Raw genomic sequence first — 55,049 nt, 5'->3', positions numbered from 1 at the left:
GTCCCTGACCAGAGCAGATCTGCGCGGCGCCCTCGGGTTACAGCTCACCGATGTCGAGGCTCAGCAGGTCGCGGCCGACCCCGCGTCGACGCAGAGCTGGTACTCCTACTGGCTCACCACGATCCCGACTCCCCCGCCGCCTGCGCCCTCGTCCGGCGAGACGCCACCCCCGGCATACGACGCACCGCCTCCCTCGTACAACGCGCCACCCCCGGCATACGACGCACCGCCGCCCGCATACGACGCACCGCCCCCGGCATACGCAGGTGCCCCGACCTCCGAGCAGACCCCCGATCCTGCGTACGCCGCGACTGCTCCGTACCCGGGCTACGAAGGTGCCGCGGGAGCGAGCGCGGTCTACGCCGGCTACGCTTCGGCGCCCGAGGGCGAACCTCGGAAGAAGAGCAAGGTCGGGCTCTGGGTCACACTGTCGATCCTCGGCGCCCTGCTGCTGATCGCTGCCGTCGTGGTCGTCGTCGCCTTCACCACCGCCCGGCACTGGACCAAGACCGACGTCCCCGAGAAGCCGGAGACGTTCCACAGCGAGGAATACGAGACCGGACGCTACGACGTCTCGATGGACGCCGTGAACCCGTGCACGGTCAACCAGGACTGGACCGACTGCACGAACCTCATGGTCGCGACCTACACGGCCGCCTGCGTCGGCGTCGAGCTCACCGAGACGGCCACACTGCTCTGCACCGACTACAGCGGTGCGATCGATGAGATGAAGGCACTGGACGGCGACGGGTACTACGTGGCCACCCTCGGCTCCTACGGCAATCTCACCCGCACACCGGAGATGGACACGCGCCAGGTCTCGAACGACGACTACGAGCCCGCGGTGACCCACGAGGCCGTGTGCTACCTCGAGTTCATCGGAGAGTGCGACTAGGCACTTTCCCGAATACGACAAAACCCCCGCTCTCGCGGGGGTTTTTGTCTTGCTGGGGTACCTGGACTCGAACCAAGAACAACGGAACCAGAAACCGCCGTGTTGCCAATTACACCATACCCCAAGGGCAAAACCGGAGCCTCGCACCGAGAGTCAAGCCTACCCGAGCCTCGGCCCGAATGCCAAAACGCCTCACTCCGTCCGGGCGCGTCGCCCGGGATCGCCACTCCTGCGCGGCACACGCGACCGCGGACGCGAAGAGGGAGAGCACCCGTCGGATGCCCTCCCTCTTCGCTGTCACTCGACCTCAGTTCGCGAGGAACTCCGAAAGAGCACGAAGTCGTCGCAGCGACTCGTCCTTGCCCAGCAGCTCCATCGACTCGAACAGCGGCGGGGAGATCCGCCGGCCGGTGATCGCGACGCGCGGCGGACCGTAGGCGATCCGCGGCTTGAGCTCGAGCTTCTCGACCAGAGCCTCGGCGAGGGCCTCCTGGACCTTCTCCGGAGTGAAGTCGGTCACCGGCTCGAGCGCTGCGACACAGGCGTCGAGCACCTCGGCCGCGTTGGCGGGGAGCCCCTTGAGCGCGTCGGCGTCATAGGACACGTCGTCGGTGAACAGGAAGCCCACCATCCCTGGGACTTCACCCAGCAGCTGTACGCGCTCCTGCACCAGCGGTGCGACGCGGAACGCCATCACGAGCTGCTCGTGCGTGGGCTCGTCGAAGAGTCCTGCGGCCGCGAGGTACGGGATCGTCCGCTCAGCGAAGTCCTTCTCGCCCAGCGTGCGGATGTGGTCGCCGTTGATCGACTCGGCCTTCTTCTGGTCGAAGCGAGCCGGGTTCGGGTTGACGTTGACGATGTCGAATGCCTCGGTGAACTCCTCCAGCGAGAACACGTCGCGGTCGGGACCGATCGACCAGCCCAGAAGGGCGAGGTAGTTGAGCAGCCCCTCGTGGATGAAGCCGCGGTCGCGGTGCAGGAAGAGGTCCGCCTGAGGGTCGCGCTTGGACAGCTTCTTGTTGCCGGTTTCCCCCAGCACCAGCGGCATGTGGGCGAAGCGCGGCACGAACGTGGTGACGCCTGCCTCGATGAGCGCCGCATAGAGCGCGAGCTGACGCGCCGTAGACGGCATCAGGTCTTCTCCGCGGAGCACGTGCGTGATGCCCATGAGGGCGTCGTCGACCGGGTTCACGAAGGTGTACAGCGGGATGCCGTTGGGCCGTACGACCACGAAGTCCGGGAACGACCCGGCCGGGAAGGTCACCTCGTCACGGATGAGGTCGACGTACGTGAGGTCTTCTTCGGGCACGCGGAGTCGAAGCGCAGGCTGACGCCCCTCGGCCCGGAAGGCGGCCTTCTGCTCGTCGGTCAGAGTGCGATCGAAGTTGTCGTAACCGAGCTGCTTCGCACGGCCGGCGGCCTCGTTGCGGGCGTCGATCTCCTCGGCCGTCGAGTAGCTCTCGTAGAGCGCACCGGTGGCGAGCAGCTTGTCGATGACGCCGCGGTAGATGTCATGACGCTCGGACTGCCGATACGGGGCGTGCGGTCCGCCGACCTCGACGCCCTCGTCCCAGTCGATCTTGAGCCACGTGAGCGCGTCGACGAGCTGGCGGAAGCTCTCCTCGCTGTCGCGGGCGGCGTCGGTGTCCTCGATGCGGAACACCATCTTCCCGCCCGTGTGGCGGGCGTAGGCCCAGTTGAAGAGCGCGGTGCGGACCATGCCGACATGCGGCAGTCCGGTCGGCGAGGGGCAGAAGCGGACGCGGACGTCGGCGCCGCTGGCGGTCGTGGTGAGGGGGTGCGGAGTAGCCATATCCCTCCGATTCTAGTTGCCGGTGCGGCACTCCACAGGGGCTCATGGAGGGGGCGGCGAGAGACGCGACCGGGGGTCACTGTGGGTAACAGTCACTCACCCTGGGAAACAACCCGCGTTCCGTCCCGACCTGCTCCTATCGTTGCCGCAACGCCGGAGGACGGGCGAACACCGAACCCACACGGAAAGGCAAGAACGTGACATTCACGAACGCAGCGACGACGGATGCAGTGACAGAAGATCTCGGCGATCGATGGCGGGACGCAGCAAGACCACAGACCAGCGCCGACTGGCTCGACCGCGCACAGGAGGTGGCGGACATCCTCGCCGCGGACGCCATCGACCGTGATCGCGCGAACGCGACGCCACGAGCCGAAGTCAGGCTGTTGAAGGAATCGGGGCTGGTGACACTGTTGGGTCCCCGCGCGCACGGCGGCGCCGGTGAGAGCTGGGACACGGCGTACCGGGTGATCCGCACCGTCGCGAGAGGCGACGGCTCGATCGGTCAGCTGCTCGGCTACCACTACCTGTGGGCATGGGCCGCGCGGCTCGTCGCCACGGACGATCAGATCGCCGCCGTCGAAGAGCTGTACACGACGAACGACTTCCTCTTCGGAGGCGCCGTCAACCCTCGGGATTCCGATCTCGTGATCCGAGAAGACGGCGACGACCTGATCTTCTCCGGACGCAAGTCGTTCTCAACGGGCGGGCAGGTCTCGGACCTCACCGTGCTCGAAGGCATCCTCGAGGGCACCGACACGCACGTGTTCGCCATCGTCCCCACCGCGCAGGAGGGGATCGTGTTCGCGGATGACTGGGACAACCTGGGGCAGCGACTCACGGAGTCAGGCTCGGTCGAGATCCGCGACGTGCGCGTCCCCTGGGCGTCCGCTGCGGGATTCGTCGACAAGGAGTTCCAGCCGCTCACGTACAACACGCTGAACGTCCCGACGATCCAGCTCGTGTTCGCGAATTTCTATCTCGGCATCGCACAGGGGGCTCTCGAGACGGCGTCGGCCTACACGCGCACCACGACGCGCCCCTGGCCCTACGGCGGACACGACAAGCAGCACGCGACGGACGAGTGGTACCTGCTCGAGGGTTATGGCGAGCTCGCGTCGAAGCTGTGGGCCGACGAAGCGCTGCTGGACGCCGTGGGTGCGGAGATCAGTGCCGTGCTGCATGCGCCCCGCGAGGATCTCACGGCGCGGCGACGCGGCGAGATCGCTGTGCGGATCGCAGCGGGAAAGCTCCGGATCGTCGACGACGGCTTGGAGGTCGCCACGAAGGTCTACGAGCTGACAGGGGCACGCGCGTCGGCGAATGCGGTCGGACTCGACATCTTCTGGCGCAACCTGCGCACGCACAGCCTTCATGATCCGATCGCGTACAAGAAGCGCGAGGTCGGGACGTTCGTGCTGAAGAACGAGGTGCCCGAGCCCACCTGGTACACCTGAACGTCGTGATTCTCAGCCCTCGGTGTCGCGCCGGCATGATCCGGACGCGGCACCGAGGATCACGCGCGTCACCGCGGTCGGTCCGCGGTTCTCCGGTTGGCGCCGTTCGGATCTCAGCGGCGCGACCGGAGCGCCACCGCAGCGGAATGCTCCAGCGGCACGCGTCCATCGACGGTCCGCTCGGAGCAGACGGAATCGAACGCCGCTCGGAACGCGGCGCGTTCCGAGCCGTTGAGCGCACGATAGAACTGACCCGCTCCCCCGACACCTCCCTCTGCGGACACCCACAGGGCGTCGGCACCGGCTGACCACGTCCAGGTGATCTCCGACACCCGACTGCCCGTCCAGCCCGCATCGTCCAGCATCCGCGCGAAGCCGTCCACCGTCCGCTCGAAGTCCTGCTCCGGGGGCAGTCGCTCCCCGACCGATGGTGCGAGCCCCGCCCGGTCGCAGACTTCACGCCACAGCCACGTCGGCGAGTTCGTCCAGACTGTCGCCACCACGACGTCGGCCGACACCCGCGCGAGCTCTCGTGCCGCCCTCCGCGGTTCAGCGACGTGATTCAGCACGAAGTTGGCGACGACCGCGTCGAAGACGCCGTCGTGAAACGGCAGCTGCGGCAGCGCACCCTCGACCACGGGGATCCCGGCGTGCTCGCGCACTGCGACCTCTCTCATCGTCGGCTCCGGCTCGCATCCGGTGACGTTCCAGCCCGCGCTCGCGAACGCCGCGGAGAGCGAGCCTGTGCCCGAGCCCACATCGAGCAGGGTGCGCCCACGCGCATCCCCGAGCTCGTTGAGCACGAAGCCTGCGGTCCCGACGCACAATGCAGCGTATGAATCTGCGTACGCGCGCCCCGTACCCGCCCAGTCCTTCATCGGGCTCGGGAGCGAGCGAGAGGCGAGAGCGCGACGATCGCGACCACCAGCACGGATGCTGCGATGCCGAGCCCCGCGTATTGGAAGTTCGACAGGATCACTCCGGCGAGCACCGCACCCGCAGCTGCCGAGAGGCTCATCAGCGAGTCGCTCCTTCCCTGTCGTCGTGTGCGCAGCTCGGGCGCGCTCGATTCGGTGAGCAGCGCCGCTCCGGCGACGGTCGCCGCACTCCATCCCAGGCCGAGCAGGATCAGCGCGACCATCACGCCCCATTCCTGATCGTTCACGAAGACCGCGAAGGCGAGCGCGCCGCCCAGGAGCACCTGTCCCAGCAGCACGACCCGCAACCGCCCCCAGCGGTCCGCGAGGATGCCGAAGAGCGGAGAGAGCGCGTACATGCCGCCGACGTGCAGAGCGATCGTGATGCCGACCAGTGCCGAGACGTCGGCCGGCGTGGGTGCCATGCCCTCGCTGCCGTGCGCCATGTGCGCGAGGTGCACGGGAGTCATCGCCATCACCGATGCCATCACGACGTGCGAGCCGGCGACCGCGAAGATCGCGTACCGAGCCACGACCGGACGATCGATCGACACCTGCCCGGTCACCGCCGCTGCCGCTCTGGCGAGCCCTTGCGCGGCGAGAAGTGGATCGGGCCGCAACGCGATCAGGTAGAGGATGAGCGCAGCGCACTGTGCGACGAAGGAGAACGCGTAGGAGCCGGTCTGCGGCGGCATGCCGATGGCCTCGCCGACGACTTCGCCCGGCCCCAGGAGCAGAGGTCCTGCCACGCCGCCGATGGTCGTCGCCCACACCACGATCGAGAGATCGCGTCCGCGGTGCTGCGGGGCGGCGAGATCCGTCGCGGCGAACCGGGACTGGAGGTTTCCGGCATTGCCCGCGCCGATCATCAGGATGCCCACCAGCAGCAGAGGGAACACGCGTAGCGACGCGGCCAGGATCACCACGGCGATGCCGACCAGCGCGAACAGGTTGCCGAGGGACAGCGCGCGCCGTCTGCCGACCCTGGCGGCCAGACGGGCGAGCGGGATCGCGCACAGCGCCGCACCGAGGGTGACGGACGCCGTGGCAAGGCCCGATAGCGCATCGCTTCCCGAGAGGTCGGCGGCGAGCAGCGCGCCGAGCGACACCGTCGCCCCGAAGGCGATCCCGCCGAGCACCTGTCCGAGCGACAGCACCAGGACGGTGCGTCGCTGGACAGCCGCCTGTCGGGTCGCCGTCAGAGCGACGACGGTCATGATGCGCGCACGGCGTCGCGCACGGTGTTGCGCAGGATCCCCAGTCCGGTGATCTCGACCTCGACGGTGTCGCCGGCGTCGAAGGTTCCGACGCCCGCCGGGGTGCCCGTCAGGATGACGTCGCCGGGGAGCAGGGTGAACACGGCCGACGCATGCTCGATGATCGCCGCGACGGAGTGGATCATGTCGGTCAGCGGCGCCTTCTGGCGAACCTCTCCATTCACCCTGGTCTGGATGGTCGCCTCCGACGGATCGAAGTCCGTGCTGATGGTGGGGCCGAGGGGGCAGAACGTGTCGAAGCCCTTCGCGCGCGACCACTGGCCGTCCTTGCGCTGCAGGTCACGGGCGGTGACGTCATTGGCGATCGTGTAGCCGAGCACGTGGTCGAGAGCGTCCGCCTGCGTCACATTCTTGGCGACCTTGCCGATCACGACGGCGAGCTCGCCCTCGTACTCGGTCTGGTCCGAGATCGATGGACGCACGATCGCATCGCCTGGACCGATCACAGCGGTGTTGGGCTTGAGGAACAGGAGCGGCTCCTCGGGAGCCACTCCCCCCATCTCGGCGGCGTGATCGTGGTAGTTCTTGCCGACGCAGACGATCTTCGAGCGCGGGATCACCGGCGCCAGGATGACCGCGTCCGCGATCGGCACGCGATCGCCCGTCGGCTCGTACCCGGCGAAGAGCGGATCGCCCGAGAGGACGACGAGGTCGGTGTCATCGACGATCCCGAAGAGGATGGCGTCGTCATGGCTGAATCGGGCGATCTTCATGCCACCAGCCTAGCCAGAGTGCGGACGACGGGACCCCGGTGTGCAGCGGGCACAGCGGGGTCCCGGGAGTCTTGCGACGATCAGGCGTCGAGGCGCAAGAGCCAGCCGTGCTTGTCTTCGCGACGGCCGTACTGGATGTCGGTGAGCTCTTCACGCAGCGACAGGGCGAGCTCGCCGAGCGGCTGCGGCTCATCGAAGCCTTCTCCGACGAGGGCGCCGATCGGCGTCACGACCGCGGCGGTGCCGCAGGCGAAGACCTCGACGATGTCGCCGGATGCCACGCCCTCGCGCCATTCGTCGATCGAGATCGGCCGCTTCTCGACCGTGTATCCGCGGTCCTCCGCGAGCTGCAGCAGGGAGTCGCGCGTGATGCCCTCGAGGATGCTGTCGGACTCTGGCGTGACGACCCGGCCGTCCTTGAACACGAACACGACGTTCATGCCGCCGAGCTCCTCGACGTTGCGCTCCTCGTTGAGGAACACGACCTGGTCGCAGCCCTTCGACGACGCCTCGCTCTGGGCCAGCAGGCTCGACGCGTAGTTGCCACCGGTCTTGGCCTTGCCCGTGCCGCCCTTGCCCGCACGCGCGTAGTCCTCGGAGAGCCAGATGCGCACGGGCTTCACTCCGCCGGTGAAGTACGCGCCCGCGGGGCTGGCGATGACGTAGTAGGCCACCTTCTGCGCCGCCCGGACGCCGAGGAAGGCCTCCTTGGCGAACATGAAGGGGCGGAGGTACAGGCTCTGATCCTCACCGGACGGCACCCAACGTCCGTCGACCTTGATGATCTCGCGCAGGGACTGGATGAAGTACTCGGTCGGCAGCTCAGGCAGCGCGAGACGGTGGGCGCTGGCCTGCAGACGGGCTGCGTTGCGGTCGGGACGGAAGGTGTGGATCGATCCGTCGGCATGACGATAGGCCTTGATGCCCTCGAAGATCTCCTGCGCGTAGTGCAGCACGGATGCTGCGGGGTCGAGCGGGATCGGTCCGTACGGCTGCACGCGCGGGCGGTGCCATCCGCCCTTGACGGACCAGCAGATGTCGACCATGTGATCGGTGAAGACCACGCCGAAGCCCGGGTTCTCGTGAACCTCGGCCACGCGACCGGGCGTCGCAGCGGTCAAGTTCTTCGTCACAGCGAACTCCAGCGGAGCCACGGTGGTCTCGGCGTCGATGGTCGTCATCTCATCATCCATTCCTCGTGCGGCGCGCAACCTCGCGCCGTCTCAGCCTACGCCTGTCGCTCAGAGCAGAGCGGTGATCGCGGAGCCGACCTCCGCTGTGGTGCGCGCCCCTGTGCGAGACGCGATGTCGGACTCGACGGCGGCGCTCACGCGAGCAGCCTCTTCGGTGAGCCCGAGGTGGTCGAGCAGCAGCGCCACCGACAGGATCGCGGCGGTGGGGTCGGCCTTCTGCTGCCCCGCGATGTCGGGGGCCGATCCGTGCACCGGCTCGAACATCGACGGGAACGCGCCTGCGGGGTTGATGTTGCCCGAGGCGGCGAGTCCGATTCCGCCGGTGACCGCTCCCGCGAGGTCGGTGAGGATGTCGCCGAACAGGTTGTCCGTGACGATCACGTCGAAACGAGAGGGATCGGTGACCAGGAAGATGGTCGCCGCATCGACGTGCAGGTAGTCGACGGCGACGTCGGGGTGCTCGGACGCGACCTCGTTCACGATGCGCTGCCAGATCGCCCCCGCGTGCACGAGCACGTTGGTCTTGTGCACGAGCGTGACCTTCTTGCCGCGCCGCTCGGCGAGGTCGAAGGCGTAGCGCACGACCCTCTCGACGCCGAAGGCGGTGTTGACCGAGGTCTCATTGGCGACCTCGTGCGGCGTGCCCTTGCGGATCGCGCCGCCGTTGCCGACGTAGGGGCCCTCGGTGCCCTCTCGGACGACGACGAAGTCGATGTCTCCCGGGTTCGCGAGTGGCCCCGCAGCTCCGGTGAAGAGCTTCGAGGGACGCAGGTTCACGTAGTGGTCGAGCGTGAAGCGGAGCTTGAGCAGCAGCCCGCGCTCGATGTTCGCGTCCTTGAGCCGGGGGTCGCCGGGCGTGCCCCCGACGGCTCCGAGCAGGATCGCGTCGTGCTCCGAGATCGCCCGAAGGTCGTCGTCGGTGAGGGTGTCGCCCGTCTCGAGGTACCGAGCGGCGCCGAGCGAGAAGCAGGTCTTGTCAAATGTCACATCACTGGAGGCGGTGACCGCATCGAGGACCTTCTCGGCCTCGGCGACGACCTCTGGGCCGATTCCGTCACCGGGGATGACGGCCAGCTTCACGACACGCGACATGACACTCCTTGCATCGGGATGAACCGGCCAGCACTCGGGCTGATGCCGAGCGGGCCGGTTCTCCCAGCGTACTGGTCAGTGCGTGGCGGCCTTGCGCAGTGTGACGGCCGCGATCACTCCGGCGAGAACGACCAGCCCCGCGCCGATCAGCGAGGTCACCAGGACGCCCGAGCCGAAGGCCGCGGATGCGGCATCCCAGAGCGCATCGCCGAGCTGTGCCGGCAACTCCTGGGCGGCGGTGTAGGCGCCGGCGAGCGTCTCCTCTGCCGCGTGCGCCGCATCTGCCGGTATGCCCGGCGGAATGACCAGCGCCCCGCGGTAGAACGCGGTGATCAGGCCGCCGAGCACGGCTGTGCCGAGCACAGCACCGAGCTCGTAGGCCGTCTCGGACACCGCGCTCGCGGCCCCCGCCTTCTCGGCGGGCGCACTGGAGAGGATCAGTTCGTTCGAGATGGTCTCGGCCCCGCCGATGCCGATGCCGAGCACCACGAAGGCGATGATCAGCGGCGCGACACCGTGATCGGAGGTCGTGAAGGCGACGAGCAGATAGCCGGCCACCGAGAACACGAGCCCCGCAGGGACGAGGATGTGCGGGGGCACCCGCCGCGAGATGGGCACCACCGAGAGTCCGGCCACGATCATCGCGATCATGCCGGGTACGAGCGCCGCCCCGGCGGTCATCGGCGAGAGGCCGAGCACCAGCTGCAGGTGCTGCGAGACGAAGTACAGGAAGCCCACGAGCGCGACGACGCTCAGCAGGTTCACCAGGATCGCTCCAGAGAAGGAGCCCCGGCGGAACAGCACCATGTCGAGCATCGGCACCTCGGCATGCAGCTGTCGTCGCACGAACAGGTAGCCCATCACGATGCCGAGCAGCGCCCAGCCGCCTGCCGAGAGGCTCGGTCCTTCGACCGCGAGCGACTTGATCGCGTACACGACGGGGATCATCGCGGCCATCGACAGCACGATGCTGACGATGTCGATGCGACCGGGGTTCGGGTCGCGGCTCTCGGGCACGAGCAGCGGCGCGGCGATGAGCAGCGGGATGAGCACAGGGACGGCGATCAGGAACACCGACCCCCAGTCGAAGTGCTCGAGCAGGAACCCGCCCACGATCGGCCCGAGAGCGGATCCGGCGGAGAACGCCGACGCCCACACGGCGATCGCGAGGCGACGCTGGTCCCGGTTCTGGAAGATCGAACGAAGGAGCGACAGGGTCGACGGCATCAGCATCGCGCCGAAGAAGCCGAGGAGGGCACGGGCGGCGATCAGCAGGCCGGCGGTCGGGGCGAAGGCCGCGAGGGCCGACACCGCCGCGAAGCCGGTCGCGCCGATCAGCAGCATCCGCCGACGTCCGAAGCGATCGCCGAGGGTGCCCATGGTCACGAGAAGTCCTGCCAGCACGAGCGGATAGACGTCGATGATCCACAGCTGCTCGGCGCCGGTGGGCGCGAGCGCGATGGATATCTCGGGGAGCGCGAAGCTCAGCACCGTGTTGTCCACCGACACCAGGAGCACCGGCAGCATGAGCACGACGAGCGCCGCCCAGCCTCGGGCTCCGACGCGGGGAGCATCCGTCTCTGTCGTCGGGATCGACGCAGTACGGGTCATGGAACACCTCTCAGGATCACGACGGCATCGTTACTAAACCGTCCAGATGGTATAGTAACAGAATCGTCACACTGCCGCGCTACTGTGATGCAAGACGAACAGAGGATCCCGATGCCCCGACCTCCCCTGGCCCGAGAACGCGTTCTCGACGCCTTCGAAGCGATCGTCATCGAAGACGGTGAGCGCGCAGCCACCCTCGACGCGACAGCCAAGGCCGCCGGCGTCTCGAAGGGCGGGCTCCTCTACCACTTCGGATCGAAGGAAGATCTTGCCGCAGGTCTGATCGAACGCCTCGACGCGCTCACCACGGCCGATCTCGAACGCATGACGACAGCCGAAGAGGGGCCCGTGGCGTACTACGTGCGCACCTCCGTCATGGAGGACGATGCGCTTGATCGCGTGCTGATCGCTGCGACGCGACTCGCCCAGGGCGGCTCGGCGTCAGCAGCCGACGCGCTGCGCAGGAACCGAGACCGGTGGGAGGACACGATCCGCCCCCATGTGCGGGATGCCGCCAGCCTCGATCTCGTGATGCTGCTGAGCGACGGGCTCTACTTCAACAACTCGCTCGACGTGCACGGACCGGAGCGACTGGTCCCCCGCAGCGACGAGCTCTCGGACCTGATCGCTCTCGTGCTCCGCGCGACGGCACCCTGACTCCCGGCTCCACACGCAGAAAGCGGGAGGGCCGCCTTTCGGCCTGCCCTCCCGCTCCGCATATCCGGGTCTGCGCTGCTCAGACCTCGGTGATCTCGATCTGACGGAAGAGATCTGCGTCGATGGATCCGCGCAGGTCGTCGAGCAGGTCGTCCGGCACCGGCGAATCCAGCGTGAGCACGCTGAGCGCCTGGTCGCCGGCGCCGAGGCGCGAGATCTGCATGCCGGCGATGTTGATGCCGGCGTCACCGAACTTCTGACCGTAGACCGCGACGATTCCGGGGCGGTCGGTGTAGAGCATCACGACGTGGTGCTTCTCGATCGGCAGCTCGAGCGCGTGGTCGTTGATGGCGACCAGCTTCTCGGCCTGCTTCGGGCCCGTGAGCGTGCCGGACACCGAGAGCTGCGAACCGTCGGAGAGAGCACCGCTGAGGGTGATGACGTTGCGGTACTCGTCGCTGACGTCGTCCTTGAGGAGGCGCACTGCGATTCCTCGCTGATCCGCGAGCAGCGGTGCGTTGACGTACGAGACCGTCTCACTGACGATGTTCGTGAAGACGCCCTTGAGGGCGGCGAGCTTGAGAACGCTCACGTCATAGTCGTTCAGTTCACCGTGCACCTCGACGTCGAGGCTCGTGAGCGGCGACGTCGCGAGAGCGGCGAAGATCTGACCGAGCTTCTCGACGAGCGAGATGCCGGGGCGGACGTACGGGTCGATCACGCCACCCGCCACGTTGACGGCATCCGGCACGAGGTCCCCGCCGAGAGCCAGGCGCACCGAACGGGCCACGGAGACGCCGGCCTTCTCCTGCGCTTCTTCGGTGCTCGCTCCGAGGTGCGGGGTGACGACGACGTTCGGAAGGTCGAGGAGCGGACGCGCCGTGCCGCCCTCGGCCGGGGGCTCGGAGGTGAAGACGTCGAGGCCGGCACCGGCGATCTCACCGGCGACGAGGGCTGCGTGCAGTGCCTCCTCATCGATCAGTCCGCCACGGGCCACGTTGACGACGAACGCCGTCGGCTTCATGGCCTTGAACTGCTCGGCACCGATCATCCCGGTGGTCTCGGGCGTCTTGGGCATGTGGATCGTCAGGAAGTCGGACTCGGCGACGAGCTCGTCGAGCGTCAGCAGCTGTACACCCAGCTGCTGGGCGCGCGCCGAGGTGACGTAGGGGTCGTAGGCGACGACGCGCATGTCGAAGGCGGCAAGACGCGCGGCGACGAGAGCGCCGATTCGGCCGAGACCGACGATGCCGACGGTCTTCTCGAAGAGCTCGGCCCCGGTGAAGGAGCTGCGCTTCCACTGACCTGCCGACAGCGACGCGTGCGCGGCGGGAATGCGACGGGCGAGGCTGAGGATGTGACCGACGGTGAGCTCTGCGGCGGAGACGATGTTGGACGTCGGCGCGTTGACGACCATGACACCGGCCGTCGTGGCCGCCTTGATGTCGACGTTGTCGAGGCCCACACCTGCGCGGGCGACGACCTTCAGCTTCGGCGCGTGGGTCAGCGCCTCCTCGTCGATCTGCGTCGCCGACCGGATCAGCACGGCGTCGGCATCCGCGAGCGACGCGAAGAGCGCCTGGCGGTCGGTGCCGTCGACGTTGCGAACGTCGAAGTCGGGGCCGAGGGCCTCGATCGTGGCGGGTGAGAGAACTTCGGCGAGGAGCACGACGGGCTTCGGCACAGGGATCCTTCGGGGCAGCGCGACAGGGGGCCGATGCGCCGCACACCGTGGGGGCGCGATCACTCCAACTGTACCCGAGCGGCTCCGCTGCTCCGTGCCGTGTGACGTCGAGCGACCGCTGAATCGCTAGGAGGCTGCGAGTGTCAGGCTGTATGCGAGCAGGCTCAACCAGAACACCGCTACGACGCCGAGGCCCGCCAGGAGCACGAGTGCGAGCTCCCCTGCCGACCGCCGCCTGCCGATGAGATAGGCGAAGACGAAGACGATCGCGGGAAAGACGACGCCGAAGAGCAGCGTGGCCCAGCCGATGCCGCTCAGCCCGACCTGCGCCATGGTGATCAGGTGCGCCACGGCGTTCCAGATCGCGTAGGCGTAGAAGAGCCCCGCCAGCCCGAGGACGAGCCCGGTGAGCCATCGAGGCGATACCGCCGGGGTCGACTGTGACATCTGCATCTCGCTCATAGTCCGATCGCTCCCACCGTCACGAAGGGCCAGGGCACGAGGAGCACGACTCCGAGGAGGAGCGCGGACACCCGGATCCACCCGGCCCTGCCACGCGTGAGCACCCAACTTGCAAGGAACCACAGCAGAGGAGCCGCAACGGCGAGGACGAACCAGGGCAGGAACATCGCGTCCGCGACGAAGAAGTTCGCGAGCGGCTTGAGGCGCAGCCCGCCGACGACCCAGCCGACACTGTAGAGAAGGTAGACACCCCCGACGATGCCCAGGATCAGCAGCATCGCGGTGCTCAACGGCTGGTGTTCTTCATCGTCGTCGCCGCCGCCGACGCGTCCGACCGCCGCACTCCCCTTGCCGACGGCATTCCACCCCTCGGGCAACGCAGGATCGTCCGTAGGGCGGTCGGTATGCGCCGCGGTGTCCGGCTCCGAGCGCGGCTGCGCGGGCTTCTTCGGAGCAGGCCCCGTGGGAGCACCGCCCTCGTCGCCGTCCCAGCTCAGGGCCTCGTCGGAATCGGAAGTCATGTCCCCAGCGTAGGACACGGCGTCCACTATGCTCGGTGGCATCTGGGCCGAAGGTGCCCTGCCCTGGAGGGACCACCGTGGCCGAGCAGAACAAGAACGTCGATCAGAGCGCACCGAGCGGCTCCGTCGACGAGCCCGCGGCAGGGTGGAAGCCGACCGCCGCCGCGAAGTCGAAGGCGACGACCTTCCGCTGGATCGCAGTCGTCCTCTGGGTCATCGCGATCGCCGCTGAGGCCGTCGGCATCTTCTGGCTGCTCCGCCAGCGCGTGTACGTGGGCGAGGACGGCACTCTCGTGCGCGACCCCGACACCGGCCTCCTCGAAGAACAGGGCGTCACCGCCCAGTTCCCGCAGTGGGCGTTCATCACGCTGCTCGTGCTGCTCGTGGTCATCGCCGCGCTCGCCATCACCGGCTCGATCCTCTGGAAGAAGGCCAACCGCCTGGATCCGGCTCGGAAGTCCGAGACTCTGCGGTTCTTCGTGCAGAACCAGCTCGGAGCGATCATCGCGATCATCGCCTTCCTCCCGCTGATCATCCTCATCTTCCTCAACAAGGACATGGACAAGGGGCAGAAGGCGACGGCCGGGATCGTCGGCATCGCCCTCGCCGTCCTCGCCACAGTGATCGGCGTGGACTTCACCCCGCCTTCGGTCGAGCAGTACACGGCTGACCAGTCCGCGGTCATCCAGCTGCTCGGCAAGGACGAGGTCGTGTGGGTCGACGGCGGGGCCGTCTACCACGTGTGCGACGAGGTGTCCGATATCCAGACCGGCAGCGAGAAGCGCACAGGCACCACCGCTGAGGCCGTCGAAGCGGGCAAGAGCCGGCTGACCCTGAAGTTCGCGTCAGAGCTGAAGGCCTGCGGCCTGGCAGTGCCCGAGAATGCCGACGAGATCGAGGACGCGCTGCGCGAGATCCAGGGCGGCGCCGTCGACACTCTGCTTCCTGCACCGGTGTGGGCAGACCCCACTGACGCGCCGATCGAGGTCGAGGACGCCGCGCCGTCGGAGTGATCTCTCGCGGACGAAGAAGGGGCCCGGTGCGAATCGCACCAGGCCCCTCTTCGATCGAATCAGCGTCAGCGCGCAGCGCTGCCGTCGACGTAGTCCTCGTCCTGCTGCTTCCATGCGAAGAGCGAACGCAGCTCCTTGCCGGTGGCCTCGATGGGGTGCGTCTCCTCCTTGGCACGCAGCGCGAGGAACTCCTCGGCGCCGTTGTCCTGGTCGTCGATGAAGCGCTTCGCGAAGGCACCGTTCTGGATGTCGGCGAGGATCGCCTTCATCGACTCCTTGACCTCGGGGGTGACGACGCGGGGGCCCGAGACGTAGTCGCCGTACTCGGCGGTGTCGGAGACCGACCAACGCTGCTTGGCGATGCCGCCCTCCCACATCAGGTCGACGATGAGCTTGAGCTCGTGCAGAACCTCGAAGTAGGCGATCTGCGGCTGGTAGCCCGCCTCGGTCAGGGTTTCGAAGCCTGCCTGCACGAGGTGGCTGACGCCACCGCAGAGCACTGCCTGCTCGCCGAACAGATCGGTCTCGGTCTCTTCGGTGAACGTGGTCTTGATGACGCCGGCGCGCGTGCCGCCGATGGCCTTCGCGTACGAGAGGGCGGTCGCCCAGGCGTTGCCCGATGCGTCGCGCTCGACGGCGATGATGTCCGGGATGCCGCGACCGGCCACGAACTCACGACGCACGGTGTGACCGGGGGCCTTCGGAGCGACGAGGATGACGTCTACGCCCTCGGGGGCGTCGATGTAGCCGAACCGGATGTTGAAGCCGTGCGCGAAGGCGAGAGTCTTGCCCTCGGTGAGGTTCGGAGCGATCGACTCGCTGTAGATGGTGCGCTGGTGCTGGTCCGGCGCCAGGATCATGATGAGGTCCGCCCACTGCGTGGCCTCGGCGACGGTCTTGACCGCGAATCCGGCCTCCTCCGCCTTCGGCGCCGACTTCGACCCCTCCTTGAGGGCGATCGCGACCTCGACACCCGAGTCGCGAAGGTTCTGCGCGTGCGCGTGACCCTGCGAGCCGTAGCCGACGATGGCGACCTTCTTGCCCTGGATGATCGACAGATCGGCGTCTGCGTCGTAGAAGATCTCGGTGCTCACTGGTTTTCTCCTTGATTGATGTTCGTGTACGTGTGTGATGTCTGGGTTCAGCCGCGCAGTACGCGCTCGGTGATGCTCTTGCCGCCGCGACCGATGGCGAGGAGGCCCGACTGCGCGATCTCCTTGATGCCGAAGGGCTCGAGGGCGCGCAGCATGGCGTCCACCTTGCCCCGGTCCCCCGTGACCTCGATCACCAGCGCGTCGGACGCGTAGTCGACGACCGATGCGCGGAACAGGTTCGCGACCTCGATGACGTTCGAGCGGGTCGCGTTGTCGGTGCGCACCTTGACGAGCATGTGCTCGCGCTGGACCGACGTCGGGAAATCGAGCTCGACGATCTTGATGACGTTGATCAGCTTGTTGAGCTGCTTGGTCACCTGCTCGAGAGGAAGGTCCTCGAGGTCGACGACGACCGTGATGCGCGAGATTCCCGGCACCTCGGTCACGCCCACCGCGAGCGAGTCGATGTTGAAGCCGCGGCGGGCGAAGAGCCCTGCGACTCGGGTCAGCAGACCCGGGGTGTTCTCCACGAGGAGGCTCAGCACGTGAGTCGACATGGTCAGTCCTCCTCGTCGAATGCGGGCGCGTGCTCGCGGGCGTACTGGACGTAGCTGTTGCTCACGCCCTGGGGAACCATCGGCCAGACCATGGAGTCCGCGCTGACGACGAAGTCGATGACCACGGGGCGGTCGTTCGTCTCGAGGGCGAGCTTGATCGCGGCATCCACCTCCTCTTCCTTCTCCACGCGGATGGCGAGGCAGCCGTAGGCCTCCGCCAGCTTCACGAAGTCGGGGATGCGCACGGTTCCGTGCCCCGTGTTGAGGTCGGTGTTCGAGTGGCGTCCGTCGTAGAACAGCGTCTGCCACTGGCGCACCATGCCGAGCGACGAGTTGTTGATGATCGCGACCTTGATCGGGATGTTGTTGATCGTGCAGGTGGCGAGCTCCTGATTCGTCATCTGGAAGCATCCGTCGCCGTCGATCGCCCACACGACGCGGTCGGGCTCCGCCACCTTCGCACCCATGGCAGCGGGGACGGAATAGCCCATCGTTCCCGCTCCCCCGGAGTTCAGCCAGGCATTGGGACGTTCGTACTTGATGAACTGCGCGGCCCACATCTGGTGCTGTCCGACGCCTGCCGCGTAGATGCCCTCGGGGCCTGTCAGCTCGCCGATCCGCTGGATCACGTACTGCGGCGCGAGCAGACCGTCGGTCGTCGGCGCGAACCCCAGCGGGAACTCGTTGCGGAGTCCGTCGAGGTACGACCACCATTCCTCGGTGTCGGGAGTGGTCGTGGTCGTCGCCGTGCGGAAGGCGGACTCCAGGTCGACGAGCACATCGCGGACGTCGCCCACGATCGGCACGTCGGCCGTGCGGATCTTCGAGATCTCCGCGGGGTCGATGTCGACGTGCACGACCTTGGCGTTCGGGGCGAACAGAGCGGCCTTGCCTGTCACACGGTCGTCGAAGCGAGCGCCGAGCGACACGATGAGGTCGGCCTCCTGCAGCGCGAGCACCGCAGGGACGGTGCCGTGCATACCCGGCATGCCGAGGTGCTGCTGGTGCGAGTCCGGGAACGCGCCGCGCGCCATGAGAGTCGTCACGACGGGCGCGTTGGTCGTCTCGGCCAGGGTGAGCAGCTCGGCCGATGCGCGACCGCGGATCACTCCGCCACCGACGTACAGCACCGGCTTCTTGGCCTCGGCCAGGAGCGCGGCGGCGGCCTGGATCTGCTTGCCGTGCGCCTTGGTCACCGGGCGGTAGCCCGGGAGGTCGAACTTCGCCGGCCAGATGAACGGCGCCATGGCCTGCTGAGCATCCTTGGTGATGTCCACGAGCACGGGGCCGGGGCGACCGGTCGAGGCGATCTCGTAGGCGGCGGCCAGGGCGCCGGGGATCTCAGAGGCATCCTTCACGAGGAACGAGTGCTTCGTCACCGGCATCGTGATGCCGACGATGTCGGCCTCCTGGAACGCGTCGGTCCCCATCAGCGTCGAGAACACCTGTCCGGTGATCGCGAGCAGCGGCACCGAGTCCATGTAGGCGTCGGCGATCGCTGTGACGAGGTTGGTGGCACCGGGGCCCGAGGTCGCGATGCACACGCCGACCTTGCCGGACGAGGAGGCGTAACCCTCGGCCGCGTGGCCGGCGCCCTGCTCGTGACGCACCAGGATGTGCCGGAGCTCGGACGCGTCCATGAGCGGGTCGTAGACGGGCAGGATCGCGCCGCCGGGGAGGCCGAAGACGTCCTTGACGCCGAGGAGCTCGAGCGTGCGGACCACGGCCTCGGCTCCGGAGATCTCCGGTGCGGCGGACTTGGGGGCGGGCGGCCTCGGCACAGCCGAGACGGTGTCAGCAGTCATGACACTCCTTCTGATGGTCTGTAGGCGACGTCGGAGGCGGATGCCGGAGCCGACGCGGATCAGCCGGTCGTCGCGCCCTCGGCGGCGGACCGCACGAGACGCGAGTACTTGGCAAGAACGCCACGGGTATAGCGCGGGGGTAGCGGCTCCCAGCCAGAGCGGCGGGAGGCGAGCTCCGCCTCGTCGACGAGTAGGTCGAGAGAGCGAGCTGCGATATCGACCCGTATCAGATCACCATCGCGCACGAAGGCGATAGGACCTGCGTCCACCGCTTCGGGTGCTATGTGGCCGATGCACAGGCCGGTTGTGCCGCCTGAGAATCGTCCGTCAGTCAAGAGTAGTACATCTTTTCCGAGCCCAGCGCCCTTGATGGCCGCGGTGATCGCGAGCATCTCGCGCATACCCGGTCCGCCCTTGGGCCCCTCGTAGCGGATCACGATGACGGTGCCTGCCTCGATCTCGCCGTTGGCGACGGCATCCATGGCCGCACGCTCGCGCTCGAAGACGCGGGCCGAGCCCTCGAAGACCGCAGCATCGAAGCCGGCCGTCTTGACGACAGCACCCTCGGGAGCGAGAGAACCGTGCAGGATCGTCAGGCCGCCGGTCGCGTGGATCGGGTTGTCGAACGTGTGGATGACCTCGCCGTCGATCGGCTGAGGATCGAGGTCTGCGAGGTTCTCGGCGAGCGTCTTGCCTGTGACGGTGAGAGCGTCGCCGTGCAGGAGACCCTCGTCGAGCATCGCCTTCATGATGACCGGGATGCCACCGTGGCGGTCGACGTCGTTCATGACGTACTTGCCGAACGGCTTCATGTCCGCGACGTGCGGAACCTTGTCGCCGATGCGGTTGAAGTCGTGCAGGCTCAGCTCGACCTCGGCCTCGCGAGCGATGGCGAGGAGGTGCAGCACGACGTTCGTCGAGCCGCCGAGGGCCATCGCGAGCGCGATCGCGTTCTCGAACGCCTCCTTCGTGAGGATGTCGCGGGTCGTGATGCCCTGACGGAGCAGGTTGACCACGGCCTCACCCGAGCGGTGGGCGAAGTAGTCACGACGACGGTCAGCCGCGGGCGGCGCAGCCGAGCCCGGAAGGCTCAGGCCCAGGGCCTCGGCGACCGATGCCATCGTGTTGGCGGTGTACATGCCACCGCAGGCCCCCTCGCCCGGGGCGATCGCACACTCGATGCGCTTGAGGTCCTCCTCGCTCATGAGACCGGCGCGGCAGGCGCCCACGGCCTCGAACGAGTCGATGATCGTGACGTCCTTCTCGGTGCCGTCGGAGAGCTTGACCCAGCCCGGTGCGATGGAGCCGGCGTAGAGGAACACGCTCGACAGGTCGAGGCGCGCGCTGGCCATCAGCATGCCGGGGATCGACTTGTCGCATCCGGCGAGCAGCACCGAGCCGTCGAGGCGCTCGGCCATCATGACCGTCTCGACCGAGTCGGCGATGACCTCGCGCGAGACGAGCGAGAAGTGCATTCCCTCGTGGCCCATCGAGATGCCGTCCGAGACCGAGATCGTGCCGAACTGCAGCGGGTATCCGCCGCCGGAGTGCACGCCCTCTTTGGCGCCCTGCGCGAGCCTGTCGAGGCTCAGGTTGCAGGGCGTGATCTCGTTCCAGCTGGAGGCGATGCCGATCTGGGGCTTGTCCCAGTCGGCGTCGCCCATGCCGACGGCACGGAGCATGCCTCGGGAGGTCGTCGCCTCGATGCCGTCTGTGACGACGCGGCTGCGGGGCTTGATGTCGATGGGCGCGCTGGTGGAGGGATCATGCGAGGACATGACGGAAGTCTATTCCCGCTGAGAGGTGCGCTCGTCCGCGAGTGCCTCCAGAAGCTGAGCCATCTGTTGTGGATTCTCAACACGGAGCACGGCGGCGCTCTCCCCCGGGCCCACCCGCACGCCGAGATCGCCGTCGGTGAGCACCCGCATCGCGTCCTCGTCCGTGACGTCGTCCCCCGCGAACAGGATGCCGGTGGCGTCGAAATGCTCACGGAGCGCCGCCATCGCGGCATCCTTGCCCTCGTTCCTCGACGAGAACTCGAGCACGCGGTGGCCTGCACGTCGGCGCCAGTGCGGGAAGCGTTCGGCGACGAGAGCGTCGATCTCGGCGAAGACCTCCTTCTCGACCTCGCGCGTGGCCGTGCGCGTGTGCACGCCCATCCCGAACGTCTTGGGCTCGAACTCCGCACCCTCGTGTCGGTCGATGATCGGTCGCGCCGCCGCCCACAGCTCCTCGCGGTCGCCCTCGGCCGTGTCGGGTCCGGTGGCGTCCGAGTCGCCGATTCCGGGGTACCAGTACTGGGCGCCGTGCGAACCCGCCAGAGCGATCGGCGAATCGTCCGTGTGCTCGGTGATCACGCGGAGGTCGTGCATGCTTCGTCCGGAGACGTACGCGACGACCGTGTCGGGAAGACCTGCGAGCCGTGCGACCTGAACCGCCACCTCGGGCAGAGCCCGAGCGGCCATGGGATCCGGAACGAGCGGAGATGCCGTGCCGTCGAAGTCGAGGGCGACGACCAGTCTCGGGGTCGCGGCGATGGCGCTCAGCGCCGCGTCAGCGGATCCGGGGGTCCAGGTGCGGGTCACAGGGGTCTCCAATCGAGGCGGGGTCCCTCCCAGTATGACCGCCCCGATCAGCGCTTGCGGACCTCGTCGAGGGCGCGGAGGAACGACGACGACCACGCGTTGACGTCGTTCTCGAGCACCCGACGCCGCAGCGACCGCATGCGCTTGCCCTGCTCCGCGGGCGGCATCGCGACCGCCGTCATTATCGCGTCCTTGAGCCCGGCGATGTCATGCGGATTCACCCGCACCGCCTGGCGCAACTCGTCCGCGGCACCTGTGAACTCGCTCAGCACGAGCACTCCGCGGTTGTCGGCGCGGGTGGCGACGTACTCCTTCGCGACGAGGTTCATGCCGTCTCGGAGCGCCGTGACGAGCATGACGTCCGCGGCGAGGTACAGCGCGACCATCTCCTCGCGCGGGTATCCCTGGTGCAGGTACCGGATCGCCGTGTGGCCCATGGTGTCGTGGTCGCCGTTGATGCGCCCGACCGCGAGCTCGATCTCGTCCCGGAGGTGCACATAGGCGTCCACACGCTCGCGGCTCGGGCTCGCGACCTGCACGAACGTGACATCCTCGACGCTCAGCTGACCGTCTTCGAGAAGCTCGCCGTATGCCTTGATGCGGTGCCGGATGCCCTTGGTGTAATCGAGCCGGTCGACGCCCAGGAGGATCTTCTTCGGGTTGCCCAGGCTCGCCCTGATCTCGGCGGCCCGCGCTCGCACGTCTGGCCTGGCCGCGAGTTCGAGGTAGGGAGCCGTGTCGATCGAGATCGGAAACGCGCGGGCCACGGCGGTGCGTGTGCCGCCGTCGTCGGTCGGGATCGTGACGGCAGAGCCCTTGACGTCATGACGCAGGCGACGGCGCACGGCAGTCAGGAAGTACGTGGCGTCCTGTGCACGCTGGAATCCGATGACGTCGGCGCCGAGGAGTCCTCGGAGCACCTGATCGCGCCAGGGCAGCTGCGCGTACAGTCCGTGGGCGGGGAAAGGGATGTGGTGGAAATAGCCGATCGTCACGTCGGATCGCAGCTCACGGATCATCTGCGGGACAAGCTGCAGCTGGTAGTCGTGCACCCAGACCGTGCCGTTCGGAGCAGCGACCGCCGCGGCCGCCTCGGCGAAGCGCCGGTTCACCTTGACGTACGCCTCCCACCACTCGCGGTGATACTGAGGGGGCGCGATCACATCGTGGTAGAGCGGCCAGATCGTGTCGTTGGCGAAGCCCTCGTAGTAGTCCTCGACCTCGTCCGCGCTCAGCGGCACCGGCACCAGGTCGATGCCGTTGATCTCGAACGGCTCGAGCTCGACGTCCGGCTGACCGGGCCACCCCACCCAGGCACCACGCGCGCTGCGCATCATGGGCTCGAGAGCCGCGACCAGTCCGCCGGGCGAGGTCCGCCACTCCTCTTCCCCGTCAGGCCCCACGACGCGGTCGACGGGGAGTCGATTGGCGACGACGACGAATTCTGCGTCTGACATGGGTGGGTGCTCCTGACGCTGCAGTGGTGGTGCTCCTCAGACTGCTGAGGCTCAGTCCGAGGCTACGCGACGTCCGGGCATGCTCAGTCGCCAGTTGACAAGCCCCGCGGCGAACGCTATCGCCGCGGCGATGATCGGGAGGATCAGCGCGCTTCCGGTGCCGACGTTCTCGGCGAGCTCACCCGCCACCGCCGCTCCGAGCGACTGGCCGACGACGATGCCGGAACCGAGCATCGTCATGACGGTGGCGGAGCGCCCGAGCGGGCTGCGGGCCGCACCGAAGCTGTACTGGGTGACCAGCGTCGGTCCGATGCCGATGCCCATGATGGCCAGCGCCACCATCATCATCGCCGGAGAGTCGACGAACAGGAGCAGCACGCTTCCGGAGAGCAGGATGCCGGAGAACACCAGCCACCTCGCACGCAGCGAGAAACGCACGGGAAGCCACGCGACGCCGAGCGCGAGGATCGCCGAGCCCACGCCCATGACCCCGTAGAGGAGCCCCGCCTGCTCCGGTGCGCCGCGGTCGGCCATGAAGGACGTCAGAGAGGTGAGCATCGTGCCGAAGAACATGCCCACACCGAGGATGCCGATGACGACGACGATGACCTTCGGAGTGAACAGCTCGGAGACGGATGACGGTGCGCGACCGTCGCTGCCTCGGTGCACGGACACCGCCCGTGCGCTCGGGTGCAGGGCGAACGCCCCGACGAAGACCACGGTGAGGACCGCGGCACCCACGAGCGGTGCCCAGGGTGAGAGAGCCGATGCCAGGATGCCCACGATGAAGGGCCCGAAGACGAACACGGTCTCATCCGCCGCCGACTCGTAGGCCATCGTGCCCGAGAGAGTGCGGCTCCGCACGGCCTCGGGCATCCGGTCGGTGATCATCGTCACGAGCCGGGATCGCGACATCGGTGCGACCTGCGGCGCCGTGGCACCGATGCCGAAGGCGGCGACGAGGACGAGCAGGTCCGCGGCACCCGCGTAGACGACGGCGGTGAACAGCACGAGCATCGCACCGTTGGCGATCGCGAGGATCAGCAGAACCATGCGCTGTCCGAAGCGGTCGGCCGCTGCACCCAGCAGCGGCCCGAAGCACGCCGTCCCGAGGCCGACGGCGGCGGAGGTGAGCCCGCCGAGCGAGAGCGAGCCTCGCGCCGAGACGACGACCGTGAGGACGCCGACGACCATCATCGCGAACGGCAGCCGCGCGATGAAGGCGATGAGGAAATACGGAAGCCCCGCGATGCGGAGGAGACCAGGCCCCTCCGGCGTCGGGATGGAGGAGTGGTGCTCTGGTGTGGGAGTCGTTGCGTGCGTCATGGCTCTCGCGCGCCCAGGGGACGCGGGGTCGGGTGCCGCCGCTGTCCGCCGGAATGCCGGCGGCCGGTAGATACACGGATTGCGGCCGCGGACCAGCCGCGACATGTCCATGGTACCGCGCCGGCGAAGACGGCGCCTGGGTGCACGGGAGTCGTCGACATGACGGGACCGGACGCACGTGCGCTACGGCTGTCGTTCACCGCTTGCGCCCCTGACAGAATCGACGCCGCGTTGTCAAGGCTGGGCGCGGCATGGCCGACGCCAGGTAGCGTGAAGGCATGAACTACCTCTCGGGTACCGGACTCCTCGGCGCGATCATGACCGGCGTCACCCTGCTCCGCGGCTCCGGCGAGACGAAGATCACGTGGCGATCCGCCCTCGCGTGGGTGAGCTGGGGCATCAGCCTCGCCCTCGCCATCGGCGCCGTCATCGACACGCGACGCGCCAGGCAGGGACGCCCCGTGTCGCCCGATTCTCCCGTCTACGCGAAGCAGCAGAGGGCATACGAGAAGGAAGCGAAGAAGAACCCGCGCGATTTCACGCCCACGAAGCGCTGACGCTGAGCGCCGCTCAGCGGGTGAGGATCAGCGCCTCCCCCTGACCGCCGCCGCCGCACAGGCCGACAGCCGCCGTACCCGCACCGCGTCGCGCGAGCTCGTGCGCCACGTGCACGACAAGGCGGGTGCCGGACGCGCCGATCGGGTGTCCGATCGCGATACCCCCGCCGTGGATGTTGACGACCTCGCTCGACAGCCCCAGCTCGAGCTGCGACCGCGCCACGACAGCGCCGAAGGCCTCGTTGATCTCGACCAGGTCGAGGTCCGACGGCGAGATCCCCTGCTTCTCGCAGGCCTTCTCGATGGCACGCGCCGGCTGCGCCTGCAACGAGTTGTCCGGCCCCGCGGTCTGCCCGCTCGCACCGATGGTCACGAGCACCGGCCAGCCCTTGGCCTCCGCCACCGCGCGGGTCGTGACGACGACTGCTGATGCACCGTCGGAGATCTGCGAGGAGTTGCCTGCGGTGATCGACCCTCCCTCGGCGAACGCCGCCCGAAGGCCGCCCAGCGATTCGACGGTCGTGTCGGGACGGATGCCCTCGTCTGCCGATACCCGGATGTCCTCGCCCCGACGCTGAGGCACCGAGATCTCGATGATCTCATCGCCGAACACCCCGGCCTTCTGCGCTGCGGCCGCTCGCTGATGGGAGAGCGCGGCGACAGCATCCTGCGCCTCGCGCGTCAGCTCGTAGCGGGAGTTGTGTCGCTCGGTGGACGCCCCCATGCTCTCTCGGTCGTACGCATCGGTGAGACCGTCGTACGCCATGTGGTCGAGCACCTCTACGCTGCCGTACGTCCAGCCGTCGCGAGAGCCCATCAGCAGATGAGGGGCGCGGGTCATGGATTCCATCCCCGCCGCGACGACGACCTCGGCGTCGCCCGTGCGGATCATCCGGGACGCATCGATGATCGCGGTGAGCCCCGAGAGGCAGACCTTGTTCACCGAGTGCGCTGGCACGTCCCATCCGATACCCGCACCGATCGCGGCCTGCCGCGCGGCGTTCTGACCTGACCCCGCGGCGAGCACCTGACCGACGATCACCGCGTCGACGTCGGACGGGTCGACGGCCCCCTGCTCGAGCGCGCCGCGAATCGCGAACGCCCCGAGCTGCGGCGCCGTGAAGCTCGCCAGCTGGCCCTTCAGCCGCCCCTGCGGAGTGCGGGCTGCCGCGACGATGACGACATCCTCGCGGTCGGTGTGATCGTGTGCGGTCATCGCTGTCCTTCTGTCCTGTCGTTCATGCGCCCTGTCGTTCATGCGCCCTGTCTTTCAATGCGCCCTGTCATTCATGCCGTGCGCAGCGCATCGGAGATGATGAGCGGCGGTTCGGTCGCTGCAACGACCTGCTCCACGGTGACTCCCGGCGCCAGTTCGGCGAGCACGACCCCTTCCTGTGTGACGTCGATCACCGCAAGGTCGGTGATGATCCGGTCAACGACTCCCCGCCCGGTGAGCGGCAGCGAGCAGTCCCGGACGATCTTCGCCGATCCGTCCTTCGCGACGTGCTCCATGAGCACGATCACGCGGCCCGCGCCGTGCACGAGATCCATCGCTCCGCCCGGGCCCTTCACCATCTTTCCAGGGATCATCCAGTTCGCGAGGTCACCCCCCGCCGACACCTGCATCGCTCCGAGGATCGCGGCGTCGATCTTGCCGCCGCGGATCATCCCGAAGCTCAGCGCCGAGTCGAAGAACGCCGCGCCGGGAAGGACGGTCACCGTCTCCTTGCCCGCGTTGATGAGGTCGGGGTCCACCGATTCCTCGTGCGGATACGGACCGACGCCCAATATCCCGTTCTCCGACTGCAGCACGACGGTGACCCCCTGCGGCACATGATTCGGCACGAGAGTCGGCAGTCCGATGCCGAGGTTGACGTACGAGCCGTCCCGAAGCTCGGCCGCTGCACGGGCGGCCATCTCGTCACGCGTGAGCGCCATGTCAGGCTCCTTCCGCGGCGACCGTGCGCCGTTCGATGCGCTTGGCGATGTCGCCGCCGACCTCGACGATCCGATGAACGAAGACGCCGGGCAGATGGACGCGATCGGGGTCGAGCTCCCCGGGCTCGACCAGTTGCTCGACCTGAGCGATGCAGATCCGCCCGGCCATCGCGGCGAGCGGATTGAAGTTGCGTGCGGCCTTGTTGAAGATCAGGTTGCCGTGCCTGTCGCCGACGAGGGCGTGCACGAGGGCGAAGTCGGTGCTGATCGCCTCTTCGAGCACGTATTCACGCGGCTCTCCCGCGACTTCGAAGCTGCGCACGTTCTTGGGAGCGGACGCCACGGCCACCGTGCCGTCCGGGTTGTACCGGCGGGGCAGCCCGCCCTCGGCGACCTGGGTCCCCACTCCGGTCTGCGTGTAGAACGCGGCGATCCCGGATCCTCCCGCTCGGAGTTTCTCGGCAAGCGTCCCCTGGGGCGTCAGCTCGAGCTCGAGCTCACCCGACAGGAACTGGCGTTCGAACTCCTTGTTCTCACCGACGTAGGACGACGTCATCTTGCGGATGCGCTGAGCGGCCAGCAGAACGCCCAGTCCCCAGTCGTCGACACCGCAGTTGTTGCTCACGACGCTGAGGTCTCTCGTGCCTTTGGCGAGCAGGGCCTCGATCAGGGCGATCGGATTGCCGGAGAGCCCGAAGCCACCCACCGCGAGCGACGAGCCGTCCTCGATGTCCGCGACGGCCTCTGATGCCGATGCCCACTGCTTGTCGATCACGCGTGCTCCTTCGAAGACGTGCCTGAGTCCAGCATCCGCCCGCGGGCATGCTCACCGGAAGGCGGCTCTTGCGATGTGGACGCTTCACGACGTAGCGTCCACATTATGGAATCCGCTTCGCGCAGCGTCCCCGGCGCCCAGGCCATCGCACGGGCCGCCTCGCTCCTGAGGCTGGTCACCGCGAGCGGCCCTGACGGCGCGTCGTTGCAGGACCTCGCCCGCTCTGCGGATCTGACGCGATCGACGGCCCATCGACTCCTGTCAGCGCTGCGTGCCGAGGGCCTCGTGGACCGCGATGCCGAGAGCACGAGGTGGATGCCCGGGCCTGAGCTGTTCCTCATGGGCTCCGTCGCCGCAGCGCGCTATGACGTGACGGCACTGGCTCGCGACATCGTGCGGTCACTCGCGGTCAAGACGGAGGAGAGCGCCTTCCTCTCGGTGCGGCGCGCGGATGAGACCGTCTGCCTGCTGCGTGAGGAGGGGTCCTTCCCGATCCGCTCCTTCGTCCTGAGTGAAGGCGTGCGCTTCCCCCTGGGCGTCGCCAGCGCCGGGCTCGCCATCCTGTCTTTCCTTCCTGACCACGATGTGGACGCGTATCTGGAGAGACATCCCGACCTCGAGACCACCTGGGGGCGTCCGCACGGAGAGCGGCCGCTTCGCGCGAGGATCGCCGAGACGAAGGAACGCGGGTACGCCGTCAACCCCGGGCTGATCGTCGAGGGCAGCTGGGGCCTCGGCGCCGCAGTGTTCGACCGGTCCGGCCGACCCGAATGGGCCCTGAGCCTGACGGGTGTCGGCTTCCGATTCGGCCCCGATCGGATCACCGATCTGGGGCGCACACTGCTTGCTCACGCGCACCAGCTCTCCGCGCGTATCGCAGGCTCACGGCGTTGACCCCACACCCCCTTTACATACCATTGGGTATATACTCGATGGTATGCAACGCCAGGATGTCATCCCCTCGCTCGTTCTCTCCGGGTACGCCCTGGGCCGAATAGCCGCCAAGGATGCCGGGAATGACGCACCGGCCGCTCAATGGCGGGTGCTGAACCTGCTCGAGCAGTCCGGCCCGAAACGCGTGGGCGAGCTCGCGGCCGCGGCGCGGACGACCCAACCGGGAATGACCCGACTGATCGGCACCCTGGAGCGCGAGGGCCTCGTGCTGCGCTCCCCCGTCGCCGAGGATTCCCGGGCGATCGCCGTGGCGATCACGTCGATGGGCTCGGACGCGCTCAAGGCCTGGCGTGCGGAGTTCCGCGACATCCTGACCCCTCGCTTCGCCGGCCTCGACGACGACGAGTGGGGCATCCTCACCCGCGCCGCGGAGATCCTCGCAGCGCACACCGAAACCGACTCGACAGGAGCATCAGAGTGAGCACCACCACCACCTCAGTGTGGAAGCAGCCAGCACAGGTATGGGCGGTCGCCTTCGCGTGCGTCGTCGCGTTCATGGGCATCGGCCTGGTGGATCCGATTCTGCCCGCCATCGCCGAGTCGCTCCAGGCGAGCCCGTTCGAGACGGAGCTGCTGTTCACGAGCTACCTCGCGGTGACAGGACTCGCGATGCTCGTGACCAGTTGGATCTCGTCTCGTATCGGCGCGAAGAAGACGCTCCTGATCGGGCTCGCGCTCATCGTGGTCTTCGCCCTCTTCTGCGCGCTCAGCGGCAGCGTCGATGCGGTCATCGGCTTCCGCGCCGGCTGGGGCCTCGGCAACGCGCTGTTCATCTCCACGGCGCTCGCGACCATCGTGGGTGCGGCATCGGGCGGCAGCTCCGCGGCGATCATCCTCTACGAAGCCGCCCTGGGCCTCGGTATCGCGATCGGACCACTCCTCGGCGGGCTTCTGGGCGAGCAGAGCTGGCGTGCGCCGTTCTTCGGAGTCGTGGTGCTGATGGCGATCGCCTTCCTGGCCGTTCTCGTCCTCCTCCGTGGTCCCGGCGAGAAGCGCACCCCCGTCCCGTTCTCGGCACCCTTCAAGGCTCTCGGCCGCCCCGCGCTGGCGATCCTCGCCGTCGCCGCGTTCTTCTACAACATCGGGTTCTTCATCCTGCTCGCCTTCTCACCGTTCCCGCTCGGCTTCGGCGCGATGGGCATCGGCTTCACCTTCTTCGGGTGGGGCCTGGCGCTCGCGATCACCAGCGTGTGGGTGGCTCCCCTGTTGATGCGCCGGATGTCGCGTACCAGCGTCATCCTCACTGTCCTGCCCCTCCTCGCGATCGATCTGGTCGTCGCGGGGTTCCTGGTCGAATCCGCTACCGCACTCGTCGTGTGCATCGTCATCGGCGGACTGCTCCTCGGCGTCATGAACACCGTGCTCACCGAAGCGGTGATGGAGGCGACCGACCTGCCGCGTTCGGTTGCATCCTCCGCATACTCCTCGGTGAGGTTCCTCGGCGGCGCGATCGCCCCGCCGCTCGCCGCAGCCCTCTGGCACGCGTTCAACGCCACGATCCCCTACGTCGTCGCCGCGGTCGCGGTCCTCATCGCCGCCCTCACCGTCTTCCTTGGCCGCAGGATCCTCTCGCACATCGACGACGAGCCCGAAGATGCGACGGTCGAGGACGCCGAGGCGATCCTGCTCGGCGACGCCGCCTGATCCGCGAGTCTGCTGCGTTCGGTACCGTGGGCCCATGAGCGCCCTCCCCGAACGCAGCAGACTCGTCCAGCAGCACCTCCGAGAGGCGGGCGTCGAGTCGGAGATCCGCGTCCTCCCGGACTCCGCTCGCACCGCCGCCGAAGCCGCAGCCGCCATCCGATGCGACGTCGCAGCGATCGCGAACAGCCTCGTGTTCGTCGCGGATGGAACCCCCGTGCTCGTCATGACGAGCGGCGGCCACCGGGTCGACCTCGAGGTCCTCGCCCGGAGCGTCGGCGCAGACGCCATCGGGATGGCACCGGCATCCGTCGTCCGCGAGGCGACGGGGCAGGCGATCGGCGGCGTCGCACCGGTCGGGCACCCTGCGCGGCTGCGCACCTACATCGACGACGCGCTCAGTGAACACCCGGAGATCTGGGCGGCCGCGGGCCACCCGCATACGGTGATGCCGCTCACCTTCGAGAGCCTGAAAGTGCTCACCGACGGCGAGGTCATCGCCGTCGCCTGAGCGCGTCACTTGACCGTGACGGTGATCTCCGCGGTCTCCTGATCGCTCACGTCCTCGGGAACCGAGCCCCGGAACTGGTACTCGAACTGGATCACCGTCGTGCCATCGCCGACCGGCGCGAAGCGATAGGACAGCTCGCTCGGAGCGCCGGCCTCGCCCTCCTCACCGAGGTAACGGGAGCGTTCGTCTCCGGGCCCGAGCACCTCCGGGTCGGGCTCCTGGGTGATGATCCATTCGTCGCCGACGGTGTGATTCACCTCGCCGAAATCGACGACGAGCGCCTCCCCGGGAGCCAGCGTCACGGAGGACGTCGTGTGGTCGACGGTCTTCTCCACCACCGTGGAACAGCCGCTGAGCCCCAGCCCGAAGACCGCCGTGACAGCCACGACGGCGCACCTCGCCACCAGTATCCGCATCGCCATCCCCTTAGCGTTTGCATCAAACTAGCGCACGGGACGCGATCAGGGCAGTAGCACCGCAGACGCGAAAAAGCCCCGATGACTGGCGAGAGTCATCGAGGCTGATCCGTGCACCCCCTCGGACTTGAACCGAGAACCCAACGCATGACGTGCGTGCGAGAATCGCCCAACGCGAAACCGGTGGAGGCGGCAGATGAACGTTTGGCGGCGGGGGTGGGCTGCGACCGGCCTACTACTCGGCGGTGCAGCCATAATCCTGGGTGGCACCGTGCTCGCCGTCATCATGGGGTCTCAGATCGTCGGCATGGGGATGCAGGTGCTCTCGGCGTGGTTGAGCTATGTACCGATCTTGGCCGAACCGAATCCGAGGCAGATCCCGGCGTATGACTTCTTCCGGCCGGTGCTTGCTCTTCTCGGCGGCTTCGCCGCCTTCTTACTCGGCTGGGTGATCATAGTCAGGGGTGTGTCGCTCGCTTGGCCTACTCGATTCGACCGTTCCCCGCAGGATTCACCCTGACGGCGGCCCGGGCGGCATCGTTACCCACCGATCCTGAAAAGCGAAAAAGCCCCGTAAACACTGGCGAGAGTGTCTACAGGGCTGATCCGTGCACCCCCTCGGACTTGAACCGAGAACCCACTGATTAAGAGTCAGTTGCTCTGCCGATTGAGCTAGAGGTGCGTGGCCCGGTGAATCCCCCGGCCGAGGAATTACATTACCAGCCGATTGCCGCCGTGCGAAATCGAGGCGGGTACATCGCGTCGTCCGCGCGTGTCGCCCTGAGTCCGCCCCTCTCTGAGGCCGCCATTCGGCCGGTTATCCTAAGAGAGTGACCGCCTCCCCCAGCGCCGACGACCTCTCTCGCGACCTCGAGCTCGCCCTCCGGCTGGCCGACGCCGCCGACGCACAGTCGTTGCCGCGATTCGACAGCCCCGACCTCGAGATCTCGACCAAGGCTGACCGCTCGCACGTGACCGACGCCGACCTCGCGACGGAGCGGGCGATCCGCGAGATCCTCGCGTCGGAGCGCCCGGATGACGGGATCTTCGGGGAGGAGTTCGGCGCACAGGGAAGCACGCATCGTCAGTGGATCATCGACCCGATCGACGGCACGGCGAACTTCCTCCGCGGCGTCCCCCTCTGGGGCACCATGATCGCGCTCGCGGTCGACGGCGTCCCGCAGGTCGGAGTCGTCAGCATGCCGGCGCTCGGCCGGCGCTGGTGGGCAGCCGCAGGATCCGGCGCATGGACGGCGACGGATGCCGAGCCCCGCCGCATCCACGCATCCTCGGTGTCGTCTCTCGATGACGCGAGCGTGAGCTTCCAGAGCATCGCGCAGTGGGCGGAGTCCGGCCACCTCGATCAGCTGCTGAAGCTCGCCGACCGCGTCTGGCGGGACCGCGCATACGGAGACATCTACGCGTACATGCTGCTCGCAGAGGGACGCATCGACATGGTCGCGGAGTTCGGCGTCAAGGAGTACGACGTCGCAGCGGCCGTGCCGATCGTGCGCGAGGCCGGAGGCCGCATGACCGGGTTCGACGGCACCGAGACGATCTCGGATTTGTCGACACTCGCCAGCAACGGCGTCCTCCACGACGCCTTCCTCGAGCTTCTCCACGATTGACGAAGGCACCGCGATGATCACACGCACGACCTCCGCCGCATTCGGCGCGCTGCTTCTGGCAGTGGCGCTCACCTCCTGCGCCGGCGCACCTGACGCAGAGGCGACCCCGACTCCGAAGGCTCCGAAGCCGTCCCCCACTGCGACCACTGAGCCGGTCGCGACGCAGTCTCCGGAGACCACGACGGAGCCGACATGCGACACGATCGTGTCCGCCGGCACCGTGCAGGCGCTCACGGACGCCGGGTGGACGTTCGAGGAGAAGGAGTTCGTGATCGGCGACGTCACGCTCTCCGACGGATTGCTCTGCTTCTGGGCGGACTACACGGTCGCCTCCGACCACGGTCAGCTCTACGGATGGTCCGAGATCTCCGCCGACGACGCGACGCAGGCGCAGTCATCGCTCCTCTCGCAGGGGTGGACACGCGAGGACGGCTCCGACGGCGTCTACATCACAGAGAACCCGCAGTTCTCCATGGGGACCGACGAAGACGGCTACGGCATGACGTACCTCTTCGGAGACGGCTGGGTGAAGTTCGCCGACACCCGTCAGGGGCTCATCCTCATCGAGTGGGCCGGCTGACGCTGCGCACCCCTCCCGGGGCGCTCGGTCCTCGCTTGGCTCCGCGAGCGATCACTGCGTCGGCGCGTCGATGACCTCGTCGACCAGAAGGATGCCACCCGTCGAGTTCACGGACTGCATGAGATCCTCGATCCATCGCGCGTTCAGCTGAGGCTGCTCCGGCTCGTCGAACGTGAATCGGAGCGGGATGGACGGGTGGATCCAGATCGTGGAGCGCCCGCCGGGCTCGCCCTCGGGGTGACGCCAGGACAGCGTGAAGCTCTCCTGCCTGCGGAGCTTCGTCGCGATGACGATCTTCAGGTGCGCGAGCGCGCGGTCCTCGATATGGATCGGAACATCGGATGCTCCGTAGAACAGCGTGGCCATCCGCCCAGAATACTGGTTGCCGCGGGCTGCGCCGAGTAGACCTCGCACGCCTGAGGCCTGGATTGCCGCGGTGTATCGTCTCTCGCATGGAGCCCTCCCTCGCCGACATCGCCGTCGAGCTCTACGTCGGGGCTCCTGCAGACTTCGTGGCCGCACGCAACGCTCGAGCCGCCGAAACCGCCGACGCTGCCTTGGCTGCTCGGATCCGCGCCCTGAAGAAGCCCTCAGTGGCCGCATGGGTGGTCAATGTGTTCGCGCACGAGCGCGCCGCCCAGCTGGGCGAGGCGCTGCAGCTCGCGGATGAACTGCGAGAGGCACAGGACGATCGGGATGCCCGGGCGCTCTCCCAGCTCGGCCGTGACCGTCGTGCACTGACGAACAGGCTCGCGACTGCTGCCACCGAGCTCGCCGAAGCACGCGGCGAGCGAATCACGGCTTCCACACGGGAGGCAGTCCAGCAGACCATCACCGCCGCGTTCTTCGACCGGGCGGCCGCGGCCGCCGTCGCCTCCGGGCGACTCGTCCGCGAACTGGAACCCTCGGCCGCCTTCGCCGAGATCGCGGACAGCCTCGTCGGCGGTGGTGCAGCTGTCCTGCCCGAGACCACGGCCAGACCTGTCGACGAGGTCAAAGCGCGCCGTGATCGTCGCGATGCCGAACGAGCCGTGCGCGATGCAGACAGAGCGCATGAGCGCGCCGTACGCGACGCCGCGGCGGCGGACCGCGCTCTGCGCGTCGCCTCGCTGCGGATAGAAGAGCTGGACCGGCGCGAGCGCGACCTGGAGGCCGAGTTGACGACCGTCCGGAACGACGCGAAGCGCGCTCGCGCCGAGGTCCAGCACGCCGGCGAGGAGCAGCAGGAACTCGCTCAGCGGATCGGTGACACCGATGCTGTGCTGCAGGCCGCACAGGCGGCTCTGGATGACCTCGGCCGCTCCTGAGCCGAGCCACCATCGCAGCGGCCGGACACAGAAGAACCCCGAGGTAGTCACATGGCGTGCCGACCTCGGGGTTCTCTCTCGTGACAGCGACCTGGTGGAGCTGGGGGGAATCGAACCCCCGTCCAACGCTGAGTCTCCACGCCTTCTCCGGGCGCAGTCTGTGCAGACGTTCTACTCGGCTCCGACCTTTGTCACAGACACCTAAGTCGACAAGCCCAGCCTGGGAGGAGTCCCACGTGACGTCCAGACGCCATCACGCAGCAAGATTCCTAGATGACGCCAGGATCCGTATCGGAATCACATACGGCCTGACGGACTATCGGGCTCGCTTATGCAGCGAGGGCGAAGTCGTTGCGCTTGGTTTCGGCAACTATTTTTTTGCAGAGAGCGTTTACGAGATAACTCTGCATCCTCGGCCCGCTTCTCGTGGATTCACAGGCGCTGTCGAAACCGATCAGCCCCGTGGTCCTTCTCTCGAAGGAGCCGCTGTCACTCTGTGGAATTTCCAACCCGGGAACCGGAGTACCCGAGCATCACAGACTACAACGTTCGTCGCGGCTTCGCCATTCCGCTCGCGCGCTGGGCGCTGGCGTAGAGTCGCCCCATGAGCGAAGTCACCGTCACCGTCCGCGGCGAGCACGAGGCGCGGGTCGCGCCGGAGCGCGCCACCATCCGTGTGAGCGTCCGCGCCGAGGGGCCGGAACGTGCCTCTGTGGTCGACCGGGTGATGAGACTGGCCGAACCTGTCCGCGACAGCATCACCACGCGTAAAGAGGCCGGAACCGTCGTCGAGTGGACGAGCAAGCGCCTCTCGGTTCGCGCCGAGCGGCCATGGAACAACGAGGGCAAGAGGCTCGCCCCGGTGTATTACGCGAGCATCGACCTGACCGCGACTTTCGCCGAGGCATCAGAGCTCTCCATCTGGGTGTCGGATGTGTCCCCCTGGGACGGTGTCGAGGTCGGCTGGGTGAACTGGCACCTCACCCCTGAGACGAACTCCCGGATCGAGGGCGAGGTCGCCGCCGAGGCGGTCGGGGTGGCCGTCGCGCGAGCTCAGGCGTACGCGACCGCCCTCGGACTCGGTGACGTCATGCCGATCGAGATCGCGGATGTCGGACTCATCGCCCCGACGCCCGCGCCACCGTTCACAGGCATGGCGAAGGCGCGCGGATCCGCGCTCGCCTCCGCCGATGCCGGGAGCGCATCGATGGAGTACGAGCCGGACGAGATCGTCATCTCCGCCACCGTCGAGGCACGATTCCTCGCGCGCTGAGCCGACTCAGGCGTGCGCTGTGTAGGGAGCGAGGTCGGCCGCCAGACGCTCGGACACCCGAGCATGCACGGCGGTGCCGTTCTCCTGGTGCTCCACCGACAGCAGCATCCCGGTCTCGTGGATGGCGGCGACGAGATCGCCGCGATCGTAAGGGACGACCGCGTGCACCTCGACGGCAGGCTTCGGAAGAGCCTCCTCGATGGCTGCTCGGAGCTCTTCGACACCCTCGCCTGATCGCGACGAGACGAAGTGCGCCTTCGGCTCGAGTCCGCGCAGCACGAGTCGTTCGCTGTCGTCGATGAGGTCGGCCTTGTTGAACACGACCAGTTCAGGCATGTCCCGCACACCCACGTCACCCATCACGTCGCGTACGGTCTGCAGCTGACCGGCGGGGTCCGGGTGCGCGCCGTCGACCACGTGCAGCACGACATCGGCGTCGCCGACCTCTTCGAGGGTCGACCGGAAAGCCTCGACGAGCTGATGCGGGAGGTTGCGCACGAACCCGACCGTGTCCGTGAGGGTGTAGACGCGGCCGTCCGAGGTCTCGGAACGGCGTACGGTCGCGTCGAGCGTCGCGAACAGAGCATTCTCGACAAGCACACCCGCACTCGTGAGCGCGTTGAGCAGACTCGACTTGCCCGCGTTCGTGTAACCGGCGATCGCGACGGACGGGATCGTGTTGCGCTTGCGTTCGGCGCGCTTCGCCTCTCGCGCGGGACCGAAGTCGCGGATCTGGCGACGCAGCAGCGCCATCTTGGTGCGGATGCGGCGACGGTCGAGCTCGATCTTCGTCTCACCGGGACCACGTGAGCCCATACCGGCTCCGCCGGCACCGACCTGGCCACCGGCCTGCCGGCTCATCGAGTCGCCCCAGCCGCGCAGGCGCGGGAGCAGATACTCAAGCTGCGCGAGCTCGACCTGTGCCTTGCCCTCACGGCTCTTGGCGTGCTGGCTGAAGATGTCGAGGATCACCGTGGTCCGGTCGATGACCTTGACCTTGACGACGTCCTCGAGGGCGCGCCTCTGGCTGGGCGCGAGTTCGGTGTCGGCGATCACCGTATCGGCGCCCGTGGCGGCGACGATGTCCTTGAGTTCTTGAGCCTTGCCGCGTCCGATGTAAGTCGCGGCATCCGGGTGCGGGCGACGCTGCAGCACGCCGTCGAGCACGACGGCTCCCGCGGTCTCGGCGAGAGCGGCGAGCTCCCGGAGCGAGTTCTCGGCATCCTCCTGAGCACCCTGCGGGTACACGCCGACGAGCACCACGTTCTCGAGCCGCAGCTGTCGGTACTCGACCTCGGTGACGTCTTCGAGCTCGGTCGAGAGACCGCCCACGCGCCGCAGCGCATGACGATCCTCGAGGTCCCATTGGTCGCCGTCCGACGACGCGTGAGACGCCGTCGATCGATCCTGCAGCGCCTGCGCGTCACCGAAGACACGCGCTTCGGTGCGCTTCTCCGCATTCGCGAGCACGCGATCGACTGCTTCGTCACCGGTGGAGTGTGTGGTGGTCTCCGTCATCCGTCCCTGATCTCTGGGTTTTGTTGCGAGCCTTAACCTTAGCCCGCGCTGTCCGCTACGCTCACGGTATGGGGTCCGACCATTACTTCACCGCGGCCCCGGCAAGCCCCGAGAACCTGCGATCGATCCATGTGACGCTCGCAGGCCGTGAGCTGGACGTCACCACCGCTGGTGGCGTCTTCAGCCCGGATCGGCTGGATGCCGGTACTGCCGTCCTTCTCGCAAACATGCCTCCCGTTCCGCCGGGAGGTCATCTTCTCGACCTCGGAAGCGGGTGGGGGCCGATCACGCTGTCGATGGCACTCGCTGCTCCCCATGCGACAGTGTGGGCCGTGGATGTGAACGAACGAGCACTCGACCTGGTTCGCCGCAATGCCTCAGCTCTCGGTCTCACCAACGTCAACGCATCCCTGCCTCAGGATGTTCCCGCCGACGTGACGTTCCGATCGATACGCTCGAACCCGCCGATCCGTGTGGGCAAGAACGAGCTGCACGGACTGCTCGAGAAGTGGATCCCCCGACTCGATGAGCGCAGCGACGCCTGGCTCGTCGTGCAGCGCAATCTCGGCGCGGATTCACTCCAGCGATGGATCGGCGCGACGTTCCACCCCGGATTCAGCATTCACCGGACTGCGACGGCCAAGGGATACCGGGTGCTGAAGGTCCGCAAGCACGGCACCCCTCCGACCGAGCCCATCACGCTCGTCTGACCGACTGCGGGGTTCTGCTCACCGGCGCATCAGCGTCGGCAGCTCGATCATGTCCGTGAACACGGTCGCTCCTCCTCGCTCCAACCAGTCGACCGGAGTGAGCCCGCCGGCGTAGCCGAAGACCCGCATCCCCGCAGCGCACGCGGCCTCGACTCCGAAGCGGCTGTCCTCGACCACCGCGCATCGTTTCGGTACGACACCGAGCTGCTCGGCCGCATGCAGGAAGAGGTCCGGAGCGGGCTTGCCGTTCTGGACGTCGTCTGCGCTGAAGATCCGACCTTCGAAACGCGGGAGGAGTCCCGTCAATCCCAGCGTCCGTCGGATCTTCGCATGCGTCCCGCTCGATGCGACGCACTTCGCGACCGGGATCTCATCGAGCGCGGCCTCGACTCCCGGCACCGCCGTCAGATCGCGCTCGAAGGCGTCGTCGTACCAGGGCTGGTAGGGCGTCTCCCAGTCGTCCCGAAGCGGCTGGCCGAGGTATGCCTCGACCTCAGCGCGGAAATGCTCGGACGAGCGTCCTACGAAGCGGTGCAGGATCTGCTCTCGCGACAATGACCACCCGAGATCGGCGAGAACCCGACGGTCGATCTCGACCGAGAGCCTCTCGCTGTCGACGAGAACTCCGTCACAGTCGAAGATGACCAGTTCGATCGGCTCGATCGGCTCGATCGGCTCGATCGGCTCGATCGACCGCATCAGATCAGGTCCACCTCGCCGCTGAACACGAGCTGAGCGGGCGCTGACAGCGCGACGTGCTCGCCGTCCTCCGCCGGGAACATACGCACCCCGAGAGTGCCGCCCGGCACCTCGACGCGCCAGTTGTGAGGGGCCTTCTCCCCCGCCCAATGGCGAACGGCGAGAGCCGTGGCCGCGACACCCGTGCCACAGCTGAGCGTCTCTCCGACACCGCGTTCGGACACGCGCATGCTGACGTGACCGATCCCATCGCGCACGAGCGGCTCGCCGGGGACGACGAACTCGACGTTGGCTCCTGCAGGAAGCACCGGTTCGAGCGCCGGCGCGCGGTGCAGCTCCAGCGAGGCCAATTCGGCTTCTGACGCGAGAGCGACCACGACGTGCGGGTTGCCGACGTCGATGCCCAGCCCGGGGCGCGTGACCGGAAGGCCGTCGGCCGTGACCAGGGGGTCGTCGCCGGAGAGCTTCCACAGGCCGAGATCGACCTGGTATCCCGTCTCACTGCGCGTCACGTCACGCACTCCGGCGCGGGTGCCGATCGGAAGCGTCGATCCGGGTTCGATGGTGGCGAGGCCGGACCGCACCAGGTAATGCGCGAACACGCGGATCCCATTGCCGCACATCTCGGCGATCGACCCGTCGGCGTTCCGGTAGTCCATGAACCATTCGGCGTCAGGTTCCTCAGCGAGCACCGCCTGGCCGTCGGCGATCGCGGCGGAGCGCACGACGCGGAGGATGCCGTCTGCCCCGATGCCGAAGTGTCGGTCGCACAGCACGGCGACCTGCTCAGCGCTCAGGTCGAGAGCGCCGTCGGGGTCGGCGATGATGACGAAATCGTTGCCCGTGCCGTGTCCTTTGGTGAATGCGACCATTCGACCAGTCTAGGGATCCTGGCTATGCGTCGACGATCAGCCGCTTTCCCGTGTTCGAGACCGAGAACCGCTCGTACCCGAGGGCGTCGTAGAGACCCAGCACTGTGTCGTTGCCCTCGCGGACCATGAGCTGCACCTTCGGGCACCCCAGCGCGAGAAGAAGTCGCTCGGCCTCTCCGACGAGCGCGCGGGCGATCCCCTGGTGCCGGTGCGATGTCGCGGTCGCGAGGTAGTAGAGCCACCCGCGATGGCCGTCGTATCCGGCCATGACGGACCCCAGGATCGTCGGCTCGTCCTTGCCTGACGCAAAATCTTCGACCACGAGGAAGAGCTCGGGCTGCACCGTGAGCTTGCGCTCGATGTCGAGTCGCGGGTCGTTCCACGGACGGGTGAGCCCCGCCTCGTCCCACAGTGCGACCACCGATTCCGTGTCGGCGCGATCGAACGCCCGTACCGCCCAATTCATGCCTGTAATTCTAGGATCGATGCCGCATCAGCCACGCACCACGCGATACCGCCCGCACATGAAATTGCGGTTGCGCGCGACGTCGACGAGCTCTAGATCGAGACTCCTCGGGAGGAGCGGAGCCCCGGATCCGAGTGTGACCGGCGCGTACTGCACCCATACCTCGTCGAGCAGGCCCGCGTCGGCGAACTGTCCTGCCAGGTCTCCTCCCCCGACGACCCAGAGGTCTTTGCCGCCCGCCGCGTCGAGCATCTCGGCGTGAACGTCGGCCACGTCGCCCCGCGCGATGCGGATCGCGGCCCCCTCGGGCACATCGAGATCTCGGTGCGTGAATACCCAGGTGGGTTGCGTGTACCCCCAACGCCCGTCTTCGTGTCGCATCACCCACTCGTAGGTCGACGCACCCATCGCGAGAGCGCCGATCGTCTTCTCGAAGGCGGCGTAGGCCATCGGTCCGTCCTGGTCGATGTCCTGTTTCAGAAGCCAGTCGAGAGAATGCTGCTCGGTCGCGATGAAGCCGTCGAGGCTGCTTGCCGTGTAGAAGTGAGTGGCCATGCGCTCACCTTCGCATGAACCACCGACATCGAGTACTGGTTGCGGACGTGGCGGCGCACGCACATCACGGTGCGAGGAGCGCGGCGGCGTCGACAGGCGGTTCGTGCCAGTTCAGCCCGGGGTAGCGCTTGAACCACGACACCTGGCGGCGGGCGTACCGGCGCGTGAGTGCCTGCGTCTCCTCTATCGCCTCAGTCCGGGTCAGTCGCCCGTCGAGCTGACCGAGAGCCTGGGCATATCCGATCGCCCGCGCAGCCGTCGCACCACGTTCGAGCCCATGCTCACGCAGCGTGCGCACCTCGTCGACGAGTCCTGTCTCCCACATGGCGTCGACTCTGGCGTCGAGACGATCGACCAGGGTACCGCGCTCCACCTGCAGGCCGATCAGTCGTGTGTCGCTCTGCCAGAGAGAAGGTTGCTCGGGCAGCGCTGCACCGTGTGTCGCACTCCCCTGTTCGAGGACTTCGAGCGCGCGGATGACGCGCCGACCGTTCCGAGGATCCACCTTCGAGGCAGCCGCGGGGTCGAGGGCGCTGAGCCGCTCGAGCAGCGCACCGACTCCGTCGGCCTCGAGCTCACGCTCGAGGCGCTCGCGGATGACCGGGTCGCGCGGGGGGAAGTTGAAGTCGAAGACGACGCTGGACACGTACAGACCCGAGCCACCGACGAGGATCGCATCCCCACCGCGTTCCTGGATGTCCGTGACAGCGGCGCGGGCGAGCGGCTGATACCAGGCCACCGCGGCGTCCTGGTCGACCTCGCGGACGTCGAAGAGGTGGTGCGGAATCCCCCTGCGGTCGCCGGGCGCGAGCTTCGCCGTTCCGATGTCCATGCCTCGGTAGAGCTGCATCGCGTCCGCGTTCACGACCTCCGCGGGATTGCCTCGCTCGCGGAGGCACTCGGCGAGGTCGAGAGCGAGGTCGCTCTTGCCGGTTCCCGTCGCGCCGACGATAGCCCACAGTCGCGGCGATCGTGGACCTCCGCGCGACTCAGGATCGCTCATGCCAGGAGCTGAGATCACACGCCGACGCGAAGCGTCGGCAGGCCGAGGGAGACCGCACGGGGGCCATCTGCGGCGCTCGGGGCGGGAACGGCGCACGAGTCCGCCTGAGCTCGATCCCAGGCATCTCCTCCTCGGGTGCGGCGGATCCGCAGGGGCGCTCCGGTCGGATCATCCGCGAGAAGGTGGAAGGGTGCGGCATGGGTGATCGTCACCGAGACCACGTCGCCCGGGCGCGGCACCGCCGAGCCTGCAGTGATCTCGAAATGGACCAGTCGGTTGTCCTCGCCACGACCGGTGAGGCGGTGGGTCTCGGCATCCTTCTTACCCTCGCCCGTGGAGACCAGAACCTCGACCTCGCGGCCCACCTGCTTCTGGTTCTCTTCGAGGGAGATCCGCTCCTGCAGCGCGATGAGGCGGTTGTAACGCTCCTGCACGACGGCCTTGGGGACCTGGTCATCCATCGTCGCCGCCGGGGTGCCCTCGCGGATCGAGTATTGGAACGTGAATGCGCTCGAGAAGCGCGCCTGCTCGACGACGCGCATCGTGTCCTCGAAGTCCTCGTCGGTCTCGCCAGGGAACCCGACGATGATGTCCGTGGTGATGGCGGCATTCGGGATGCGGTCGCGCACCCGGTCGAGGATCCCGAGGAACTTCTCGCTCCGGTAGGAACGGCGCATCGCTTTGAGGATTCTGTCGCTGCCGGACTGCAGGGGCATGTGCAGCTGAGGCATGACGTTCGAGGTTTCAGCCATCGCGTCGATCACGTCGTCCGTGAAGGCCGCGGGGTGCGGGCTCGTGAAGCGGACGCGCTCCAGTCCCTCGATCTCGCCTGCAGCCCGCAGCAGCTTGCCGAACGCCTGACGGTCGCCGAACTCGACGCCGTAGGAGTTGACGTTCTGTCCGAGCAGTGTGACCTCGATCGCGCCATCTTCGACGAGCAGGCGGATCTCGTTCAGGATGTCACCGGGGCGGCGATCCTTCTCCTTGCCTCGGAGGCTGGGGACGATGCAGAAGGTACAGGTGTTGTTGCACCCGACTGAGATGGAGACCCAGCCGCTGTGGGCGGAGTCGCGCTTGGTCGGGAGGGTCGATGGGAACACCTCGAGCGATTCCAGGATCTCGAGCTCCGCATCGCCGTTATGACGCGCGCGCTCGAGGAGTCCCGGGAGGGAACCCATGTTGTGAGTGCCGAAGACGACATCGACCCAGGGCGCCTTGTCGAGCACGGCCTGCTTGTCCATCTGGGCGAGGCATCCGCCGACGGCGATCTGCATGCCGTCCTTGCGGCGCTTCACCCCTGCGAGCTGCCCGAGGGTGCCGTAGAGCTTTCCCGCGGCGTTGTCACGCACCGCACACGTGTTGATGATCACGACATCGGCCTCCGTGCCCTCGGAGGCGCGGACATACCCCGCGCTCTCGAGAGAGCCCGACAGTCGCTCAGAGTCGTGGACGTTCATCTGGCATCCGAAGGTGCGCACCTCGTACGAGCGGCTGCGTCCGTCGGCGTCGATTGCTGCCGACGACGAACGGATGATCGTCGGCTCACTGCGCGGGATAGTCATGATGCCACCATTCTACGAGCGCATCCGAACACCGTCCGCGGGTGGCCGATGTGTCGCAGAGATCGATGGTCAGGCGGATCGGCCCTCAGTCGGAGTCCACGAAACGCACACCGGACGTCGATCGTCCGAATGATGCCTCCGCGAGAGCGGTCTTCGCCGCGGTCATCGCGACCGAGCCGTTGTAACCACGGCGGGAGAGCTGACCGACGAGACGACGCAGCGCTGTGTCACCGTCGAGACGGGACAACCCCCGCGCCTTGGTGCGTGCGTACTCGAGCGCACGCTCCGCGTCATCGTCGGGGAGTTCATCGAGCGCCGCGTCGACCACGTCACGAGGGATCCCGCGCTGAGCCAGAGCCCTCGACAGCGCAACCCGGCCCTGGCCCTTTCGTTCGACGCCCGACGTGACGAGCTGCCCGGCGAGCAGAGCATCGTCGAGATACCCTCTTCGACAGAAATCGTCGAGAACGTCATCTACAGCGCCGGAATCGAGCCGGGCGCCGTCTTGCTCGTAACCCTTGAGGACCATCCGCGCCTCCGAGATCGAGAGTGACCGAGAGCGCAGCTTTCGCACCAGAAGCTCCTCTGCGGCTTCTCGCACGCGTATCGGATCTGCTCCCCCGACGTCGCCGTCGGGGTCGCTCTGCGGCTGCAATGCCCGCAAGCGCGGCGCAGATCGCGTCGCCGCTCCGCGCGCCGGATGCCGTTCGCTCGGATCGCGAGAATCGATCGCTGCGACTGGCGTCACAGTCGCCTTCGGATCGGCCTGACCCCACGTCGAGTTCCATGCAGGGACACCGTCTGCTCGATCAGGTCCGTCCTCACCCGGTCGCGCAGAGCTCATGACCTCGTCCCCACTGAAGCGATGCCGCTCCGACGGATCGCCGTCCGGCGATCCGGGAGCCGTGCGCTCACTCATCTCCGACGAACCGCTGACCGTCGGCGCTTCGCGGGAGGCGTTCCGACCGAACAACGGAATGACGGGGGCGAGCTGATCCTGCTCGCCCCCGTCGTCACTCATGGCCCACTCCGATCGCGGAACGACCTCGAACCGTCATGATCACGCCGGGCGACGCTCGGCGAGCTCATCAGCGGGAGCCTCGACGGCGCCGCCGATTCCGAGCTTCTGCTTGATCTGAGTCTCGATCGCCAGTGCGATGTCGGGGTTCTTGAGCAGGAACGTTCGCGCGTTCTCCTTGCCCTGACCGAGCTGATCGCCGTCGTAGGTGTACCAGGAGCCGGACTTCTTCACGATGCCGTGCTCGACGCCGAAGTCGATCAGGCTGCCCTCGCGCGAGATACCCACGCCGTACAGAATGTCGAACTCCGCCTGCTTGAACGGCGGAGCCATCTTGTTCTTGACGACCTTGACCCTGGTGCGGTTTCCGACTGCATCGGTGCCGTCCTTCAGCGTCTCGATGCGACGGATGTCCATGCGGACCGAGGCGTAGAACTTCAGCGCCTTTCCGCCGGCCGTGGTCTCCGGAGATCCGAAGAAGACGCCGATCTTCTCGCGCAGCTGGTTGATGAAGATCATCGTGGTGTTCGTCTGGTTGAGTCCACCCGTCAGCTTTCGCAGAGCCTGCGACATGAGTCGAGCCTGCAGACCCACGTGCGAGTCACCCATCTCGCCCTCGATCTCTGCGCGAGGCACGAGAGCCGCTACGGAGTCGATCACGATCAGGTCGATGGCACCGGAGCGCACGAGCATGTCGGCGATCTCGAGGGCCTGCTCACCCGTGTCGGGCTGCGAGACGAGGAGAGCATCGATGTCGACACCGAGCTTGGCAGCGTAGTCGGGGTCGAGCGCGTGCTCGGCATCGATGAAGGCGGCGATGCCACCGGCGCGCTGGGCATTGGCGATCGCGTGCAGCGTGAGAGTCGTCTTACCCGAGGATTCAGGCCCGTAGATCTCGACGATGCGGCCACGCGGGAGGCCACCGACGCCGAGAGCGACGTCGAGGGCGATGGAGCCGGTCGGGATGACCGCGACAGGGGCGCGCTCATCGCTGCCCAGTCGCATGACGGAACCCTTTCCGAACTGGCGATCGATCTGGGCGAGTGCGGTCTCGAGGGACTTCTCGCGGTCAGCGGGTGATGGCATGACGGGCTCCTTATGCTCGCGTGGTGCCGCCTGTAGGCTGTCGCGGTCCTCCCGGCTGGGCGGAACTCTCCGACAAGGCGTATGGCTCTTCGGCTTGTCTTCACCGTACGAGGCACCTCGGACATTGAGTCGTCAGCACCAGGAAACAGGGAGAACAAGATCTCTGAACCACTTGTGCAGAAGACTACGCCGGTTTCGAACACATCTTCGACAACACGCCGGTTCGGCGTGTCGGGAGTCCGAACGCGCGTCGAACGCGTCAGACCGTCACTTCTTGCGGGGCTCGAGTCGCCCGGCGCCATGACGGCGCTCGAGTGGCACATCCGTCTCGGCGCACAGCGCGAGCCAGATGTCACGCGGCGGCACACCGGCATCCAGAGCCTCGTCCGCCGTGCGGCCGGAGAGCTGCGTCAGGACGAGATCGCTGACGAGAGAGGACCCGCGTCCTCCGAATTCCGCGTCGACGGCGCGGAGGAATTCACTGCGTCGCATGAAGAGCGAGAACCCTCGACGTTCAGTGGAGCGAGAGCTCGGGCTCGATCGAGGCGACCAGGTCGTCGGGAACGACGTCAGGGAAAACCTGGATGCCCTCGAGAACGGAGATGCGGTCTCCGACCTCTCGCATGATGATCGAGATGGGAACATCGAGCGCATCGGCCACGGAGGCGAGAATCTCACTCGATGCCTCTTTCTGACCCCGCTCCACCTCACTGAGGTAGCCGAGCGCCACAGAGGCCTTGCTTGCAACCTGCCGGAGCGTACGCCCCTTCTGCAGGCGGAAGTCCCTCAGCACATCGCCGATTTCCTGTCGTACAAGAATCATCGGAACCTCCTCCCAGATCGTCTTCCCGAGGTCTCCCTCGAGGAGATCGCCAGTCTAGTCCTACCGACCTTCACAAAATCTACCTTCGCACGCTGTGCTTTCGGTGTGAGCACATGGATGACAACGGAACTCATCGCCCACCTATTCCCGCACGAGACGAACAAGCAGGGCGAGCGCGGCGTCGACGGCCTGCGCACGGATCTCTGCGCGATCGCCGGGGAACACGTGAGGCTCGGTGACTGATGCGGTCGGCGTCACGACGGCGATGTGCACGGTGCCGACCGGTTGACCGTCGGGCGACTCCGGTCCGGCGATCCCCGTGGTCGCGACGCCGACGTCGGCACGACGCCCGTCGACGCTCACCGCACTGCGAACCCCGTCGGCCATCTGCCGAGCGACCTCGGGGTGCACGGGACCGTGCGCTGCGAGAAGGTCAGCATCGACTCCGAGCAGACTGTGCTTCACCGGCGTCGCGTACGCGACCACCGCACCGACGAACGACGCGGATGCCCCGGCGACGGAGACGATTTCGGCAGCGACCGCGCCGCCGGTCAGGGACTCCGCCACCCCGAGGGTCCAGCCGCGGGCGACCAGGCCGTCGAGAGCGTCTGATGCAGCGGTCACGACTGCTGCCGAGAGCCTCGCACCTGCGCCACGATGTAATCGATCCCGCTCGCCACCGTGAGGATCAGCACGACGATCATCAGGAACGCCGTCACGATGATCCAAGGGCCGAGTCCGATGAGCACGTGCAACGGGAGAAGTGCCCAGGAGAGCGCGACTGCCTGCACCGCGGTCTTCACCTTGCCCATCCAGGCCGCCGCGACCACATGCTCCTTCGCGACGATGAGCCGATGGACGGTGATGCCGACCTCACGGATCAGGATCACGATGACCAGCCACCAATTGAGTTCGCCCAGCACCGCAAGACCGACGAAGCCCGCGCCGGTGAGCAGCTTGTCGGCGATCGGATCCCAGAGTTTGCCGAAGTCGCTGACGATGTCGTGCCTGCGAGCGAGGTAGCCGTCGACCCAATCGGTCGAGATCGCGACGATGAAGAGCACCGCCGCGATCCATCTCATCACCAGGTCGTCGACACCGTACGTTCCGCCGAGGAGGAGCAGGACGAAGAAGATGACCGCGAGCGGGATGCGCGCGACGGTGATCGCATTGGGAAGCTGCCGGGGAATCGCCATCAGTCGCGCCCCGTCAATCCCCAGGCGTCTTCGTCGCCGTCTCCGTCGGCCTCTACGACCGGCAGCCCCTGGAACTGGGCTTCGACCGGATCGTGCGGCGTTCCCGCGGCAGTGGCCGACTGAGTGGCCGCCGCCGCCGGCTTCGCCGGGACGTCATCGCCTCGCAGCTTCGCCATGACCTGAGGAAGCTGCTCGGCCGTGGCCAGCACATCGCGTGCCTTCGATCCCTCGGAGGGTCCGACGATCTCGCGCGACTCCAGCAGATCCATCAGTCGACCGGCCTTCGCGAAGCCGACACGCAGCTTGCGCTGCAGCATCGACGTCGAGCCGAACTGCGACGAGACGATCAGCTCGGCGGCCGCGAGAAGGAGCTCGAGGTCGTCTCCGATGTCCTCGTCGACCTCCTTCTTCTTGGCCGGTTCCATCGCCTCCTGGACGTCCGCACGGTAGTCGGGGCGCGCCTGACGGGTCACATGCTTGACGACCGCGTCGATCTCCTTCTCGTCGACCCAGGCCCCCTGCAGACGGAACGGCTTCGATGAGCCCATCGGCGAGAACAGAGCGTCACCCTGACCGATCAGCTTGTCGGCGCCGGGGCTGTCGAGGATCACGCGGCTGTCGGTGACGCTGGTCACCGCGAAGGCGAGACGCGAAGGCACGTTGGCCTTGATGAGACCGGTGACGACGTCGACGCTCGGTCGTTGAGTGGCGAGCACCAGATGGATGCCGGACGCACGAGCCAGCTGCGTGATGCGCACGATCGAGTCCTCGACGTCGCGCGGGGCGACCATCATCAGGTCGGCGAGCTCGTCGACGACCACGAGGAGGTACGGGTAGGGCTTGAGCACGCGCTCGCTCCCGACCGGCAGCTCGACCTCGCCGGCGCGCACTGCGCGGTTGAAGTCGTCGATGTGACGGAATCCGAACGACGCGAGGTCGTCGTACCGCATGTCCATCTCCTTCACGACCCATTGCAGCGCCTCGGCCGCCTTCTTCGGGTTCGTGATGATGGGCGTGATCAGGTGCGGGACGCCGGCGTAGCTCGTGAGCTCGACGCGCTTCGGGTCGATGAGGACCATCCGGACGTCGGTCGGGCGTGCCCGCATGAGCAGGCTCGTGATCATCGAGTTCACGAAGCTCGACTTGCCGGAGCCGGTGGAACCGGCGACGAGCAGGTGGGGCATCTTCGCGAGGTTCGCGATGACGATGTTGCCGCCGACGTCCTTGCCTACGCCGATCGTCATCGGATGGGTGCTCTTGTGGGCAGCCGGAGACCGCAGCACGTCACCGAGCGCGACCATCTCTTTGTCGGCGTTGGGGATCTCGATGCCGATGGCGCTCTTGCCGGGGATCGGCGAGAGGATGCGCACGTCGTTGGACGCGACGGCATAGGCGAAGTTGTTGCTCAGCTGGAGGATCTTCTCGACCTTGACGCCGTGTCCGACCTCGACCTCGTACTGCGTGACCGTCGGCCCCCGCGAGAAGCCGGTCACCTTCGCGTCGACCTTGAACTGCGTCAGCACGCTCGTGATCTGCTCGATCACCTTGTCCGTGGCCTCGGACCGGGCGACCGGAGGCGGTCCTTCGACCAGCAGCCCGGGCGACGGCAGGATGTATGGAGCCACCGGCGCCTGAGGCCCCCGCTCCCCCGGTCCGGCGGTTCCGAAGCCGTCGAGTCCAGGCAGCTCGGGAACCTCGCCGGTGTCCGACTCGTCGTCGAGGAGCGCGGTGGTCTGCTGTCCGGCCAGCGATTCCGTCACCGAACGGACGTCGGAGAGCACCTCGGTCGCGGCGTCGTACGGGTCTTCGACCACGACGGCCTGGTCGTAGGCGGGCGTCGGCTCGGACGTCGTGAGCAGAGCGGTGATGTCGTCGGAGCCGAGAGTCCCCTCGTCGGGGTCCTCTTCACGGCCCGTCTTGTTACGACGCCACCAGGGCAGGACATCCGGATCATCGACCTTGTCGGCCTCGTCGATCGCCGCAGCATCCTTCACAGGCTTCTCGGTGCGCTCGGCGTCGAACATCCACGCGTACAGGTCACCCAGCCGCTGGCCGATCCGATTCGGCGGCGTCTTGGTGAGAATCAGCACGCTGAGCCCTGCGAGGAGGGCGAGCACGATGTAGGCGCCCACGGGGGTGAGGTACGAGAGGGGCTCGCCGACCATCCACCCGAACAGGCCGCCGGCCTCGCTCAGAGCGGGCATGCCGTCCTTCGGCTGGGCGCGCACGAGCAGTCCTGCCGAATCGGCACGGCCGGCGGCGATGTGGCAGAAGCCCGCGAGCGTGAGCACGAAGAGGCCGAACCCGATTCCGATGCGGCCGTTGTCGTGCACCGACGACGGATGCCGGAACAGCCACCCCGCGAGCAGCAGAAGCAGCACGGGCATCACGAACGCGACCCGACCGACCAGCAGACCGACCGAGTAGGCACTGATGTTCGAGGCGACCTCGTTGCCGATGAAGAACCATTCGTTGACCGCACCGGCGATCGCGAGCAGCACGAGCAGGAACGGGAAGCCGTCGCGCCGATCGTCCTTCTCGAGGGTCTCGGGACCGAATGCGCGGAAGAGTCCGCCGACGCCGTGGGCGAGACCGCCCCACGCGCGCACGGCGACGGGAGGCTTGTCGAGTTCGTCGATGTATTTCTTCGGCGCAGCCTGAGCCTTCGGAGCGGCCTGCCTCTTGGGGCGAGGCGTGGCGCTCTCGGACGCGCGCGCTGACTTCGTGGTACTCCTGGCCATGCTCTCACGTTACGACCAGAGGCCGACATTCCCCGTAATGACGCGGCATTCCGGAGTCTTCGCCCGGGCCGAGGGCGGGGCTCAGGACATCCGATGAACCATCGTGTCGCGGACCTCTCCGATGTCCGTGACCACGAACCCCTCCGACCGATACAGCGTCCGCGCGAAGTTGTCGCGTTCGACGCTCAGGCTGAGGCGCTGATGCCCCTGCTCTCGTGCGTGCGTCACGAGCCGGCGGAGCAGCAGACGCCCGACACCGTGGGCGCGCCAGATGGGCTGCACGCCGATGATGAGCTCCGGCACCGCCGTTCCGACGAATCCGAACCCCGGGTCGTCCTGCGACAGCACCCGATACCAGGCGGCCCCGATCGGCCTGTCATCCGAGTCGACCGCGACGAAGCCCGCATCCGCGGGGCGCATCCACCCGGCGACGTATCGGCGATGCTCGGTCGCGGTGAGGATCTCGTGACGAGCCCGCGCTCCGCCCGAACGCCAGTTCGCGGCTTCCACGACCATGTCGCCGAGGAAGCTCCCGTCAGCCTGGGCGGCGGGCCTGATCGAGAAGGCGTCGGACATGTCCAGAGCCTACGGTGCGCGCGTTACAGCCGGGTGTCGTCCGACTGTGAACGCGCGACCGCCGTGCTCAGGCCTCGATGACGAGAGGGACGATCATCGGGCGACGGCGGAGCTTCTGGTTGACCCAGCGTCCGATCGTCCGGCGGATGACCTGCGACAGCGCATGGGTATCGCGGACTCCATTGCCGGAGGCCTCCTTGAGCGCCGCGATGATCTTCGGAGTCACGTCGTCGAACACCGAGTCGTCCTCCGCGATGCCACGTGCGTGGATCTCCGGGCCGGAGATGATCCGCCCGGTCTGGGCATCCACGACGACGATGACCGAGACGAACCCTTCTTCGGCGAGGATGCGGCGGTCCTTGAGATCGGCGTCGGTGATGGCACCGACGGTGGAGCCGTCGACGTAGACGAAGCCGAGATCGAGCTGGCCGACCACCCGGGCGTCGCCGTCCTTCAGGTCGATCACCGTGCCGTTCGATGCGATGATCGTGCGCTCTGCCTCCACGCCCGTGTCCTGGGCCAGCTTCGCGTTGGCGATCAGGTGGCGGTACTCGCCGTGGACGGGGAGGACGTTCTTCGGCTTGAGGATGTTGTAGCAGTAGATCAGCTCACCGGCGGCGGCGTGGCCCGACACATGGACCTTGGCGTTCGCCTTGTGCACGACGTTCGCGCCGAGCTTGGTCAGACCGTCGATCACGCGGTACACGGCGTTCTCGTTTCCGGGGATCAGGCTCGACGCCAGGATGACGGTGTCGCCCGGGCCCGGTTCGATCGCGTGATCGAGATTCGCCATGCGGCTGAGCACGGCCATCGGCTCGCCCTGCGAGCCCGTGGACATGTAGACGATCTTGTCGTCGGGAAGATCCCGCGCCTTCTTATAGTCGATCAGCAGTCCGCTCGGCACCTTGAGGTAGCCGAGGTCCTCGGCGATCGTCATGTTGCGCAGCATGCTCCGCCCGAGCAGCGCGACGCGGCGTCCGTGCGCGTGCGCCGCGTCGAGGACCTGCTGAACGCGATGGACGTGGCTGGAGAAGCTCGCGACGATGACACGGCGTGGAGCCTTGCCGATCACCTGGTCGAGCACCGGCCCGATCGAGCGCTCGGTCGGCGTGAAGCCCGGTACGTCCGCGTTCGTGGAGTCGACGAGGAACAGATCGACTCCCTCCTCGCCGAGGCGCGCGAAGGCTCGGAGGTCGGTGATACGACCGTCGAGCGGCAGCTGGTCCATCTTGAAGTCGCCGGTCGCGAGAACGAGCCCGGCGGGCGTGCGGATCGCGACGGCCAGGGCATCCGGGATCGAGTGGTTGACCGCCACGAACTCGAGATCGAAGGGGCCCACCTGCTCGCGCTGTCCTTCCTTCACGGTGAGGGTGAAGGCCTTGATGCGGTGCTCCTTGAGCTTCGCCTCGACGAGTGCGAGCGTGAGCCCCGACCCGATCACGGGAATGTCGCTCTTCAGACGAAGCAGGTACGGAACCGCGCCGATGTGGTCTTCGTGACCGTGCGTGAGCACGACGCCGACGATGTCGTCGAGACGTCCCTTGATCGGCTCGAAGTCGGGCAGGATCAGATCGACACCCGGCTGGTGCTCCTCCGGGAAGAGCACGCCGCAGTCGACGATCAGGATCTTGCCGTCGAACTCGAAGATCGTCATGTTGCGGCCGATCTCGCCGAGGCCGCCGAGCGGAGTGACCCGCAGCGTTCCTTCGTCGAGTGCTGCGGGTTCTGCGAGCGGGATGGACATGCTGTCTCCTCAGTCGGACACTCCACGCGTCCGTTCGTTCATTGTGACGCGGCTCACCGCGCCCGGTGTCAGCGGGTCGTGCCGTGCACCTTCGGCAGGGCACCGCCCGCGGCCGCGTTGCGGTCGGGGCGGAAGTTGGAGAAGTCGGCGCCAGGAACGTCCTTCACGAGATCGAGCTCGTCCTCGATGAGGGCGGCCTCCCACTCTTCGGGACCGACGAGGGGCAGACGGACCCGCGGGCTCGAGATGCGGCCGAGTCCGTGCAGGATGTACTTCGCCGCGACGGTGCCGGGCACATGCGTCATGACGGCCCGCACGAGCGGCTCGAGACGCTTGTGCTCCGCGGTCGCGGTCGTGAGGTCGCCGCGGTTCACGGCGTCGATGATCGTGCGGTACGGAGTCGCGGCGATGTTCGCGGTCACGCCGATCAGACCGGTCGCGCCGATGGCCAGGTGCGGCAGCACGTTCGCGTCGTCGCCCGAGAAGTACATCAGGTCCGTCTGGTTGAGCACGCGGCTCACCTCTGAGAAGTCGCCCTTGGCGTCCTTCACGGCGAGGATGTTCGGGTGCTTCGCGAGTCGCAGGATCGTCTCGTACTTGATGGGCACGCCCGTCCGCCCCGGGATGTCGTAGAGGATCACCGGGAGGTCGGTGGCGTCGGCCACCAGACGGAAGTGGGTCAGGATGCCTGCTTGCGTGGGCTTGTTGTAGTACGGCGTGACGATCATGATGCCGTCGGCGCCGGCCTTCTCACTGGCCTTGTACAGCTCGATCGCGTGCGCGGTCTCGTTGGATCCGCCGCCCGTGATGATCTTCGCGCGGCCGGCCGAGACCGACTTGCCGATCTCGACGAGCTTGAGCTTCTCGGGGTCCGTCAGGGTCGAGGTCTCGCCGGTCGTTCCCGTCACGACGATTCCGTCAGCACCGGCGGTGATGACATCATCGATGTGCTTCTCGACGGCGGGCCAATCGACTTCACCGTCGGCCGTCATCGGAGTGACGAGCGCGACGAGAACCTGTCCGAAAGGGTTGCCCGAGTGCGTCATGCCCCCAGCGTATCGGTTCACGTGCCGCTCACCCAGACGAGGCACGGTGGATGACATCTCCGCGCGCGACCGCGATCTTCTCACGGAGCACCAGACCGGCCAGCTCGCCGACCGTGATCTCGTTCACGTGCTTCCGGAACATCTCGATGCCCGTGATCCGCGTCTGCGCATGCGGCGCACCGTCGCGCAGTACCACGATGTCGTCGTCCACCCGCAGCACGCCCGACCTGAGCGCGCCCGTCGCGACGGTTCCCCGCCCCGTGATGGTGAAGACGTCCTCGACCAGGAACTCGGTCGACCCCGAAGCCACCGACAGCGGAGTCGACGCGCGAATGTGTGCCCTCTCCCCCGCCTCCCCCGCGACCCCGGTGGTCATCGCTGCGAGTCGCGCGGCTTCCGCTTCGTTGTAACGGCGCAGCACCTCGTTGGCGTCCTCTGCGTCGTGCTTCCTGCCGAACAGCCATCCCATGCCGTCGATCCTAGGGATCCGCATAGGCTCGACTCCATGGCATGGGTCACACGCGAGTCGTCGACGGTGTACGAGAACCGGTGGATCGAGGTACGGGAAGACCGGGTCACCGGCCCCGGGGGCGACGGAATCTACGGGGTCGTGACCATGCGGCATCCGGCGGTCTTCGTGGTCGCGCTCGATGACGAGGACCGCGTCTGCCTCGTCACGCTCGAGCGCTACACGACGGGAGTCTCGATCGAGGTGCCCGCCGGAGGAAGCGACGGCGAGGATCCGCTCGTGGCCGCGCAGCGCGAGCTGCTCGAGGAGACGGGCTTCGTCGCAGAGGACTGGACGTCACTCGGAACGATGAACGCCCTGAACGGGATCGCCCACGCGCCTGAGCACGTGTTCCTCGCTCGAGGTCTGAGTGCGGCGGACGACTCTACGCACACCCAGGCGGAGGAGGGCATCGACGCCGTCGCCTGGGTACCGTTCTCCGATGTGCTCGGCATGATCGCCGACGGCCGGATCGCCGATGGAGAGACCGTGGCGGCGATCGCCTACGCCGGCATCCGTCTGGGCAGATTCCGCTGACTCGCCGAGCGCTGATTCGCGCAGCACACGCTCGCAGCGAGATGCCGTCGGCGCCGAGGTCAGACGCGACCTCGTCGGGCGACGCCGGACGTCACTGAGCTCGGGAGCAGGCTCGCTATCGCGACGATCGCCTTGTAGCGCAGCGACGGGATCGAGACGGCCTTGCCTCGCGCTGCGTCTCGGAGCCCTTCACGGACGACATCACGAGCATCGAGCCACATGAAGGCCGGGACTCCCTCGTGCCCGGGCGAGAGACCCATCCGCTCGTGGAAGGTCGTGTGGGTGAAACCGGGACAGACGGCGGTCACGCTGACCCTGTCGGGGGCGTACTCGACGTTCGCCCAGCGGCTGAAGCCGATGAGCCAGCTCTTGCAGGCCGAATAGGTCGAGCGGGAGATGAATCCGGCGACCGAGGCGACGTTGATGATGCGGCCGCCGCGGCCCCGCATCGACCCGAGCGCCGCATGCATGAGGCGCATCGACGCCTCGACGTGGACGCGGAGATGCCGCACCTCGTCGTCGATGTCGTTGTCGGCGAACTGCAGCGGCAGGCCGAAGCCGGCGTTGTTGATCAGCAGATCGACCGGGTCGGAGACGTCACGCAGACGGTCGGCGACGCGGTCCACATCGGCACCCTCGGAGAGATCCGCGATGAGGACTTCGACCGCGATGCCGTATTC

General features: G+C 67.4%; 57 protein-coding genes, 2 tRNA genes and 1 other RNA gene (2 of these 60 cut by a window edge). 16 read left to right on the top strand and 44 right to left on the bottom strand.

The window, feature by feature from the left end:
• Positions 1–895, top strand: the 3' portion of a protein-coding gene (locus ASF63_RS03480) for a hypothetical protein (RefSeq protein ID WP_157534219.1). The gene continues 23 nt to the left of window position 1, outside the view; only the last 895 of its 918 coding nucleotides appear in the window; its start codon lies off the left edge, out of view; it ends in the stop codon at positions 893–895.
• 52 nt (positions 896–947) lie between these two features.
• On the opposite strand, the gene ASF63_RS03475 is transcribed toward ASF63_RS03480, so the two are convergent.
• Positions 948–1,019, bottom strand: a tRNA-Gln gene (locus tag ASF63_RS03475).
• A gap of 183 nt (positions 1,020–1,202) precedes the next feature.
• Positions 1,203–2,708, bottom strand: a complete 1,506-nt coding sequence (gltX, locus tag ASF63_RS03470) for a glutamate--tRNA ligase (protein WP_056509590.1) — start codon at positions 2,706–2,708, stop codon at positions 1,203–1,205.
• A 197-nt stretch (positions 2,709–2,905) separates the two neighbouring features.
• On the opposite strand from gltX, the gene ASF63_RS03465 reads away from it, so the two are divergent.
• The gene (locus tag ASF63_RS03465) at positions 2,906–4,165 is read left to right on the top strand and encodes an acyl-CoA dehydrogenase family protein (RefSeq protein ID WP_235560680.1); all 1,260 of its coding nucleotides are present in this window, start codon (positions 2,906–2,908) and stop codon (positions 4,163–4,165) included.
• Positions 4,166–4,278: 113 nt separating this feature from the next.
• Here the strand turns inward: ASF63_RS03465 and ASF63_RS03460 are convergent, their stop codons facing one another.
• From ASF63_RS03460 to ASF63_RS03435, 6 genes are all read right to left on the bottom strand, one after another.
• The gene (locus ASF63_RS03460; protein ID WP_235560679.1) at positions 4,279–4,968 is read right to left on the bottom strand and encodes a class I SAM-dependent methyltransferase; all 690 of its coding nucleotides are present in this window, start codon (positions 4,966–4,968) and stop codon (positions 4,279–4,281) included.
• Positions 4,969–5,039: 71 nt separating this feature from the next.
• Complete coding sequence (locus tag ASF63_RS03455; RefSeq protein ID WP_056509584.1) at positions 5,040–6,299, bottom strand: MFS transporter; 1,260 nt, start codon at positions 6,297–6,299, stop codon at positions 5,040–5,042.
• A complete protein-coding gene (locus ASF63_RS03450; protein WP_056509583.1) occupies positions 6,296–7,072 on the bottom strand; it encodes a fumarylacetoacetate hydrolase family protein in 777 nt (258 codons plus the stop codon). Before ASF63_RS03450 ends, ASF63_RS03455 begins: the two co-directional genes overlap by 4 nt.
• 80 nt (positions 7,073–7,152) lie before the next feature.
• Positions 7,153–8,253 (bottom strand): branched-chain amino acid aminotransferase, encoded by a 1,101-nt coding sequence (locus ASF63_RS03445; protein ID WP_056510205.1) that lies wholly within the window; start codon positions 8,251–8,253, stop codon positions 7,153–7,155.
• 60 nt (positions 8,254–8,313) lie between these two features.
• Positions 8,314–9,357: a 3-isopropylmalate dehydrogenase gene (locus tag ASF63_RS03440; protein ID WP_056509580.1), complete on the bottom strand. Its 1,044-nt coding sequence runs from the start codon at positions 9,355–9,357 to the stop codon at positions 8,314–8,316.
• Between the two features lie 75 nt (positions 9,358–9,432).
• The gene (locus ASF63_RS03435) at positions 9,433–10,968 is read right to left on the bottom strand and encodes an MFS transporter (protein ID WP_056509577.1); all 1,536 of its coding nucleotides are present in this window, start codon (positions 10,966–10,968) and stop codon (positions 9,433–9,435) included.
• 111 nt (positions 10,969–11,079) lie between these two features.
• Here ASF63_RS03435 and ASF63_RS03430 point away from each other — a divergent pair, with 111 nt between their 5' ends.
• Positions 11,080–11,625 carry a TetR/AcrR family transcriptional regulator gene (locus ASF63_RS03430; RefSeq protein WP_056308042.1) on the top strand — a complete coding sequence of 182 codons (546 nt, stop codon included), beginning with the start codon at positions 11,080–11,082 and terminating at the stop codon, positions 11,623–11,625.
• 79 nt (positions 11,626–11,704) lie between these two features.
• On the opposite strand, the gene serA is transcribed toward ASF63_RS03430, so the two are convergent.
• The 3 genes from serA to ASF63_RS03415 form a co-directional block, all read right to left on the bottom strand.
• Positions 11,705–13,309 (bottom strand): phosphoglycerate dehydrogenase, encoded by a 1,605-nt coding sequence (serA, locus tag ASF63_RS03425; protein WP_056509574.1) that lies wholly within the window; start codon positions 13,307–13,309, stop codon positions 11,705–11,707.
• Between the two features lie 126 nt (positions 13,310–13,435).
• Positions 13,436–13,762 carry a hypothetical protein gene (locus ASF63_RS03420; RefSeq protein ID WP_235560678.1) on the bottom strand — a complete coding sequence of 109 codons (327 nt, stop codon included), beginning with the start codon at positions 13,760–13,762 and terminating at the stop codon, positions 13,436–13,438.
• A gap of 5 nt (positions 13,763–13,767) precedes the next feature.
• A complete protein-coding gene (locus ASF63_RS03415) occupies positions 13,768–14,292 on the bottom strand; it encodes a hypothetical protein (protein WP_082477801.1) in 525 nt (174 codons plus the stop codon).
• Between the two features lie 77 nt (positions 14,293–14,369).
• Between ASF63_RS03415 and ASF63_RS03410 the strand changes: the two genes are divergently transcribed.
• A complete protein-coding gene (locus ASF63_RS03410; RefSeq protein ID WP_056509568.1) occupies positions 14,370–15,305 on the top strand; it encodes a hypothetical protein in 936 nt (311 codons plus the stop codon).
• 65 nt (positions 15,306–15,370) lie between these two features.
• On the opposite strand, the gene ilvC is transcribed toward ASF63_RS03410, so the two are convergent.
• Genes ilvC through ASF63_RS03375 form a run of 7 tightly spaced genes read right to left on the bottom strand, consistent with a single transcriptional unit; the run spans position 15,371 to position 24,129 of the window.
• Positions 15,371–16,399, bottom strand: a complete 1,029-nt coding sequence (gene ilvC, locus ASF63_RS03405) for a ketol-acid reductoisomerase (RefSeq protein WP_056509566.1) — start codon at positions 16,397–16,399, stop codon at positions 15,371–15,373.
• Between the two features lie 47 nt (positions 16,400–16,446).
• Positions 16,447–16,956, bottom strand: coding sequence for an acetolactate synthase small subunit (gene ilvN / locus ASF63_RS03400; protein WP_056278631.1), 510 nt, complete (start codon positions 16,954–16,956; stop codon positions 16,447–16,449).
• A 2-nt stretch (positions 16,957–16,958) separates the two neighbouring features.
• Positions 16,959–18,761, bottom strand: a complete 1,803-nt coding sequence (locus tag ASF63_RS03395; RefSeq protein WP_056308051.1) for an acetolactate synthase large subunit — start codon at positions 18,759–18,761, stop codon at positions 16,959–16,961.
• A gap of 59 nt (positions 18,762–18,820) precedes the next feature.
• On the bottom strand, positions 18,821–20,539 hold the full coding sequence (gene ilvD, locus ASF63_RS03390) for a dihydroxy-acid dehydratase (protein WP_053095858.1): 1,719 nt from the start codon (positions 20,537–20,539) through the stop codon (positions 18,821–18,823).
• 9 nt (positions 20,540–20,548) lie between these two features.
• A complete protein-coding gene (gene otsB / locus ASF63_RS03385) occupies positions 20,549–21,346 on the bottom strand; it encodes a trehalose-phosphatase (RefSeq protein ID WP_082477800.1) in 798 nt (265 codons plus the stop codon).
• A gap of 47 nt (positions 21,347–21,393) precedes the next feature.
• A complete protein-coding gene (locus ASF63_RS03380; RefSeq protein ID WP_056509564.1) occupies positions 21,394–22,803 on the bottom strand; it encodes an alpha,alpha-trehalose-phosphate synthase (UDP-forming) in 1,410 nt (469 codons plus the stop codon).
• Positions 22,804–22,854: 51 nt separating this feature from the next.
• A complete protein-coding gene (locus tag ASF63_RS03375; protein ID WP_056509558.1) occupies positions 22,855–24,129 on the bottom strand; it encodes an MFS transporter in 1,275 nt (424 codons plus the stop codon).
• A gap of 278 nt (positions 24,130–24,407) precedes the next feature.
• Between ASF63_RS03375 and ASF63_RS03370 the strand changes: the two genes are divergently transcribed.
• On the top strand, positions 24,408–24,686 hold the full coding sequence (locus ASF63_RS03370; RefSeq protein ID WP_056509547.1) for a hypothetical protein: 279 nt from the start codon (positions 24,408–24,410) through the stop codon (positions 24,684–24,686).
• A 13-nt stretch (positions 24,687–24,699) separates the two neighbouring features.
• On the opposite strand, the gene ASF63_RS03365 is transcribed toward ASF63_RS03370, so the two are convergent.
• From ASF63_RS03365 to ASF63_RS03355, 3 genes are all read right to left on the bottom strand, one after another.
• Positions 24,700–25,902 (bottom strand): acetyl-CoA C-acetyltransferase, encoded by a 1,203-nt coding sequence (locus ASF63_RS03365; RefSeq protein ID WP_056509545.1) that lies wholly within the window; start codon positions 25,900–25,902, stop codon positions 24,700–24,702.
• Positions 25,903–25,973: 71 nt separating this feature from the next.
• Positions 25,974–26,624 (bottom strand): CoA transferase subunit B, encoded by a 651-nt coding sequence (locus ASF63_RS03360; protein ID WP_200933960.1) that lies wholly within the window; start codon positions 26,622–26,624, stop codon positions 25,974–25,976.
• Position 26,625: 1 nt separating this feature from the next.
• Positions 26,626–27,399 (bottom strand): CoA transferase subunit A, encoded by a 774-nt coding sequence (locus ASF63_RS03355; RefSeq protein ID WP_056509543.1) that lies wholly within the window; start codon positions 27,397–27,399, stop codon positions 26,626–26,628.
• A 105-nt stretch (positions 27,400–27,504) separates the two neighbouring features.
• Between ASF63_RS03355 and ASF63_RS03350 the strand changes: the two genes are divergently transcribed.
• The 4 genes from ASF63_RS03350 to ASF63_RS03335 are packed head-to-tail and all read left to right on the top strand — an operon-like array spanning position 27,505 to position 30,505.
• Entirely contained in the window at positions 27,505–28,293 is a 789-nt protein-coding gene (locus tag ASF63_RS03350; protein ID WP_056509540.1) for an IclR family transcriptional regulator, read from the top strand.
• 43 nt (positions 28,294–28,336) lie between these two features.
• On the top strand, positions 28,337–28,774 hold the full coding sequence (locus ASF63_RS03345) for a MarR family winged helix-turn-helix transcriptional regulator (RefSeq protein WP_082477799.1): 438 nt from the start codon (positions 28,337–28,339) through the stop codon (positions 28,772–28,774).
• On the top strand, positions 28,771–29,997 hold the full coding sequence (locus ASF63_RS03340) for an MFS transporter (protein ID WP_056509534.1): 1,227 nt from the start codon (positions 28,771–28,773) through the stop codon (positions 29,995–29,997). The genes ASF63_RS03345 and ASF63_RS03340 overlap by 4 nt, the downstream gene beginning before the upstream one ends.
• A 34-nt stretch (positions 29,998–30,031) precedes the next feature.
• Positions 30,032–30,505, top strand: coding sequence for a YbaK/EbsC family protein (locus ASF63_RS03335; RefSeq protein ID WP_056509530.1), 474 nt, complete (start codon positions 30,032–30,034; stop codon positions 30,503–30,505).
• A 5-nt stretch (positions 30,506–30,510) separates the two neighbouring features.
• Here the strand turns inward: ASF63_RS03335 and ASF63_RS03330 are convergent, their stop codons facing one another.
• Entirely contained in the window at positions 30,511–30,891 is a 381-nt protein-coding gene (locus ASF63_RS03330) for a hypothetical protein (RefSeq protein ID WP_157534218.1), read from the bottom strand.
• Between the two features lie 226 nt (positions 30,892–31,117).
• Here ASF63_RS03330 and ASF63_RS03325 point away from each other — a divergent pair, with 226 nt between their 5' ends.
• Positions 31,118–31,441 carry a hypothetical protein gene (locus ASF63_RS03325; RefSeq protein ID WP_056509524.1) on the top strand — a complete coding sequence of 108 codons (324 nt, stop codon included), beginning with the start codon at positions 31,118–31,120 and terminating at the stop codon, positions 31,439–31,441.
• 89 nt (positions 31,442–31,530) lie between these two features.
• Here ASF63_RS03325 and ASF63_RS03320 read toward each other — a convergent pair.
• Positions 31,531–31,603: transfer RNA gene (locus tag ASF63_RS03320), tRNA-Lys, on the bottom strand.
• A 148-nt stretch (positions 31,604–31,751) separates the two neighbouring features.
• On the opposite strand from ASF63_RS03320, the gene hisN reads away from it, so the two are divergent.
• Both hisN and ASF63_RS03310 read left to right on the top strand, forming a co-directional pair.
• Complete coding sequence (gene hisN / locus ASF63_RS03315) at positions 31,752–32,549, top strand: histidinol-phosphatase (RefSeq protein WP_056509520.1); 798 nt, start codon at positions 31,752–31,754, stop codon at positions 32,547–32,549.
• A gap of 13 nt (positions 32,550–32,562) precedes the next feature.
• Positions 32,563–33,129 (top strand): hypothetical protein, encoded by a 567-nt coding sequence (locus ASF63_RS03310; RefSeq protein ID WP_056509519.1) that lies wholly within the window; start codon positions 32,563–32,565, stop codon positions 33,127–33,129.
• Positions 33,130–33,180: 51 nt separating this feature from the next.
• Here ASF63_RS03310 and ASF63_RS03305 read toward each other — a convergent pair whose 3' ends face one another.
• Positions 33,181–33,495 carry a hypothetical protein gene (locus tag ASF63_RS03305; protein ID WP_056308076.1) on the bottom strand — a complete coding sequence of 105 codons (315 nt, stop codon included), beginning with the start codon at positions 33,493–33,495 and terminating at the stop codon, positions 33,181–33,183.
• Between the two features lie 86 nt (positions 33,496–33,581).
• Between ASF63_RS03305 and ASF63_RS03300 the strand changes: the two genes are divergently transcribed.
• The gene (locus ASF63_RS03300; RefSeq protein WP_056509515.1) at positions 33,582–34,436 is read left to right on the top strand and encodes a hypothetical protein; all 855 of its coding nucleotides are present in this window, start codon (positions 33,582–33,584) and stop codon (positions 34,434–34,436) included.
• A gap of 92 nt (positions 34,437–34,528) precedes the next feature.
• Here the strand turns inward: ASF63_RS03300 and ssrA are convergent.
• Positions 34,529–34,898, bottom strand: a transfer-messenger RNA (tmRNA) gene (ssrA, locus tag ASF63_RS18745).
• A gap of 142 nt (positions 34,899–35,040) precedes the next feature.
• Here ssrA and ASF63_RS03295 point away from each other — a divergent pair.
• Positions 35,041–35,709 (top strand): SIMPL domain-containing protein, encoded by a 669-nt coding sequence (locus ASF63_RS03295; protein WP_056509512.1) that lies wholly within the window; start codon positions 35,041–35,043, stop codon positions 35,707–35,709.
• Positions 35,710–35,715: 6 nt separating this feature from the next.
• Here ASF63_RS03295 and hflX read toward each other — a convergent pair whose 3' ends face one another.
• Positions 35,716–37,227 carry a GTPase HflX gene (hflX, locus tag ASF63_RS03290; protein WP_056509510.1) on the bottom strand — a complete coding sequence of 504 codons (1,512 nt, stop codon included), beginning with the start codon at positions 37,225–37,227 and terminating at the stop codon, positions 35,716–35,718.
• A gap of 68 nt (positions 37,228–37,295) precedes the next feature.
• On the opposite strand from hflX, the gene ASF63_RS03285 reads away from it, so the two are divergent.
• Positions 37,296–37,937 (top strand): class I SAM-dependent methyltransferase, encoded by a 642-nt coding sequence (locus ASF63_RS03285; RefSeq protein ID WP_056509507.1) that lies wholly within the window; start codon positions 37,296–37,298, stop codon positions 37,935–37,937.
• Between the two features lie 18 nt (positions 37,938–37,955).
• On the opposite strand, the gene ASF63_RS03280 is transcribed toward ASF63_RS03285, so the two are convergent.
• The 17 genes from ASF63_RS03280 to ASF63_RS18740 form a co-directional block, all read right to left on the bottom strand.
• Positions 37,956–38,636, bottom strand: coding sequence for an HAD family hydrolase (locus ASF63_RS03280; RefSeq protein ID WP_056509505.1), 681 nt, complete (start codon positions 38,634–38,636; stop codon positions 37,956–37,958).
• Entirely contained in the window at positions 38,636–39,508 is an 873-nt protein-coding gene (dapF, locus tag ASF63_RS03275; RefSeq protein WP_056509501.1) for a diaminopimelate epimerase, read from the bottom strand. The genes ASF63_RS03280 and dapF overlap by 1 nt, the downstream gene beginning before the upstream one ends.
• 22 nt (positions 39,509–39,530) lie before the next feature.
• Positions 39,531–39,974 carry a GNAT family acetyltransferase gene (locus tag ASF63_RS03270; RefSeq protein ID WP_056509499.1) on the bottom strand — a complete coding sequence of 148 codons (444 nt, stop codon included), beginning with the start codon at positions 39,972–39,974 and terminating at the stop codon, positions 39,531–39,533.
• Positions 39,975–40,001: 27 nt separating this feature from the next.
• Positions 40,002–40,529 (bottom strand): dihydrofolate reductase family protein, encoded by a 528-nt coding sequence (locus ASF63_RS03265; RefSeq protein ID WP_056509496.1) that lies wholly within the window; start codon positions 40,527–40,529, stop codon positions 40,002–40,004.
• Between the two features lie 64 nt (positions 40,530–40,593).
• Positions 40,594–41,532, bottom strand: coding sequence for a tRNA (adenosine(37)-N6)-dimethylallyltransferase MiaA (miaA, locus tag ASF63_RS03260; RefSeq protein WP_056509494.1), 939 nt, complete (start codon positions 41,530–41,532; stop codon positions 40,594–40,596).
• Positions 41,533–41,546: 14 nt separating this feature from the next.
• On the bottom strand, positions 41,547–43,094 hold the full coding sequence (miaB, locus tag ASF63_RS03255) for a tRNA (N6-isopentenyl adenosine(37)-C2)-methylthiotransferase MiaB (RefSeq protein WP_056509492.1): 1,548 nt from the start codon (positions 43,092–43,094) through the stop codon (positions 41,547–41,549).
• An 85-nt stretch (positions 43,095–43,179) separates the two neighbouring features.
• Positions 43,180–44,115 (bottom strand): regulatory protein RecX, encoded by a 936-nt coding sequence (locus ASF63_RS03250; RefSeq protein WP_056509490.1) that lies wholly within the window; start codon positions 44,113–44,115, stop codon positions 43,180–43,182.
• 39 nt (positions 44,116–44,154) lie between these two features.
• Positions 44,155–45,198 (bottom strand): recombinase RecA, encoded by a 1,044-nt coding sequence (gene recA / locus ASF63_RS03245; RefSeq protein WP_056509487.1) that lies wholly within the window; start codon positions 45,196–45,198, stop codon positions 44,155–44,157.
• A gap of 267 nt (positions 45,199–45,465) precedes the next feature.
• On the bottom strand, positions 45,466–45,690 hold the full coding sequence (locus ASF63_RS03240) for a DUF3046 domain-containing protein (RefSeq protein WP_056308099.1): 225 nt from the start codon (positions 45,688–45,690) through the stop codon (positions 45,466–45,468).
• Positions 45,691–45,712: 22 nt separating this feature from the next.
• Positions 45,713–46,021 (bottom strand): helix-turn-helix domain-containing protein, encoded by a 309-nt coding sequence (locus tag ASF63_RS03235; RefSeq protein WP_056509484.1) that lies wholly within the window; start codon positions 46,019–46,021, stop codon positions 45,713–45,715.
• Between the two features lie 141 nt (positions 46,022–46,162).
• Positions 46,163–46,645 carry a CinA family protein gene (locus ASF63_RS03230; protein ID WP_056509480.1) on the bottom strand — a complete coding sequence of 161 codons (483 nt, stop codon included), beginning with the start codon at positions 46,643–46,645 and terminating at the stop codon, positions 46,163–46,165.
• On the bottom strand, positions 46,642–47,217 hold the full coding sequence (gene pgsA / locus ASF63_RS03225; protein ID WP_056509477.1) for a CDP-diacylglycerol--glycerol-3-phosphate 3-phosphatidyltransferase: 576 nt from the start codon (positions 47,215–47,217) through the stop codon (positions 46,642–46,644). Before pgsA ends, ASF63_RS03230 begins: the two co-directional genes overlap by 4 nt.
• Positions 47,217–49,958: an FtsK/SpoIIIE family DNA translocase gene (locus tag ASF63_RS03220; protein ID WP_056509473.1), complete on the bottom strand. Its 2,742-nt coding sequence runs from the start codon at positions 49,956–49,958 to the stop codon at positions 47,217–47,219. Before ASF63_RS03220 ends, pgsA begins: the two co-directional genes overlap by 1 nt.
• 81 nt (positions 49,959–50,039) lie before the next feature.
• Positions 50,040–50,534: a GNAT family N-acetyltransferase gene (locus ASF63_RS03215; protein WP_056509471.1), complete on the bottom strand. Its 495-nt coding sequence runs from the start codon at positions 50,532–50,534 to the stop codon at positions 50,040–50,042.
• Positions 50,535–50,601: 67 nt separating this feature from the next.
• A complete protein-coding gene (locus ASF63_RS03210) occupies positions 50,602–52,278 on the bottom strand; it encodes a ribonuclease J (protein ID WP_056308111.1) in 1,677 nt (558 codons plus the stop codon).
• 68 nt (positions 52,279–52,346) lie between these two features.
• A complete protein-coding gene (gene dapA, locus ASF63_RS03205; protein WP_056308113.1) occupies positions 52,347–53,324 on the bottom strand; it encodes a 4-hydroxy-tetrahydrodipicolinate synthase in 978 nt (325 codons plus the stop codon).
• A 28-nt stretch (positions 53,325–53,352) separates the two neighbouring features.
• On the bottom strand, positions 53,353–53,793 hold the full coding sequence (locus tag ASF63_RS18740; RefSeq protein WP_162238869.1) for an EF-Tu/IF-2/RF-3 family GTPase: 441 nt from the start codon (positions 53,791–53,793) through the stop codon (positions 53,353–53,355).
• Between the two features lie 36 nt (positions 53,794–53,829).
• Here ASF63_RS18740 and ASF63_RS03195 point away from each other — a divergent pair, with 36 nt between their 5' ends.
• Positions 53,830–54,369 carry an NUDIX domain-containing protein gene (locus tag ASF63_RS03195; RefSeq protein ID WP_056509468.1) on the top strand — a complete coding sequence of 180 codons (540 nt, stop codon included), beginning with the start codon at positions 53,830–53,832 and terminating at the stop codon, positions 54,367–54,369.
• A gap of 59 nt (positions 54,370–54,428) precedes the next feature.
• On the opposite strand, the gene ASF63_RS03190 is transcribed toward ASF63_RS03195, so the two are convergent.
• Positions 54,429–55,049 carry the 3' portion of an SDR family NAD(P)-dependent oxidoreductase gene (locus ASF63_RS03190; protein ID WP_056509464.1) on the bottom strand. It continues 141 nt past the right edge of the window, so 621 of the gene's 762 nt are visible here — the last part of the coding sequence; its start codon lies beyond the right edge, outside the window — the gene reads right to left on this strand; its stop codon occupies positions 54,429–54,431.

Origin of the sequence: Microbacterium sp. Leaf320 (assembly GCF_001423485.1) — a bacterium.
Classification (GTDB): Bacteria; Actinomycetota; Actinomycetes; order Actinomycetales; family Microbacteriaceae; genus Microbacterium.
The sequence above is the reverse complement of the archived record's forward strand: the minus strand, read 5'-3'. Positions and strand labels throughout refer to the sequence as shown.

What these genes read in the sequence shown, in the direction of transcription:
- miaA (WP_056509494.1), bottom strand. Translation starts at nt 41,532, where the DNA reads ATGAGCGATCCTGAGTCGCGCGGAGGTCCACGATCGCCGCGACTGTGG.
- ASF63_RS03240 (WP_056308099.1), bottom strand. Translation starts at nt 45,690, where the DNA reads ATGCGACGCAGTGAATTCCTCCGCGCCGTCGACGCGGAATTCGGAGGA.
- ASF63_RS03305 (WP_056308076.1), bottom strand. Translation starts at nt 33,495, where the DNA reads ATGGCCACGCTGTTCTACGGAGCATCCGATGTTCCGATCCATATCGAG.
- ASF63_RS03440 (WP_056509580.1), bottom strand. Translation starts at nt 9,357, where the DNA reads ATGTCGCGTGTCGTGAAGCTGGCCGTCATCCCCGGTGACGGAATCGGC.
- ASF63_RS03235 (WP_056509484.1), bottom strand. Translation starts at nt 46,021, where the DNA reads ATGATTCTTGTACGACAGGAAATCGGCGATGTGCTGAGGGACTTCCGC.
- miaB (WP_056509492.1), bottom strand. Translation starts at nt 43,094, where the DNA reads ATGACTATCCCGCGCAGTGAGCCGACGATCATCCGTTCGTCGTCGGCA.
- ASF63_RS03210 (WP_056308111.1), bottom strand. Translation starts at nt 52,278, where the DNA reads ATGTCCATCCCGCTCGCAGAACCCGCAGCACTCGACGAAGGAACGCTG.
- ASF63_RS18740 (WP_162238869.1), bottom strand. Translation starts at nt 53,793, where the DNA reads ATGGGATGGCTGTTCGGCAGGAAGCACGACGCAGAGGACGCCAACGAG.
- gltX (WP_056509590.1), bottom strand. Translation starts at nt 2,708, where the DNA reads ATGGCTACTCCGCACCCCCTCACCACGACCGCCAGCGGCGCCGACGTC.
- ASF63_RS03365 (WP_056509545.1), bottom strand. Translation starts at nt 25,902, where the DNA reads ATGACCGCACACGATCACACCGACCGCGAGGATGTCGTCATCGTCGCG.
- ASF63_RS03380 (WP_056509564.1), bottom strand. Translation starts at nt 22,803, where the DNA reads ATGTCAGACGCAGAATTCGTCGTCGTCGCCAATCGACTCCCCGTCGAC.
- ASF63_RS03430 (WP_056308042.1), top strand. Translation starts at nt 11,080, where the DNA reads ATGCCCCGACCTCCCCTGGCCCGAGAACGCGTTCTCGACGCCTTCGAA.
- ASF63_RS03395 (WP_056308051.1), bottom strand. Translation starts at nt 18,761, where the DNA reads ATGACTGCTGACACCGTCTCGGCTGTGCCGAGGCCGCCCGCCCCCAAG.
- ASF63_RS03450 (WP_056509583.1), bottom strand. Translation starts at nt 7,072, where the DNA reads ATGAAGATCGCCCGATTCAGCCATGACGACGCCATCCTCTTCGGGATC.
- ASF63_RS03265 (WP_056509496.1), bottom strand. Translation starts at nt 40,529, where the DNA reads ATGGCCACTCACTTCTACACGGCAAGCAGCCTCGACGGCTTCATCGCG.
- ASF63_RS03335 (WP_056509530.1), top strand. Translation starts at nt 30,032, where the DNA reads ATGAGCGCCCTCCCCGAACGCAGCAGACTCGTCCAGCAGCACCTCCGA.
- ASF63_RS03360 (WP_200933960.1), bottom strand. Translation starts at nt 26,624, where the DNA reads ATGGCGCTCACGCGTGACGAGATGGCCGCCCGTGCAGCGGCCGAGCTT.
- ASF63_RS03455 (WP_056509584.1), bottom strand. Translation starts at nt 6,299, where the DNA reads ATGACCGTCGTCGCTCTGACGGCGACCCGACAGGCGGCTGTCCAGCGA.
- ASF63_RS03345 (WP_082477799.1), top strand. Translation starts at nt 28,337, where the DNA reads ATGCAACGCCAGGATGTCATCCCCTCGCTCGTTCTCTCCGGGTACGCC.
- ASF63_RS03300 (WP_056509515.1), top strand. Translation starts at nt 33,582, where the DNA reads ATGGAGCCCTCCCTCGCCGACATCGCCGTCGAGCTCTACGTCGGGGCT.
- ASF63_RS03445 (WP_056510205.1), bottom strand. Translation starts at nt 8,253, where the DNA reads ATGACGACCATCGACGCCGAGACCACCGTGGCTCCGCTGGAGTTCGCT.
- ASF63_RS03420 (WP_235560678.1), bottom strand. Translation starts at nt 13,762, where the DNA reads ATGCAGATGTCACAGTCGACCCCGGCGGTATCGCCTCGATGGCTCACC.
- ASF63_RS03195 (WP_056509468.1), top strand. Translation starts at nt 53,830, where the DNA reads ATGGCATGGGTCACACGCGAGTCGTCGACGGTGTACGAGAACCGGTGG.
- pgsA (WP_056509477.1), bottom strand. Translation starts at nt 47,217, where the DNA reads ATGGCGATTCCCCGGCAGCTTCCCAATGCGATCACCGTCGCGCGCATC.
- ASF63_RS03215 (WP_056509471.1), bottom strand. Translation starts at nt 50,534, where the DNA reads ATGTCCGACGCCTTCTCGATCAGGCCCGCCGCCCAGGCTGACGGGAGC.
- recA (WP_056509487.1), bottom strand. Translation starts at nt 45,198, where the DNA reads ATGCCATCACCCGCTGACCGCGAGAAGTCCCTCGAGACCGCACTCGCC.
- hflX (WP_056509510.1), bottom strand. Translation starts at nt 37,227, where the DNA reads ATGACGGAGACCACCACACACTCCACCGGTGACGAAGCAGTCGATCGC.
- ASF63_RS03270 (WP_056509499.1), bottom strand. Translation starts at nt 39,974, where the DNA reads ATGAATTGGGCGGTACGGGCGTTCGATCGCGCCGACACGGAATCGGTG.
- ASF63_RS03220 (WP_056509473.1), bottom strand. Translation starts at nt 49,958, where the DNA reads ATGGCCAGGAGTACCACGAAGTCAGCGCGCGCGTCCGAGAGCGCCACG.
- ilvD (WP_053095858.1), bottom strand. Translation starts at nt 20,539, where the DNA reads ATGTCCTCGCATGATCCCTCCACCAGCGCGCCCATCGACATCAAGCCC.
- ASF63_RS03325 (WP_056509524.1), top strand. Translation starts at nt 31,118, where the DNA reads ATGAACGTTTGGCGGCGGGGGTGGGCTGCGACCGGCCTACTACTCGGC.
- ASF63_RS03415 (WP_082477801.1), bottom strand. Translation starts at nt 14,292, where the DNA reads ATGACTTCCGATTCCGACGAGGCCCTGAGCTGGGACGGCGACGAGGGC.
- dapA (WP_056308113.1), bottom strand. Translation starts at nt 53,324, where the DNA reads ATGACGCACTCGGGCAACCCTTTCGGACAGGTTCTCGTCGCGCTCGTC.
- ASF63_RS03280 (WP_056509505.1), bottom strand. Translation starts at nt 38,636, where the DNA reads ATGCGGTCGATCGAGCCGATCGAGCCGATCGAGCCGATCGAGCCGATC.
- ASF63_RS03285 (WP_056509507.1), top strand. Translation starts at nt 37,296, where the DNA reads ATGGGGTCCGACCATTACTTCACCGCGGCCCCGGCAAGCCCCGAGAAC.
- dapF (WP_056509501.1), bottom strand. Translation starts at nt 39,508, where the DNA reads ATGGTCGCATTCACCAAAGGACACGGCACGGGCAACGATTTCGTCATC.
- ASF63_RS03370 (WP_056509547.1), top strand. Translation starts at nt 24,408, where the DNA reads ATGAACTACCTCTCGGGTACCGGACTCCTCGGCGCGATCATGACCGGC.
- ASF63_RS03375 (WP_056509558.1), bottom strand. Translation starts at nt 24,129, where the DNA reads ATGACGCACGCAACGACTCCCACACCAGAGCACCACTCCTCCATCCCG.
- ilvN (WP_056278631.1), bottom strand. Translation starts at nt 16,956, where the DNA reads ATGTCGACTCACGTGCTGAGCCTCCTCGTGGAGAACACCCCGGGTCTG.
- ASF63_RS03435 (WP_056509577.1), bottom strand. Translation starts at nt 10,968, where the DNA reads ATGACCCGTACTGCGTCGATCCCGACGACAGAGACGGATGCTCCCCGC.
- ASF63_RS03350 (WP_056509540.1), top strand. Translation starts at nt 27,505, where the DNA reads ATGGAATCCGCTTCGCGCAGCGTCCCCGGCGCCCAGGCCATCGCACGG.
- ASF63_RS03295 (WP_056509512.1), top strand. Translation starts at nt 35,041, where the DNA reads ATGAGCGAAGTCACCGTCACCGTCCGCGGCGAGCACGAGGCGCGGGTC.
- ASF63_RS03310 (WP_056509519.1), top strand. Translation starts at nt 32,563, where the DNA reads ATGATCACACGCACGACCTCCGCCGCATTCGGCGCGCTGCTTCTGGCA.
- ASF63_RS03250 (WP_056509490.1), bottom strand. Translation starts at nt 44,115, where the DNA reads ATGAGTGACGACGGGGGCGAGCAGGATCAGCTCGCCCCCGTCATTCCG.